Genomic DNA, 56,224 nt, shown 5'->3' with positions numbered 1-56,224 from the left:
TGCGCAGGAAAAGGAAATCATCAGCGACACCAAGCTCTTGGTGGTGGCCGTGCTGGCGCTGAACCAGGTGCCGATTGAGGAAGTGGTGGCCAACTACAAGATCAGCGCCGCCGAGGCGACGGCCTGCCTGCTCAGGCTGGACAAGATCGGCTTCCTGATGCTGAAACCGAATAACAAGGTCAAGCTGCTGGTGTCGCGCACCTTCAGCTGGCTGCCGAATGGCCCGATCCAGGCCTTCTTCCGCGACGAGGCGTACAGCGATTATTTCGACAGCCGTTTCGACGGCCATCATGAGGTGCAGCGGCTGGTGAGTGTGATGCTGTCGCAGCAATCGACGCGTCTCTTGCTGGATCGTCTGAAGCAGGTGGCAGACGAATTCTCGCTGCAGCACCAGGATGATGCGCGGCTGCCGTGGGAACAGCGCCGCGCCGTGACCATCATGCTGGCAGCGCGCCCGTGGATACCGAAGGCATTCCGGGCGCTGCTGCGCTAGGCCATCAGGTGGCTTAGAAGTTGCGCAGGGCGCGCAGCACCGGCTGCAGCACGTCCGCCCCCAGCTTGGCGGAACGGGCGCCGTTCCAACCAACCAGTTCGTCCGGATCGTTGGCGTTGTCCTTGAACGGCAGTTCCAGGGTCAGCGACAGGCAGCCGAACAGGTGGGTGATGTGCGGCGAACCCATGGTCAGCACTTCCGGCGTGTAAGGCGAGTCAGGATAGCCATGCTCGGACTGGAAGTCCGGCGACGCCAGCTTGAAGTCGGCGATGAACTTGTCCTGCGCAGCCTTGTGCTCCTTGGTGAAGTTCGGCAGCGCATCGCTGCCGGCCACGAAGACGTAAGGCAGGCCTTCGTCGCCGTGCACGTCCAGGAACAGGTCGCAGCCGGTTTCCTTCATCTTCTCTTTCACCAGGAAGACTTCCGGCGAACGCGCCATGGTCGGCTCGTTCCACTCGCGGTTCAGGTTCGCGCCGGCGGCGTTGGTGCGCAGGTTGCCGCGCACGGAGCCGTCCGGGTTCATGTTCGGCACGACGTAGAAGCAGGCATCCTGCAGGCACTGGCGGGCGTGTGGGTTGGACGCGTCGAGCAGCGCTTCGACCATGCCTTCCACGAACCATTCAGCCATGGTTTCGCCTGGGTGCTGGCGCGCGATGACCCACACTTTTTTCTCGGCTGCCTGGTCGCCGATGACCAGCATGTTCATGTCGCGCCCTTCCACCGAGCTGCCCAGGTCGACCAGTTCGGCCAGCGGGTGCATTTGCGCGGAGTCCAGCAGGGACAGGTGGCGTTCCCACGAATACGGCTCGAAGTACGCGTAGTAGACCGAATCGTGCTCCGGCGCGTGCTCGATGGTCATCACTTCGCCATCGAAGGAAGTCGGGACGCGGAACCAGTGGTCGCGGTCGTAGGAAGCGACCGCGTTGTAGCCCTTCCAGCCTTCAGCATAAGCAGCCTGGCCAGCGTTCATGAAACGGATGGTCAGCGGCACGGCTTGCGCACCCTGCACCCGGAAATAGAACCACTGGATGATGTCCGCGTGGGAATCCTTGCGGATATCGAGGTCGATATCGCCAGCGGAGGTAACGCTGACCACATCGATGGCGCCAGCATCGAACTGGCTGCTGATCTTGATAGACATTGTGTGTCCTGTCGGAAATGAAGCGCTGCGCGCGAAGCCCGACATGATACACCAGACAACAATTGTCCACTTGGGGTCAGGAACGATGTGGACATTTCTTTTCGAATGGAACTAAATGTCCACTCCGTTCCTGACCCCAGCAAGGACTATTAATGCTGCCCGGCAAAGCGGTGGTAGAAACCGGATTCCGGTTGCGGGGCTCTGGGGTCCTCGCGTTGCAAGGTGGCGAGGATGTGCCGTTCGGCGGGCGCGGTGAGCTGGCGATACAGCTGGCTGGCCAGTGCGTAAGCGCGGGCGCCGGGCCAGAGTGCGGGCAGCAGCTCGATCGGCAGTTGCGGGTCGTGCAGCTGCACGCGGCGGTAGGCGTGGATCAGCAGGGTGCGCAGCACGAAGGCTTGCTCGGGGTCGATGTCGACCGCATCGGCCAGCAGGCCAGGCAGGGCGCTGAAGCTTGCAGCAAACTTTTCGTAGCCGGCGGCCACCTCGCTGAGGTCCCAGCCTTCGGCCACCATCTCGCCCAGCGGCCGCGCGCGCAGGCCGGGTACCTCGCTGGCCTGCACGACATACACCTTCTGCAGCAGGCCAAGGCGCGACAGCAGCGCTTCCAAAGCTTCCATATCACCGGCGGGATGCCCTGCAATGCCGGGGGCAATCACGCTGTACCCCTCCCACAGCAGCTCCTTGCGCAACTGGCCTCGAGCGGGGGCGTCGAGGCCATCGGCGGCGAGCACCAGGGTCCATTGACCGTTCCAATGCACGTTCAGCGGGGCGTAGATGCGGCGGAAGGCGCGGCTGAAGCGGCGCATGGCGTCGGGCGTGATGGCGTAGCTGCTGCGGCGTCCGTCGCGCTGGGCGCCGAGCCAGCCTTCCTGTGCCAGCCGGAATACCGATGTGCGCAGCAGGCGGTCGTTGACGCCGAAAGGGGCCAGCAGTTCGATCAGGCTGCCGGTCCAGACCATGCCGCCGTGCGGGACGATGGCGTCGCCGAAGATGGTCATCACCAGCGATTTGGAGCGCGGCGGGTCGCTGGCCAGGAATTTCTCGATCCAGCCATTGATTTTCTGGTTTTTTTGCATAGAACCGATTTTATACACTGTCATTGATCTAGATACAGATTTTTTAAATGACACACAAAATTCGTTTGCAAAGCAGTTTTTGTATCGTATTATGAAGCTATCCCGATCAAGGAGGCCCTCCTTATGTACGCACAAATGGTGGAAACCGGCCTGAAGAAGGTTCAGACCGCGGAAGAGATGGACGCGCAGGAGCGCGAGTTCCAGGGGCGCATCGACGCCGGCATCAAGATCGAGCCGAAGGACTGGATGCCGGAGGCTTACCGCAAGACGCTGATCCGCCAAATCTCCCAGCACGCCCACTCCGAAATCGTCGGCCAGTTGCCTGAGGGTAACTGGGTGACCCGTGCCCCGACCTTGAAGCGCAAGTCCATCCTGCTGGCCAAGATCCAGGACGAAGCGGGTCACGGCCTCTACCTGTACAGCGCGGCCGAAACCCTGGGCGTGTCGCGCGATGAATTGCTGGCGGCGCTGCATAGCGGCAAAGCCAAATACTCGTCCATCTTCAATTACCCGACCCTGAACTGGGCCGACATGGGCGCCATCGGCTGGCTGGTGGATGGCTCGGCCATCATCAACCAGATCCCGCTGTGCCGCTGCTCGTATGGCCCTTACGCGCGCGCCATGATCCGCGTCTGCAAGGAGGAATCCTTCCACGCGCGCCAGGGCTACGACATCATGATGTCGCTGGCGAAGGGCACGCCGGAACAGAAGGCGATGGCGCAGGATGCCCTGAACCGCTGGTGGTGGCCTTCGCTGATGATGTTCGGCCCATCCGACGCCGCTTCGGTCAACAGCGCGCAATCGAGCGCCTGGCGTATCAAGCTGTTCTCCAACGATGAACTGCGCCAGCGCATGGTCGACCAGACCGTGCCGCAAGCCGAATTCCTGGGACTGACCGTGCCCGATCCGGACCTGAAATGGAACGAGGCGCGCGGCTCCTACGATTTCGGCGAAATCGACTGGGAAGAATTCCATCAGGTACTGAAGGGCAACGGCCCTTGCAACCGCGAGCGCCTGCGCACCCGCGTCAAAGCCTACGAGGATGGCGAATGGTTCCGCGACGCGCTGGTTGCCTACGCAGACAAACACAATAAGGAGCAGGCTGCAGCCTGAGAGGAGACAAGATGAGCAAAGAATGGCCACTGTGGGAAGTCTTCATTCGCAGCCAGCACGGCCTGGCGCACAAGCATGTGGGCAGCCTGCATGCCCCGGACGCGGCGATGGCAATCAACAACGCGCGCGACGTTTATACCCGTCGCAATGAAGGCGTGAGCATCTGGGTGGTGCGCGCCGCCGATATCGTCGCCAGCGCACCTGCCGACAAGGGGCCGCTGTTCGAGCCTTCCAACAGCAAGGTATATCGCCACCCGACCTTCTTCCCGATGCCGGAAGAAGTGAAGAACCTGTAAGGCTCCCGACATGGATAACAAGGTCAATTACCTGCTGCGCCTGGGCGACAACGCCATGGTGCTGAGCCAGCGCCTGTGCGAGTTGTGCGGCAAGGGGCCGGCGCTGGAGGAGGATATGGCGCTGTCCAATGTGTCGCTGGACCTGTTGGGGCAGACCCGCATGTGGTACACCTACGCCGCCGAACTGGAAGGCGCGGGCCGCGACGAGGACAAGCTGGCGTACCTGCGCGATGCGCACGATTACAAAAACGTGCTGCTGGTGGAACAGCCGAACGGGAACTATGCACACACGATGGTGCGCCAGTTCTTCTTCGACACCTGGCACTACTTCCTGATTGGCGCGCTGACCAAGTGCAGCGATCCACGCATTGCGGAGATCGCGGAGAAGTCGCTGAAGGAGGTCACCTACCACCTGCGCCGTAGCGGCGACCTGATTGTGCGACTTGGCGACGGCACCGACGTGTCGCACCAGTTCACGCAGACTGCGGTCGATGAACTGTGGATGTACTCCGGCGAGGTATTCAACTATGACGCGGTGGACGAAGCCATGGTGGCGGAAGGCATTGCGCCATCGGCTGCCATGCTGCGCGAGCAGTGGCTGTCGCACGTTTCCGATATCCTTGGCGAGGCGACGCTGGTCATGCCCCCGGCTGATGCGTGGATGCAGAAGGGCGGTAAGCAAGGTCGCCATAGCGAGCACCTGGGCTACCTGTTGGCCGAGATGCAGTTCCTGCAGCGCGCTTACCCAGGTTCGGAGTGGTGATGGACACAGCGCGTGTCTGGTCGCTGCTGGAGCAGGTCTCCGATCCGGAAATTCCTGTGATCTCCGTGGTGGATCTTGGCATCGTGCGCGATGTCCAGGTCACCGGCGCATCGTCGTGCGCGGTCACGATCACGCCTACTTATTCTGGCTGCCCGGCGATGCAGGTCATCGCCGATGCGGTGCAGGGCGCACTGCACGATGCAGGCATCAAGCAGGTCGACATCATTACCCGCCTGTCGCCCGCATGGACCACCGACTGGATGAGCGATTCCGGCAAGGCCAAGCTGAAAGGTTATGGCATCGCGCCGCCGGCCCAGCGCGTGGTCGACATCAGTGGCCTGCGCGCGCCGCGCACGGTGGCTGCCCCGCTCGATGCGCTGAAGGCCGGGATTGCGCGCGGCGCTGTTCCCGCACCTAAAGTCGTCTGCCCGCACTGCGGATCCAGTCACACCGAAATCACCAGCCAGTTCGGCTCAACGCCATGCAAGGCGCTGTACAAGTGCCTCGATTGCCGCGAGCCCTTTGACTACTTCAAGTGCCACTGACACCATGAGTAAATTCTATCCATTGTCCGTCGCCAAGGTGCAGCAAGAAACCCGCGACTGCATCGCCGTTACGTTCACCGTGCCGTCCGAGCTGCAGGAGAGCTTCAAGTACCAGCAAGGGCAGCACCTGACCCTGCGCACGAATATCAACAACGAAGACGTGCGTCGTTCGTACTCGATCTGCTCCGCCGTGCAGGACGGCGCGCTGCGCGTGGCGATCAAGCGCACGCCGGGCGGCATGTTCTCGACCTGGGCCAACGAGTCGCTGAAGCCTGGCGCGACCATCGAGGTGATGCCGCCAATGGGCCACTTCAACGTGCCGCTCGACGCGGAACAAAGCAGGAACTACCTGGCCTTCGCCGCCGGTAGCGGCATCACACCTATCCTGTCCATCATCAAGACCACCCTGCTGACGGAGCCGGCCAGCCGATTCACCCTGTTCTACGGCAATCGCGCTTCCTCGTCGGTGATCTTCAAGACGGAGCTGATGGAACTGAAGGACGCATACCTCGAGCGCCTCAACATCGTCTACGTGATGTCGCGCGAGCAGCAGGATATTGAGCTGTTCAACGGCCGCATCACCAGGGAAAAGACCGAACAGTTCCTGCAGCACTGGATCGACATCAAGGACTACGACACCGCCTTTATCTGCGGCCCGGAGGACATGATGCTCGGCGTCTCGGCCGCCCTGCAGGAAGGCGGCATGCCGAAGTCGAACATCAAGATCGAACTGTTCGCTGCCAGCATTCCAAAACACCAGCATAAGCCTCGCGTACAGGCCGATGCCGCGCCGCACCTGACCGAAGTCACGGTGATCATGGACGGCAATGCCGCCAGCTTCACCATGGAGAAGGACAAGGAATCGATCCTGGATGCCGGCTTGCGCGCCGGCCTGGACATGCGCTATTCCTGCAAAGGCGGCGTATGCTCTACCTGCCGCTGCAAGATGGTGGAAGGCAAAGTGGACATGGACGTCAACTACGCGCTGGAAGACTACGAGATTGCACGTGGCTTTGTATTGAGCTGCCAGGCGTTCCCGGTCACTGATAAAGTGATCATCGACTTCGACCAGGCGGAATAAAAACGGCCCGCGACCGCCGCGTATCAGTGTCTGACCCTGCGGGCCTGACACTGGTTTACCCGGTTTAACAAGGAGACAAAGTGAGCTACGAAAACATCCAATTTGAAATCGAAGCAGGCGTCGCAAAACTGACCCTGAACCGTCCCGACAAGTTGAACAGCTTCACCCAGGCCATGCACCTGGAAGTGCGCGAAGCGCTCGGCCAGCTGCGCGCCGACAAATCCGTGCGCGTACTGGTGCTGACCGGTGCCGGCCGCGGTTTCTGCGCTGGCCAGGACCTGGGCGACCGCGCTGTCGCCCCGGGCGGCGCCGCGGTGGACCTTGGCGAATCGGTCGAAAAGTTCTACGCCCCGCTGGTGCTGGCGCTGCGCGAACTGCCGATGCCGGTGATCTGCGCCGTCAACGGCGTCGCAGCCGGTGCCGGCGCCAACCTGGCCCTGGCCTGTGACATCGTACTGGCCGCTAAATCCGCCAGCTTCATCGAAGCATTTTGCAAGCTTGGATTGATCCCGGATACCGGCGGCACCTGGCACCTGCCGCGCCTGATCGGCCACGCGCGCGCCACCGGTCTCGCCATGCTGGGCGAAAAACTCTCCGCCGAACGCGCCGAGCAATGGGGCCTGATCTGGAAAGCGGTTCCTGACGAAGAATTGATGAACGAAGCCATGGCCATGGCCAGGCACTTCGCCACCGCCCCGACCAAGGGCCTGGCTTTCACCAAGCATGCGCTGCAAGCCAGCTATGGCAACACCCTGGCCGACCAACTGAAACTGGAAGGCGAGATGATGCGCGAACTTGGCTACAGCCACGACTACCGCGAAGGCGTGGACGCCTTCATCAACAAGCGCGCTCCACACTTCAAGGGGGAATAAGCATGGCGGCTCTGGCGAAAGGCAGTGTCGTTGCCGTTATCGGCAGCGGGGCAATGGGTTCCGGCATCGCGCAGGTGGCAGCGGCTTCCGGCTATACGGTCAAGCTGTTCGACACCCGCGCAGAAGCGGTCGAAAAGGCGATTGCGGATATCGGAAAGGTGTACGGCAAGCTGGTTGAAAAGGGCAAGATGTCCGGCGCCGATGCGGATGCCGCGCGCAGCCGCCTGCACGGCGTAGCGGGCCTGGCCGACGTCGCCGACGCCAGGCTGGTGGTGGAAGCCATTGTCGAAAACCTGGACGTCAAGCGCAGCCTGTTCGCCGACCTGGAAGGCATCGTCGGCGACGACGCCATCCTGGCCACCAATACCTCCTCGATATCCGTCACCGCCATCGCCGCCCGGTTGCGCAAGCCGCAGCGCCTGGTCGGCATGCACTTCTTCAATCCCGTTCCTTTGATGGCGCTGGTGGAAGTGATCAGCGGCCTGGCGACCGATGCCGCTGTTGCCGAAACCGTGTTCGAGACGTCCGTCGCCTGGGGCAAGAACCCGGTGCACGCCAAGTCGACGCCGGGCTTCATCGTCAATCGTGTGGCGCGCCCTTATTACGCCGAAGGTTGGCGCCTGCTGAACGAGCAGGCTGCCGATGCAGCGACCATCGACGCCGTGATGCGCGAAGGCGGCGGTTTCCGCATGGGGCCTTTCGAGCTGATGGACCTGATCGGCCACGACGTGAACTACTCCGTCACCGAATCCGTGTTCCGCGCCTACTACAACGACCCGCGCTTCACGCCATCCGTGCTGCAGCAGGAAATGGTGAACGCCGGCTTCCTGGGCCGCAAGTCCGGCCGCGGCTTCTACGACTACAGCGAGGGCGCGCCAGCGCCGCAACCGCGCTCCGAAGCGCCGCAACCGCTGCCTGAATATATCGGCTACAGCTTCGAGCCGGGCGACCACACCGCCATCGCGACCATGATCATCGAGCGCCTGAAGTCGCGCGGCGTTGCCGTCACCAAGCGCAATTCCGCGGAAGGCCACCGTTCCTCCGAAGCGCCTGCCTTCCATACCAACGGTGCCGCGATCTACCTGACCGATGGCCGTACCGCCACCCAGCGCGCACGCGACGACAAGCACGACGATATGGTGGTGTACGACCTGGTATTCGACTTCAACGCTTCGCCGCGCATAGCCATCGCTTGCAGCGACCAATGCAGCGCGCGTGCCATGGCATCGGCCATCGGCATGTTCCAGGCCGCCGGCTTCACCGTAACCCGCCTGGATGACGCGCCCGGCCTGGCTGTGATGCGCACCGTTGCCATGCTGGCCAACGAAGCAGCCGACGCCGTCAGCCAGGGCGTGTGCAGTGCGCAGGCGGCTGACGTGGCGATGCAAAAAGGCGTCAACTACCCGCGCGGCCCGCTGGCCTGGGCCGACATGGTGGGTGTCAAACACATCGTGACGGTGCTGGAGAACCTGGCAGGCAGCTATGGCGAGGACCGCTACCGCGTGTCGCCGCTGCTGCGCCGCCGCGAGCAAAGCGGAGCCAAGATCCATGCATAACCCCAAGATGCACCCGCAGGCCGTGGCCGAAGCGGCCGGCGCGGCGATGTTCGCGCGCGATGCCGCCAGCCAGGCCCTGGGTATGAAGTTGGTAGAAATCCGCCCCGGTTATGCACGCATGACCATGCCGGTGCGCAGCGATATGCTGAACGGGCACCAGACCTGCCACGGCGGCTTTATCTTTGCGTTGGCGGACAGTGCTTTCGCATTCGCGTGCAACAGCCATAACCACACGACGGTTGGCGCGGGCTGCACCATCGACTACCTGGCCCCCGGGCGGATGGATGACTTGCTGACGGCGGAGGCGGTTGAGCGCACGCTGGTCGGCAAGACCGGCATCTACGATGTCGCCGTCAGCAACCAGGAGGGCAAGATGATCGCCACCTTCCGCGGCAAGTCGCACCGCGTGGCCGGAGAGGTGGTTCCAACCCATAGCTAGTTGATGGAGGTAGCACCGTGGTCCAACGCATTCCCGCCCCTTCCGACCTGGAGCCGATCGAGCGCGCCAGCCGTGACGAATTGCAGGCGCTCCAGCTTGAGCGACTGAAATGGTCGCTGATGCACGCCTACGAGAACGTGCCGCACTACCGCAAGGCCTTTGATGACAAAGGCGTGCATCCGAATGACTTGAAGTCGCTGTCCGACCTGGGCAAATTCCCGTTCACGGACAAAAAAGCACTGCGCGACAATTATCCCTTCGGCCTGTTCGCGGTGCCGCGCGAGAAAGTCGTGCGCGTGCATGCCTCCAGCGGCACCACCGGCAAGCCGACTGTGGTTGGCTACACCCAGCGCGATGTCGATATGTGGGCCGACGTGGTGGCGCGCTCCATCCGGGCCGCCGGCGGCCGCGCGGGCGATATGGTGCACATATCCTACGGCTATGGGCTGTTCACCGGCGGCCTGGGTGCGCATTATGGTGCCGAACGCCTGGGCTGCACCGTGATCCCGATGTCCGGCGGGCAGACCGAAAAGCAGGTCCAGTTGATCCAGGACTTCAAGCCTTCGATCATCATGGTCACGCCGTCCTACATGCTGAACATTGTCGAGGAATTCCAGCGCCAGGGACTGGATTGCTCCAAGTCCTCGCTGGAGGTCGGCATCTTCGGTGCCGAGCCGTGGACCAACGCCATGCGCGGCGAAATCGAAAAGCGCGCCGGCATCGATGCGGTGGACATCTACGGCCTGTCCGAAGTGATCGGCCCAGGCGTGGCCAGCGAATGCATCGAGTCGAAAGATGGTCCGGTGATCTGGGAAGACCATTTTTACCCGGAGATCATCGATCCGGAGACTGGCGAGGTGCTGGCGGACGGCGAAGAGGGCGAGCTGGTGTTCACCTCCTTGAGCAAGGAAGCCATGCCGGTAGTGCGCTACCGCACACGCGACCTCACGCGCCTGCTGCCACCGACTTCCCGATCGATGCGCCGCATCGGCAAGATCACTGGCCGCTCGGACGACATGCTGATCATCCGCGGCGTGAACGTGTTCCCGACCCAGATAGAAGAACAGATCTGCAAGCTGCCAAAGCTCGAACCGCAATACCAGCTGGTGGTGACCCGCGACGGCCACCTCGACAAGCTGGAAGTGCTGGTGGAGCTGCGCGCCGGGCTGGCCCGCGCCGATGCCGGCGACGCGGCGCGTGAACTGGAACAACGCATCAAGACCAATGTCGGCGTCAGCACGACCGTCACGCTGCTTGGCGTGGGCGGCATCGAGCGCACCGCGACCGGCAAGGCTAAACGAGTAATCGATAAACGACCTAAGGAATAAATCAATGACCGAAGCATTCATCTGCGACGCCGTTCGCACACCGTTCGGCCGCTACGGCGGCGCGTTGGCAGGCGTGCGCGCCGACGACCTGGCGGCAATCCCGATCGCAGCCCTGATGGCGCGCAATCCTTCCGTCGATTGGACGCAGGTGGACGATGTCTACTACGGCTGCGCCAACGGTGCCGGTGAAGATAACCGCAACGTGGGCCGGATGGCAGGCCTGCTGGCCGGACTGCCGGTCGAAGTGCCGGGCAACACCATCAACCGCCTGTGCGGCTCCTCGCTGGATGCGGTGGGCATCGCGGCACGTGCCATCAAGTCGGGCGAAGCGCAGCTGGTAATCGCCGGTGGCGTCGAGAGCATGACCCGTGCGCCTTTCGTGATGGGCAAGGCCGATAGCGCTTTCTCGCGCAGCGCCAAGATCGAGGACACCACCATCGGCTGGCGTTTCGTCAACCCGCTGATGAAGGCGCAGTACGGCATCGACTCCATGCCGGAGACGGCGGAGAACGTGGCCGAGCAATGGTCCGTCGCGCGTGCCGACCAGGACGCTTTTGCGATCCGCAGCCAGCAGCGCTGGGCCGCTGCCCACGCGGCAGGTTTCTTCAAAGGCGAGATGGTGCCGGTCAGCATCCCGCAGAAGAAAGGCGATCCCAAAGTCGTCGACACCGACGAACACCCGCGTCCGGACACCACGATCGAAGCATTGGCCAAGCTGAAAGGCGTAGTCAAGCCCGATGGCACGGTCACTGCCGGCAATGCTTCCGGCGTCAACGACGGCGCCTGCGCTCTGCTACTGGCGTCCGCTGCCGCAGTCGACAAGTTCGGCCTGAAGCCGCGCGCCAAGGTGCTGGGCATGGCGACTGCCGGCCTGGCGCCGCGTGTCATGGGCTTCGGCCCGTCGCCGGCCAGCAAGAAGCTGCTGGCGCAACTGGGCATGACCATCGAGCAGATGGACGTGATTGAACTGAACGAAGCCTTTGCTGCGCAGGGCCTGGCCGTGACGCGCGATCTTGGCTTGAAGGATGACGATGCCCGCGTCAACCCGAACGGCGGCGCCATCGCCATCGGCCATCCTTTGGGCGCTTCGGGTGCGCGCCTGGTGACAACGGCACTGAACCAGCTCGAACGTACCGGCGGCCGTTATGCCTTGTGCACCATGTGCATCGGCGTGGGCCAGGGCATCGCGCTGGTGATTGAGCGAGTCTGACCATGCCTTGCTACGAAATCAATGGCGTGCGGCCGGTGGTGCACCCGACCGCCTATGTGCATCCGACCGCGGTGCTGATCGGTGACGTGATCGTCGGCCCGCGCTGCTACGTTGCGCCGCTGGCATCGCTGCGCGGCGACTTCGGGCGCCTGATCCTGGAAGAGGGCGCCAATGTGCAGGATACCTGCGTGATGCACGGCTTCCCCGGCGGCGACACGGTGGTCGAGCAGGATGGCCATATCGGTCATGGCGCCGTGCTGCACGGCTGCCGTATCGGCCGCAATGCCCTGGTGGGCATGAACGCGGTCGTGATGGATAACGCGGTAGTCGGTGCTGAAAGCATCGTCGGCGCCGCCGCCTTCGTCAAAGCCGGCATGGAAATCCCGCCGCGCAGCATGGTGGTTGGCGCACCGGCCAGGATCCTGCGCCACGTCAGCGACAGCGAGATCGCGTGGAAGACCCTGGGCACGGGCCAATACCAGGAGCTGGCCGTACGCTCCATGCAAACGATGGTGGAGTGCCAGCCCGACACCGAGGCTGGGCCGGGCCGCCAGCGCATGCAATGGGACACGTCGCTGCCCATGCACCTGCACAAGCAAGCATTCGACAATAAACAGTAATCGGAGACTATCAATGGTACACACCCTGCAAAGCTTCATCGGTGGCCGCTGGCAAGGCAAGGAAGCTGCGACCGCGCTGCACAGCGCCCTGGATAACCGCGTCATCTACCACACCCACGCCGAACAGATCGACTTCGCCGAGGCCGTGCATTACGGCCGCAAGACCGGCATCCCGGCCCTGATGAAGCTGGACTTCCAGACTCGTGCCCAGCGCCTGAAAGCGCTGGCGATGTACCTGATGGAGCGCAAGGAAGAACTGTATGCGATCTCGCACCTGACCGGCGCCACCCGCCCGGACAGCTGGGTTGACGTGGAAGGCGGCATCGGCACCTTGTTCGCCTACGCCAGCATGGGTAGCCGCGAGCTGCCGTCGTCGAACGTGCTGCATGAGGGGCCGGCCATGGCGCTGGGCAAGCGCGGCGGCTTCTCCGGCACCCACATCCTGGTTCCCCGCGGCGGCATCGCAGTGCACATCAATGCCTTCAACTTCCCGATCTGGGGCTTGCTGGAAAAGTTCGCACCGTCCTTCCTGGCTGCCATGCCGTGCATCGGCAAGCCTGCCAGCGCGACTTCGTACCTGACTGAAGCCCTGATCCGCATGATCAACGATTCTGGCCTCCTGCCGGACGGCTCGCTGCAACTCGTGATCGGCAGCACCGGCGACCTGCTGGACCGCCTGGGCGGCGCGGACGTGGTGACCTTCACCGGTTCCGCCGACACGGCCGCCAAGCTGCGCTCCAACCGCAACCTGATCACCAACTCGGTGCCGTTCACCGCTGAAGCCGATTCGCTGAACTGCGCAATCCTGGCGCCGGACGTTACGCCGGACGACCCAGAGTTCGACCTGTTCGTGAAAGAGGTGCAGCGCGAAATGACCACCAAGGCTGGCCAGAAATGTACCGCCGTGCGTCGTATCATCGTGCCGCGCCAGCATGCGGACGCAGTGGCGGAGAAGCTGCGCGAGCGCCTGGCGAAAGTCGTGGTGGGCGATCCCTCGGTGGAAGGCGTGCGCATGGGCGCACTGGCGTCGAAAGACCAGCAGCGCGACGTGGCCGAGCGCGTGGCGCAACTGGCGCAGGGCAATGAGATCCTGTTCGGCGGCGCGGGCGCACTGAAACTGGTGGGCGAGGGTGTCGAGAACGGCGCCTTCTTCGCGCCGACCCTGCTGCTGTGCCGTAATGCGCTGAGCAACGATGCAGTGCACGATGTGGAAGCCTTCGGCCCGGTCAGCACCATGATGACTTACGATTCCATCGACGAAGCACTGGAACTGGCGGCACGCGGCAAGGGTTCGCTGGTGTCCTCGCTGATTACCAAGGATCCCGCCATCGCTGCCTACGCGGTGCCGATCGCCGCCGCCTCGCATGGCCGCGTGCATGTGCTGGACCGTGAATCCTCGGTCGACTCCACCGGTCACGGCTCGCCCCTGCCGCAGTTGAAGCACGGTGGTCCTGGCCGCGCCGGCGGCGGTGAAGAGCTGGGCGGCATCCGCGCCGTGCGCCATTTCCTGCAGCGCGCTGCGGTGCAGGGTTCACCGACCATGCTGAGCGCCATCACCGGCGAGTATGTGCGCGGTGGCGCGGTGCGCGAGGGCGACGTGCATCCGTTCCGCAAATGTTTCGAAGACCTGCAGATGGGTGATTCCCTGCTGACCCATCGCCGCACCGTGAGCGAGGCTGACATCGTCAACTTCGGCGGTATTTCTGGCGACTACTTCTACATGCATTTCGACGATATCGCGGCCAAGGACACCCAGTTCGGCAAGCGCATCGCGCACGGCTACTTCGTGCTGTCGGCGGCGGCAGGCCTGTTCGTGTCGCCGGCACCTGGACCTGTGCTGGCCAACTATGGCCTGGACAACCTGCGCTTCATCACGCCGGTGGCGATCGGCGACACCATCCGCGCCCGCTTGACCTGCAAGCGCAAGGTCGACCGTAACCGCACCGATGATAAAGGCCGCGGCCAGGGCGTTGTGGCGTGGGACGTGCAAGTGACCAACCAGAACGACGAGCTGGTCGCCAGCTACGACATCCTGACGCTGGTGTCGAAGCGCGCCTGACGTTCCAGCACGTACCAGCAAGCGGTGCCGCCGGCGGCGCCGCTTGCCGCCATGTGAAGGGCGTAGTTCCAGGCCTGCATTACCGGGCCGTCGTCGCATGCATAAGCGTCGACCCCAAGCACGGTGCCGAAGACAGCGAGGGCCGTCACGACACCCGTTCCGGCAAAATAGCGCCAGCTGCGTGTTCCGAGGCGGTTGGCCAGTTTGATCGTCAGCACGAACGGAATCAGGGCGCTGACAAAGGCGCAAAGCCAGGAAGCGCCCAAAAGCATGACGGCACCCATGAAGATCTGGACACCAACCTGCATGGCGAAGGTGAAGGTGCCGCATACTGCGGCAGCAGTGACGGCGGCGAGATATGCCACAATTGCGTGGCGAAGAGTGATGGTGTTTTCCATGTCCCGCACTGTAGCGGGCGAATGTGCGGCCAGTATGAACTTGCTGTGCGAACTTGCGGTATGAACTTGCTGTGAAGCGCAGCTACATCATCATTAAGTAGATCACGCCTGCAAACGCCAGAACTATCAACGCCACAGCCGACCACTTCAATTTGTAGTGACGTGCATGGCAGCGCTGGCAAACCCGCATCTTCGCGCCGCCACCGCTTGCCAACGGCAGCTCTTCGTAGGTATTCCAGTTGATTTCAGCGGCGCATAGCGCACAGGCGCCGCGTTCGTTGCGCCTTCCGCCCCGCCATTGGCGCAGCCGGTCGGTCACCAGCGCCGCCACCAGCAGCGCACTAAATAGCAGGAACAGTATCTTCATTGTGCGCCGACTTTAGCATAAGCCAGCAGGCGCTGCCCGCTGCCAGTCCGGCGATGAAGAGCATTGGAGCCAGCCGCACCAGGTGGCGCGGCGAATAGGCGCATGCCAGCAGCGGCAGGAATGCCATGGCGGTGAGGACTGCACCGCCGATGAAGAAATAGGGGCTGCGGATGCCGCGGCGCACGGCCAGCGTCATCGCACCGGCATAAGGCAGGACCGAGGCGGCGAAAGCCATGATCCATGCCAGTACCAATGTGGCAAGCGGAAAGCGGAAGGTTTTATCGCCGTTGACGACGAAGTCCCACAGCTCGTTGCCGAAGACGAACGTGACTGCGGCGCAGCTAACCGCAAGAAGGTGGGCGTACATGACGCGCTGCATGGAGGTGGAGATATTCATGGCCGGCACTGTAGCGGGCCCGTATGCGTTCAGAATGAAGCGACGGTGAAGTTCCACAGGGCGACGCGGATTCGCTACACTGCGGGCAGTGTTGTTCTCAACTTCCTAGGGTTAGTATGAAATTAGTATCGCTGGCGGCGATTGCCGCCGTGGCTCTGCTTACGGGCTGCTCTTCGGTATCCGGAACCAGGTTCGCGCAGCAAGAGGCTGTCATGCCGAAGCTGTCGGCCGACCAGGGCCGTGTGTATTTTTACCGCGTTGACGCCCTCACCGGCGGCGGCTTGACTGCCCCGGTCAAGCTGGATGGGGTGGTAGTGGGCGAGTCGGTTCCAGGCGCCTATTTCTTTGTCGATGTAGCCCCAGGCAAGTACGAAGCATCAGCCGCCACCAGGGTCACCAGGAAGTTCAGCTTCGTTCTTGAAGCAGGGGAGACCAGGTACGTGCGCACCAAGGCTCAATTTGAAGAGAAGGTCGGCCGCGTGGTGCTGGAATCGGTCAGCGCCGAAGAAGCCCGTAGGGAACTGCCTGCCCTGAACTTCACCGGCACCGCGAAGGCCAACTGATCAGGCCTGCAATCCGAAAGGATCGTCGATGGAGTGGGACGGTTGGGTGAACCAGCGCGGGCCGTCTTCCGCCATGTAGAAGTGGTCTTCATGGCGCACGCCGAATTCACCCGGCACCACGATCATCGGCTCGTTCGAGAACGTCATGCCGACGTCCAGCGGGGTCTTGTCGCCGCCGACCAGGTAAGGCCATTCGTGGATGTCCAGGCCGATACCGTGGCCGGTGCGGTGCGGCAGGCCGGGCAGCTTGTATTCCGGGCCGAAGCCAGCCGCCTGCAGTGAGCGGCGCGCGGCCTGGTCCACTGCCTCGCAAGCCACGCCCAGCTGGGCAGCTTCAAACGCGGCCAGTTGCGCCGCCTTTTCCGCATGCCATACCGCGCGCTGGCGCTCGCTGGCTTCGCCGTACACATAGGTGCGCGTGATGTCGGAAATGTAGTTGTGCAGCTTGCAGCCGGTGTCGATCAGCACCGTGTCGCCCTGCTTCAGCGTCTGTACGTAAGAAACGCCGTGCGGGAAGGAGCTGGCCACGCCGAACAGCACGATCACGAAATAGGAACCTGCCGGCGCGCCGACCTTGCGGTGCGCCTTGTCGATGAATTCAGCCACTTCGGTGGTGGTAATGCCCTCGCGCAGGATGCTGGCGGTGGCGATGTGCACGGCCAGGGTCATGTCCTTGGCGCGCTGCATCAGGGCGATCTCCGCTTTCGACTTGCGGGTGCGGCAGTGAGCAGTCACCGGGCGGGCATTTTCCAGCGCATAGCCTTCGGCCAGTGGACGGATGCCGTCGTAGATGAAGAAGGCGGCGCTTTCGTCGATGCCGATGCGTGGCGGTTGTGCGGCATTGGGCATGATGCCCATCTTTTTCAGGACCGCGATGAACAGGGCGGATGGGCTTTCGTGCTCGTGCCAGCAGTTGACCGCGCCTTCCACCAGCATGAAGTCCTGCAGGGTATTTTCTTCGAAAGCGGGGGCGATGTACTCCACCGCGCCGCCGGCCGGAAGAATGGCACCGACCATGCGTTCGCTCGGGTACCACTTGGTGCCGGTGAAGTAGAGGAGGCTGGAGCCGGCATTGATGTAGATGGCCGCGATGCCTTGCTGGCGCATGAAGGCTTGCGCCTTTTCGATGCGTGCCAGGTGTTCGTCCTTGCCGATCGGCGTTGCGCCCGCCGTCATGTCCGACAGGGATGCCAAAGCCTGTTCGATAGTCTTGCCGCCAATACCAATGCCCATGCTGCCTCCTTAAAAACAAGGCAAACATCATAGCACCGCAAAGAAGAAAAAAAGCCGGCTATGCAGCTATCGTATCCGGGGATGACGATAGCCGCATACCGGCCAGGATGATGAAAGTTTATTGAACTTGCAGGCTTACCTTGTCAACAACGAAGGAAGTCTGCAGCGAATAGTCTTCCGTCATGTTGAAGTGAATGCGCACGGTCTGGCCTTTGTACGGCAGCAGGTTGAAGGTGCGCATCTGGTAGCCACTGACCGGCATGGTGTTGTTGTAGGTGGCCAGGGTGCCCAGGGTGGTGCCGGAGCTGTTCTTCACGGTCACGGCCATCTTGTCATACACGGTGCTGCCGGTTTCCGCGGTGTCGATATGCAGCGCGAACGACAGGGTTGCCGAGGTTGCGGTGGATGGGATGGTCACGGTCTGGTACAGGGATTCGGTAGCGGTGCGACCGTTGCCACCCAGCCATGCGAAGCGGCTGCCTTCGTACGCAGTCTGGCCGCTGTAGTTGCCGATCACGCCGGTGGTGCCCGCCCATGGCGAAGTGCCGGACTCGAAGCCGCCGTTGACAATCAGCTCGCTCTGCGGAGGAATCACTCCAACGGTCAAGGTGGCGTCGTTCGAGGTCGCAGTCTTCACCGGCGACGAGGAGTCGCTGACGATGGCCTTGAACACGGCGCCGTTGTCGGCCGTCTGTGCGGTGAACGAGTAGGTGGCCGAAGTCGCGCCCGAAATCTGGGTGCCGTTACGGTACCAGGCGTAGCTGTAAGGCGTGGTGCCGCCGCTTGCGCCAACGGTGAAGGTCGCGGTGCCGCCGGCAGCAACGGTGACGTTGTTCGGCTGCGTAGTGATCGTCACGGTGTTTGGATTGGCTTCATCCACGTCCGTGCCGACGTTGATCGCGGCATAAGCGCGCTTGACGGCGGTCGCTTCGGCGCTGCCCACGCCGTACAGCTGTTCGGCCGACTCGATCATCTTCAGGCGGGCGTTGGCGTAGTTGGTCGATGCGGTGAACTTGGTGGTGTTCGCCTTGAACCAGATGCGGAACGCCTTGTCGGTACCGATACCGGTCATGGCCAGCGGCTGCTTGTTCAGGTAAGAGCTGTACATCTCGCTCGAGGAAGAGGAGTTGGAGCCCTTGGACAGGAAGTAGAACATGCGGTTGTTCGGGCCGGAGGAGTAGTGCACGTCGATGCCACCCAGGCCGCTGCTCCAGGCGTCCTTCGACGAGCCGTCCTTGGATGGCTTCCACATCCAGCGCAGCGGCTGGCCGTTCTTGGCGATCTCCTTGCCCATCATCCAGTCGTTGCCGGTCAGCGGGATGGAGGTGCCGGTGCCGCCAGCGCGCGCATAGGCTTCCACCGCTTCGCCGGTGATGTCCGAGTTCGACTCGTTCAGGCCGCCGGACTCGCCGGAGTAGGTCAGGTTGGAGGTGGCGTCGGTCACGCCGTGGCCCATTTCGTGGCCGATCACGTCGATCGAACCCAGGTTGTTGAAGTAGGAGCCGCCGTCGCCGATGTACATGCACTTGCAGCTAGGGTCGAAGAAGGCGTTGTCGTAGTTGTTGTCGACGTGGACCGCGATATAGGTCGCGGTGTTGTTGCCGTCCAGCGAAGACCAGCCCATCACGTTCTTCAGCGTGTCGTAAGTGTTCATCAGGCCCCACAGCGCGTTCACTGCGGCGGTCTGGCCGTTGGCGTTGGTGGTGCTGCCGCCGCTGATGTATTGCTGGCCGTCGCCCCAGGTGTTGGTGCTGTTGGTGTAGATCGAGCCGGGATTTGGATTGTTGGCCGACGAGTGGTTGGCATTGGTGATCGCCATGCCGCCGTAGGTGCCGCCCACGCCGCGCGAGGTATCGAGCATCTTGTAGGTGGAGCCGGACAGGGTGGTGTTGATCGGCACGTCGCCGTTGTACTGGCTGTGGCCTACGCCGACCACGGTCTGCAGGGCATTCCACTGCTTGATGACGGCGCCGGTCTTGGCGCTGATCACGGTGTCGCGGAACACCGGGCGGCCATCCTTGTTCATGCGGGTCTTGACCAGGTAGGCCAGTTCATAATGGTCGACCACTTCTTCCACGTCCGTCGCATTCAGCGCGCTGTCGGCCTTGTTGGCGGCAGCAGCGGTGCGCTGGGTCTTGACCACCGGCCAGATCAGCAGTTCGGCTTCCGGCTTGATGCGGTGCTGGCTGCCCGGCGTGCGCGAGACGGCGATGCGGATCGCTTCATCGGCGCCGAAAGCGGCTGCGGTGTCAGGAGCGCCCTTGCCGGAGGCCTTGGCAGCGCGCGAAGCGTCCAGGTTGTTGCGGCGATCGGAGGCCGACTCGCTGACGACGTTGCCGTTTTCATCGGTGACGACGACCGAATCGGAACCGAACACGCGCAGGCCCTGGAAGGTGTGGTCGGCGCGCACGATGCGCTGGCCGTTGACACCGGGGTGCTGTTCGCGCAGTTTGTACCCATGCTCGCTATCGAGCCCGGCTGCGGAGCGAAGGGAGTCCAGGCGCGATACCAAGTTCGCCTTGGCTTCAACGCTCATCGGCTGAGCCGGAGCGGCCATCAGGGTATCGGGCAGGACGCCTGCGAATGCAGGGGCGAACGAGGCGGCAACGGCTGCGGCCAACAGGCTTTTGCGAAGTTTCATCGACTCTCCTTGGGGAACTTGGGTTGGTGGGAGAGACGACGTTATGCCTGTTTTTTAAGCAAGTCAAAAAACTTGTGAAATGAGTCAGTTTTACAGATTTTGTATATTTTTAGACAATAGATTACATGTCTATAGTCACACAAAAACACAGGGGGCGGCCCTGAGAGCCGCCCCCTGCTTGCTACCGACTAGCGCTTACTGGACTTGCAGGCTGACCTTATCCACCACGAAGGACGTCTGCAGCGACGAGTCTTCGGTCATATTGAAGTGCAGGCGCACGGTCTGGCCTTTGTAAGGCAGCAGGTTGAAGCTGCGGATCTGGTAACCGCTGGCAGCATTGGCGTTGCTGTAGGTAGCCAGGGTGCCCAGGGTGGTGCCGGAAGAGTTCTTCACGGTCACCACCATCTTGTCGTACGCGGTGCTGCCCGATTCCGCGGTGTCGATATGCAGTGCGAACGAGAAGTTCGCCGACGTTGCGGTCGATGGGATGGCCACGCTCTGGTACAGCGCTTCGGTAGCGGTGCTGCCGTTACCACCCAGCCATGCGAAGCGGGTGCCTTCGTACGCGCTCTGGCCGCTGTAATTGCCGATCACGCCGGTGCTGCCAGCCCAAGGCGAAGTGCCGGATTCGAAGCCGCCGTTCACAACCTTCTCGGTTTGCTGGGTGGTACCTACGGTCAGGGTGGCGTTGTTCGAGGTCGCGGTCTTCACCGGCGACGACGAATCGGTGACTACGGCGTTGAACACGGCGCCGTTGTCGGCGGCCTGCGCGGTGAACGAGTAGGTGGCCGAGGTGGCGCCCGAGATCTGGGTGCCGTTGCGGTACCACTTGTAGCTGTAAGGCGAAGTGCCGCCGGTTGCGCCCACGGTGAAGCTGGCGGTGCCGCCCGCTGCCACGGTGACGTTGTTCGGCTGGCTGCTGATCGACACGCCGCTGCCTGCGCCGGCTTCGTCGACGTCGGTACCGACGTTGATCGCAGCGTAAGCGCGCTTGACGGCGGTCGCTTCAGCGCTGCCCACGCCGTACAGTTGTTCAGCCGACTCGATCATCTTCAGGCGGGCATTGGCGTAGTTGGTCGATGCGGTGAACTTGGTGGTGTTCGCCTTGAACCAGATACGGAACGCCTTGTCGCTGCCGATACCGGTCATGGCCAGCGGCTGCTTGTTCAGGTAAGAGCTGTACATCTCGCTCGACGAGGAGGAGTTGGAACCCTTGGCCAGGAAGTAGAACATGCGGTTGTTCGGGCCGGAGGAGTAGTGCACGTTGATGTTGCCCAGGGTGCTGCTCCAGGCGTCCTTCGATGCGCCGTCCTTGGATGGCTTCCACATCCAGCGCAGCGGCTGGCCGGACTTGCTGATTTCCTTGCCCATCATCCAGTCGTTGCCGGTCAGCGGGATCGAGGTGCCGGTGCCGCCAGCGCGCGCATAGGCTTCCACCATTTCACCGATGATGTCCGAGTTCGACTCGTTCAGGCCGCCGGACTCGCCGGAGTAGGTCAGGTTGGAGGTGGCGTCGGTCACGCCGTGGCCCATTTCGTGGCCGATCACGTCGATCGAACCCAGGCTGTTGAAGCTGGAGCCGCCGTCGCCGATGTACATGCATTTGCAGTTCGGGTCGAAGAAGGCGTTGTCGTAGTTGTTGTCGACGTGGACCGCGATATAGGTCGCGGTGTTGTTGCCGTCCAGCGAAGACCAGCCCATCACGTTCTTCAGCGTGTCGTAGGTGTTCATCAGGCCCCACAGCGCGTTCACCGCGGCGGTCTGGCCGTTGGCGTTGGTGGTGCTGCCGCCGCTGATGTATTGCTGGCCGTCGCCCCAGGTGTTGGTGCTGTTGGTGTAGATCGAGCCGGCTTGCGGGTTCGATTCAGGCGAGTGGTTGGCATTGGTGATGGCCATGCCGCCGAAGGTGCCGCCTACGCCGCGGGTCGAGTCCAGCATCTTGTAGGTGGAGCCGGACAGGGTGGTGTTGATCGGCACGTCGCCGTTGTACTGGCTGTGGCCAACGCCAACCACGGTCTGCAGCGCGTCCCACTGCTTGATCACGGCGCCGGTGGTGGCGTTGATCACGGTGTCGCGGAACACAGGACGGCCGTCCTTGTTCATGCGGGTCTTGACCATGTAGGCCAGCTCGTAATGGTCGACCACTTCCTCCACGTCGGTCGCATTCAGCGCGCTTTCGGCCTTGTTGGCGGCAGCAGCGGTGCGCTGGGTCTTGACCACCGGCCAGATCAGCAGTTCGGCTTCCGGCTTGATGCGGTGGGTTTTGCCGCCGGTGCGCGAGACGGCGATGCGGATCGCTTCGTCGGCGCTGAAAGCTGCGGTGGTTTCAGGTGCGGCCTTGCCGGTCGCCCGTGCGGAGCGATGCGAGTCCAGGCCGTTGCGGCGGTTGTCGGCCGATTCGCTGACGATGTCGCCGTTTTCATCGGTGACGACGACGGACTCGGAACCGAACACGCGCAGGCCCTGGAAGGTGTGGTCGGCGCGCAGGATGCGGTGGCCGTTGGCGCCTGGGTGCTGTTCACGCATCTTGTAGCCATGCTCGCTGTCCAGGCCGGCGGCGGAGCGGCGCGCTTCGAGGCGGGAAGCCAGGTTGGCCTTGGCTTCCAGGCTCATCGGCTGGGCCGGCGCGGCCATCATATTGTCCGGCAGGACGCCTGCAAATGCGGGGGCGAAAGAGGCGGCTACGGCTGCAGCCAGCAGGCTTTTGCGAAGTTTCATCAGCTCTCCTTATGAGCGTTGGGGTGATTGGGAGAGCCGGAAGTTATGCCTGTTCTTTATGCAAGTCAAAAAAGTTGCGAAATAAGTCGGTTCTACACTTTTTGTTCAGTTTTAGACATTTGATTACATTTGCGAGGTTATTGAACTAGCTTGCATCGTGACCAAATGGCGCACGATTGGCGCGATTTGTAGGGAAGTTACAACGAAATAGAGGGTTTTTTCTAGTTTCGTGTTGGACGCAACACAAATATGTATCAAATTGTCACACTCATGTTGCACTAGTTGAATTTTGCGTTTTACACTAGCCCGTCATTTGTTTGACGTACTACTTAGTGAGGGCGCATCACTCATGCTGTCTATATCTACCAAAGTCGAAAGGATCGTCACGGAGTCGCCCTTCCTGAGCGAAGGTCTGCGCCGTGGCCTGATCAACCTGTCGGAACTGGCGCGCCAGCTGCAGCCGCAGCTCCAGAACGACCTGTGGAAGCCAGTCGGCCAGGCGGCCGTGGTCATGGCCTTGCGCCGTGTCGCCGGGCGCCTGCCGGACAAGGATGCCCAGGAACTGGTGCTGGCCCAGCAGTCCGGCCAGCTGACCGCGCGCACCGACCTCGTCGAATTCACTTTCCGCCGTTCGGACCGCATCGATGAATGCCACCGCCAGCTGCTGGAGCGCTCGGGGACCGGCCATGGCCTGTACCTGACCGTCACCCGCGGCAGCGAAGAGGTGGTGGTGATCTGCAGCCGTCCGTTGATCGGCCTGGTGGAACAGATCTTCGCCGGCGAGCGCCTGCTGGCGCGGCTGGAGAACCTGAACGCCGTCACGCTGCAGCTCACGGCCGATTCCTGGCGCACGCCGGGCATCTACCACGCCATCCTGAAGAAGCTGGCGTGGGACAAGGTCAACCTGATCAACCTGATCTCGACCCACACCGAGCTGACCCTGCTGCTGGAGAAGGAACACACGGGCGCCGCCTTCAGCGTCCTGTCCAACATGATCGCGCACAAGCACTGATGTACACTTCCCTGTAGGGCAAACCGACAGGGAGTCAGCATGGGCTTGAGGGACGCGCAGCGGGTGGTGCCGGCATTGCGGGTGGCGAGCTACGCCGCCAGCAAGGCTTTCTATGAATCGCTGGGCTTTCGCGAAGAGTGGACCCACCACGTCGAGCCCGGCCTGCCGACCTTTGCCTCGATGATGCTCGACGGCATGGAAATTTTCTTATCTGAACATTCGGGCGACTGCCAACCCGGCGGGCTGGTACACTTTTACGTTCCGGACGTCGATGCCCTGTATGACGACTTCCTGGCGTATGGCGTGAACGTCGAGCAAGCGCCGAACAATGACCTGGGAGCGGACCTGCGCGTCATGTCCGTTCTCGATCCAGACAATAACCGGCTCAAATTTTTGACCCAAACCCATTGGGAGTAAGCGCAATGAAGAAAGCGCTGTTGTTCGCAGTCCTTGGCATGGCCGCCGCATCGCAGGCCAGCGCGCAAGGGCTATTCAAGTGCACGGTGGAAGGCAAGGTGATTTACCAGTCCATGCCGTGTGCCAAAGGCGGTGCCACCCTCGACTATCCGCCGCCACCAACTGCCGCCCAGGTCAAGTCGGCCCAGGCGCGCGCGCAGGAAGACCGCGAACGCGCCGACGAACTGGCGGCGCGCAACCGCGAGGTGCGCGAGAAGAAGGCGAAGGAAGAGGCGGAAACGGCGCGCGAGGAGGCCGCCAGCAAGCCGGCGCCCAAGCAGAGCTGCGACTCGCTGCGGACCCGCCGCGCAGAGCTGTATGGCCAGCGCAATGAGAACCGCCGCAATTCCCAGCTCGATGCGATGTCCAAGACCCAGAACGATATCGACAAGCTGGAAGTGGAATACACCAAGTCCGCCTGCGGCCCGCTCGACTGAGGGGCCGCCGGGCCGCGCCGCTTTATTGCGGTGCGGCGCCCGTCGGCGACGCTGCGGCGTCTGGCTGCGGCGCCACCGGAACTGCCTGCAGCGACAGTTCACGCAGCTTGCCCAGCACAGCCTTATCCTTGACCAGCGTAATCGGGCTGATTTTGCCCATCTCCTGATTGACCAGGTAAGCCACCAGTGCCCCAGCGATGGCGCCGCCGGCCGCGGCTTGTCCGTAGCTGAGGCTGCTATGTTTGACGGCAGCACGGCCAGCCATCGCACCTGCCCCACCAGAGACCGCCATTAGGCCGACACTGAGTTTCTGCGTCACCGGGTCCTTGACGTAGCCGACATCGGCACAGCCGACGCCTGCAGCCGGCGCCTCGTGCGGCACGCCTTCCATTGAACTGTACATGTAGATGTAAGGCATCTTCTGCGGATCCTTGGGGAGGTAGAAGCCGCCGTCGTTGTGACCGCGCTTCGCGCCAGGATTCCCAGGCTGGAACATGGAAATGCCGCCCTGCGGGGCACGGTAATACGTGCCTTCCGCATCCTCTTTTTCCGAAACATAGGGGCCGCGCTCCAGGCGGGTTTCAGTCACCAGTTTCAGGAGGCCGGCTTCATCGACGGCGGTCATGGCTTCAGGCAGCTGGATGCAGGTGATGGTGGCCGGCGCCGCCAGCTGGTCCGGCGCGATCAGCGGGGCGTTATTGGCGCAGCCGCTCAGCATTGCGCTGGCGGCCAAGGGGATTAGCAGTTTCTTGTACATGATTATCCTGTGGTATCGGCCCAGGAAACGGACCGCTCACCACAGAATAATTGCTTTATTGAAAGTTCTCAATAAAACAATCAAGTTTGTCTGAATTACTTTTTCTTTTCTTCTTCCGGCTGCGAGAAATTCAGCTCCGGCGGCTGCTCCTCGTCCTGTTTTTGCGCAGGCAGCGAATCGGGAATCGCCGGCTGCTCGATGCGCAAGTCGCCCGATTCCACCTTGCCGCCGGTGCCGCGGTCAAGGAAGGCGGTGACGGTTTGCGGCAGCGCGGCCACCAGCAGCACCATCAGCATCTGCAGGCCGACCCAGGGCAGCGCGCCCCAGTAGATGTCCGAAGACTTCACTTCCTTCGGCGCCACGCCGCGCAGGTAGAACAGCGCGAAGCCGAATGGCGGGTGCATGAAGGAGGTCTGCATGTTCACGCACAGCATCACGCCGAACCACACCAGCGCTGCCGATGCCGCCGCTTCCGGACTGCCCATGAGGGGCTCCAGCTGCGGCGCCAGCACCTTTTGCGCCACCGGTGCCAGCATCGGCACCACGATGAAGGCGATCTCGAAGAAGTCGAGGAAAAAGGCCAGGAAGAACACGAACAGGTTCACCACCAGCAGGAAGCCGATCCAGCCGCCCGGAATGCCGTTGAACAGGTGCTCGACCCACAGCCCGCCGTCCACGCCCTGGAACACCACCGAGAAGCAGGTGGAGCCGATCAGGATGAACACCACCATCGCGGTCAGGCGCATGGTGGACTGGTAGCTCAGGACGATCAGGTCGCGCAGCGGCTTGATCTGGCTGGCGCGGAATACGATCCACGCCACGCAGAGGTACAGCACGCCCAGCGCGCCTTGCACGACCGGCTTGGCGCCGTCGACAAAGGCGCCGGTCAGCGCCGCCGCGGCGAGGGCAACCATGCCGATGCGGAACACGATCTTGTCGCGCCGGTTGAATTCGGGATGGCGCAGCGCCGCCAGGATCACCGCACCCAGCGCCCCCATGGCGCCCGACTCGGTGGGCGTCGCCACACCCAGCATCATGGTGCCCAGTACCATGAAGATCAGCACTGCGGCCGGCACGATGCCTTGCAGGCACTGCTTCCACAACGCCCAGCCGCGCGGGCCCAGTTCGTTCCGCGGCGCTGCCGGCAGCCATGCCGGCTTGATGCGCGACAGGGCGAAGGTGTACAGGGCGAACAGGGCGATCTGAACCAGCGAAGGACCCCAGGCGCCCAGGTACATGCTGCCCACGTCGGCAGCTGCGGTCGGGGTTTTCAACTGGTCGGCCAGCACCACCAGCACCAGCGATGGCGGCACCAGTTGCGTGATGGTGCCTGACGCGGCCAGCACGCCGGTGGCGTAGCGCATGTGGTAACCGTAGCGCATCATCACCGGCAGCGAGATCATGGCCATGGCGATCACCTGCGCCGCCACCGTGCCGGTAATCGCGCCGAGGATGAAGCCGACGATGATCACCGAGTAACCCAGGCCGCCGCGCACGCCGCCGAACAGGCGGCCCATGGAGTCCAGCATGTCCTCGGCCAGGCGGCACTTCTCCAGCACCGCGCCCATGAAGGTGAAGAAGGGGATCGCCAGCAGCAGGTCGTTGGCCAGCACGCTGCCGAATATCCTTTGCGGCACCGCCTGCAGGAAGGACACGCCGAAGAAGCCTTCCGCAATCGCGATCAAGCCGAAGAACAGGCCTACCGCCAACAGCGAGAACGCAACCGGGAAGCCGACCAGCATGAATACCACCAGGCCGCCGAACATTAGCGGCGGCATCATCTCCAATGGAATCATTGCACTGGCCTTTCGTATTTGCTGTCCAAATGGGCTTGGCCGGTGAGGTGGGCAATGCGTTTGATTAGTTCAGACAAGCCTTGCAGCGTCAGCAGCGCAAAGCCGAAGGGCACCACGAATTTGATCGGCCAGCGCGCCAGGCCGCCGGCATTGCTCGATTGTTCCATGATGGCCCAGGATGGCAGGAACAGCGATTCCCACGACAGCCAGGCAAACAGGATGCAGGCCGGGAACAGGAAGAAGATGATGCCGAAGATGTCGATCCACAGCTGCTTGCGTTCGGAGACGTGGCCGTAGACCAGGTCGACGCGCACGTGTTCATTGCGCTGGAAGGTGTAGCTGGCGCCGAGCATGACGGCGGCGCCAAACAGGTACCACTGCATTTCAAGCAGGGCGTTGGAGCTCCAGTCGAAGCCATAACGGATCATGGCGTTGGATGCGCTGATGAAGCAGGACGCCAGTATCATCAGATTGGCTAACTGGCCGCAGCGGTAGCCGATGCGGTCCAGCCAGCCGGAAAGGCGGAGGAATCCTTGCATTACTGTCTCCATAGTTGGAATAGTTATTGCAAGGATATTAGCGGATTATCTGCGCGCGGAAAACCGGTAAACCAGCCGGGCGGCCGCCTGCCAGGTGTCCGATCCTGCGGGTCAGACATCGGGTTAGCGGTTTAAGCCAACTGCCCGCGCACGCGCGCAATCGCCGTGCGCACCTGGTTCGGCGCGGTACCGCCAACGTGGTCGCGCGCCGCCACCGAGCCTTCCAGGGTCAGCACCGCAAATACATCCTCGCCCACCAGCGGCGAGAACGCGCGCAACTGCTCCAGCGACATCTGCGCCAGGTCGATCCTCAAGTCGTCGCAAGCACGCACCGCATGCGCCACAGCTTCGTGCGCATCACGGAACGGCAGGCCTTTCTTCACCAGGTAGTCGGCCAGGTCGGTCGCGGTGGCGTAGCCTTGCAGCGCGGCCGAACGCATCGCTTCCGGCTTGACGGTGATGCCGCCGGCCATGTCGGCGAAGATGCGCAGGGTGTCGACCACGGTATCGACGGTGTCGAACAGCGGCTCTTTGTCTTCCTGGTTGTCCTTGTTGTAGGCCAGCGGCTGGCCTTTCATCAGGGTCAGCAAGCCCATCAGGTGGCCGTAGACCCGGCCGGTTTTGCCGCGCGCCAGTTCCGGCACGTCCGGGTTTTTCTTCTGCGGCATGATCGAGGAACCGGTGCAGAAGCGGTCGGCGATGTCGATAAAGCCGACCCGTGGACTCATCCAGATGATCAGCTCTTCCGACATGCGCGACACGTGCATCATCACCAGCGAAGCGGCAGCGGTGAATTCGATCGCGAAGTCGCGGTCGGACACGGCGTCCAGCGAGTTGTGGCAGACATCGTCGAAGCCCAGGGTCTTGGCCACGCGCAGGCGGTCGATCGGGAAGGTGGTCCCGGCCAGTGCGGCCGCGCCCAGCGGCAGGCGGTTCACGCGCTTGCGGCAATCCTGCATGCGCTCGACGTCGCGGCCGAACATTTCAACGTAGGCCAGCATATGGTGGCCGAAGGTGATCGGCTGCGCCACCTGCATATGGGTGAAGCCGGGCAGGATCACGTCGGCATTCTTCTCGGCCAGGTCGACCAGGGCGCCGCGCAGTTGCTGCAGCAGGCCGGTGATGTCGTCGATGGCCGAGCGCACGTACAGGCGGATATCGGTGGCCACCTGGTCGTTGCGGGAGCGGCCGGTGTGCAGGCGCTTGCCGGCGTCGCCAACCAGTTCGGTCAGGCGTTTTTCGATATTCAGGTGCACGTCTTCCAGGTCCAGCTGCCATGCGAACTGGCCGCCGTCGATTTCGGCGCTGACCTGGGCCAGGCCTTTCTGGATCGCGGCCAGGTCGGCGGCCGGGATGATGCCTTGCGCAGCCAGCATGTCGGCGTGGGCCAGGGAGCCCTCGATGTCGGCCTTGGCCATGCGCTTGTCAAAAAACACCGAGGCGGTGTAACGTTTCACGAGGTCGGAAACAGGTTCGGAGAAGCGAGCGGACCAGGCTTCCGCCTTCTTGGAGAATTGATCTGTCATAGTGGCTTTTGCGGTGAGATTTGCACGAGAAATTCAAACGATTATAAATTAGTAGGAGAATCAATGAAGAAGTTAGCAAGTTTGCTACTGTTGGTGCTGGCCAGCGGTGGCGCCTTCGCGCAGGGTGCGCTTCCGTCCGACGTGGCCTCCGTGGACGGCATCGTGGCCGCCCTGTACGACACCATTTCCGGTCCGGCCGGCAAGGCGCGCGACTGGGACCGCCTGCGCTCCCTGTTCCGCAACGATGGCCGCATGGTGGTGCACAGCACCGGCAAGGATGGCGCGATCAATACCCGCGTGCTGTCGCTGGAGGACTACATCACCCGCGTGACGCCGGTGTTTGCAAAAGAGGGATTCTACGAGTCCGAACTGGCGCGCAAGGGCGAGGAATATGGACAGATTGCTCAGGTTTTCAGCACGTATGAAGCGCGCCATGCGCCGGCCGACAAGCCTTTCGTGCGCGGCATCAATTCGATCCAGCTGGTGAACGACGGCAAGCGCTGGTGGATTTCGCAACTCCTGTGGCAGCCGGAAGGCGAAAAGACGCCTCTTCCGGAGCGCTACCTGAAGCCGCAATAAAATAAGTGTGCACGGACGCGCGATAGGGTTTTACTCCGCCGTTGCGTCCGACTACACTGATGGAAAGGTATTACCCAGATGTCTAGCAGCGATGCCAGCGAGCAAGCCGAACAGGAGGCCATCGTGAAGCTGTATTCCCCCGCCGGCCTGGCCCGTTTGGGCCTGGCCTTGCTAGCCGCATGCGGCCTTCCGATCCACGCCCGCGAAGCGCCGCCCAGGAATCCCCTGCCAGCCGCCAATGCCCGCACCAGCACCACGCCGCCGCCGGACACCCCGTCCAAGCTTCCAACTGCGCCGCCTTCGACGCCTGTCCCCTTGCCCGATACGGCCGCTCCTGTGCGCATCGTGGCCGGCGCCAGTGCCACGGTCAGCGGTGGATCGGCTGCCATCGCGCCGTCGCCCGTAGCCGCGCACCAGGGTTCCCTGGTGATCATCGGCGGCGGCCTGCGCGGCGACAATGCCGACGTCTGGCAGCGCGTGGTGAAACTGGCTGGCGGCAAGGGCTCGCGCATCGCGGTGTTCCCTTCCGCGGCGGGCAATCCGGAACGTTCGGCCCAGTCCATCATCGGCTACCTGCGCAAGTGGGGCGCCGATGCCTTCCTGGTGCCCGTTGCGGTGCGCCTGGCCGGCAGCGACTACAAGAAGAATGCGGACGATGCCGTGCTGGCCAGAAAAATCCGCGAATCCGACGGCGTCTATTTTGCCGGTGGCGACCAGGGGCGCATCACCAAGGCGCTGCTGCGCGAAGACGGCACCCAGACCGCGGTGCTGGAGGCGGTGTGGGACGTGTACCGCCGCGGCGGCGTGGTGGCCGGCTCCTCGGCCGGCGCGGCCATCATGAGCAGCACCATGTTCGCCAATCCCAAGGCGATCCTGTCCATGCTGCAGACCGGTATAGCGGATGGCCGCGAACTGGGCCCGGGCCTGGGCTTCATAGGCGACGACGTGTTCGTCGACCAGCACTTGCTGGTGCGCGGCCGCTTTGCGCGCATGATCCCGGCCATGCTGGCCAAGGGTTACCAGATCGGACTTGGCATCGACGAAGACAGTGCCATGGTGGTCAATGCGCAGCGCGAGGTGGAAATCATCGGCTACAAGGGCGCCTTGCTGATCGACCTGTCGCGTGCCGAATGGGACAAGGAGGCGCCGCACTTCGGCGTGCGCAATGCCGTGATCAGTTACCTCGACCGCGGTGACAAGTTCAATATCGGCACCCATATGTTCCTGCCGTCCAACGACAAGGCTGGCGGCCGCATCGACCCTACGCGCACGCTGGGGCGGGGCGCAGTGTTCAGCAACGACGTGCTGGGCAACAACGCTGTGATCGACCTGATGGAGCGCCTGATCGACAGCAACCAGGAGGAGGCGATCGGCATTGCCAGCGGCAACCCGCGCGCCAGCGGGAGCGAGGTCGGCTTCGAGTTCCGCTTCACCAAGACGGCCGATACGGTGGGTTATGTCTCCAGTGTGGCTGAGGCATATTCGGTGCTGAATATCCGCCTCGATATCCGGCCCATCGAGATCACCCGGCCGCTATACAAATATAAATGAGAAGTTGAATCCGGCGGCGCATCCGCCGCGTATATGCCATGGCAACCAACCACCCGGGAGGAAACCATGGCACTCATCAAGCAAGCTGCTGTCCAGTTGGCAATACTGTCGGCCCTGGCGCCGGCGGCGTTTTCGCCTGCAGTGCAGGCGTCCAGCCATCGCGAGGCACCGTTCATCACGCGTGAACCCAAGGTCGACGGGACCGACTTCTACATGTTCCGCAGCTACGAGCCGGGGCGCGAACAGTTCGTCACCCTGATCGCCAACTACGTGCCCCTGCAGGATGCGTACGGCGCGCCGAATTTCTTCACCATGGATCCGGACGCGCTGTACGAGATCCACATCGATAACAACGGCGACGCGCGGGAAGACCTGTCCTTCCAGTTCCGCTTCACCAACACGTTCAAGAATGCCGCCTTTACCGTGGGCGGCAAAAAGGTGCCGATTCCATTGGTGATCAACGGCGGGCCGATCAACCAGGTGAATGCGGCCGGCCTGAATGTACGCGAAACCTACACGGTGGACGTGGTACGCGGCGACCGGCGCGGTACGCGGCAAGCGGTGCGCATGGCCGGCAATGGCGCCACGGTGTTCGACAAGCCGGTCGACAATATCGGCAACAAGGCGATTCCCGATTACGCCGGCTACGCGGGCAAGCATGTGTACGCAGTGAATATTCCTGGTTGTGCGGTACCGGCGCGCATGTTCGTCGGCCAGCGCAAGGATTCGTTCGTGGTCAACCTCGGCGAGACCTTCGACCTGATCAACATCAAGGCGCCGGCGGTGGAGTTCCTCCCCAATGCGGAACGCAACGCGCGCGACGACCTGTACGACAAGAATGTGACTTCCATCGAGCTGGAAGTGGCGGCGTCGTGCCTGACTTCCGGCACGGAAGCGGTGATCGGAGGCTGGACCACGGCCAGCCTGCGGCAGGGGCGCTTGATCAACCCGAACGGCGGTTCGAAAGAAGGCGGGGCATGGACGCAGGTGTCGCGGCTCGGCATGCCGCTGGTGAACGAGGTGGTGATCGGCTTGAAAGACAAGGACCGCTTCAACCACAGCAAGCCGCGTCAGGACGGCCAGTTCGCGGACTATGTCACCCATCCAACCTTGCCTGCGCTGATCGAGGTGCTGTTTGGCAGCGCTGGCGCCAAGGCACCAACCAACTTCCCGCGCAAAGACCTGGTGACGGCTTTCCTTACCGGCGTACCGGGATTGAACCAGCCGGCCAATGTGAAGGCCTCCGAAATGCTGCGGCTGAACACTTCGGTTGCGCCGGTTGCGAAAGGCGCGCAAAAGCGGCTGGGCGTGATTGATGGCGACAATGCGGGCTTCCCCAATGGGCGCCGGCCGGGCGACGACGTGGTGGATATCGCCTTGCGCGTGGTGATGGGCAAACTGTGTACGCTGAATATCGGCTGCGCGCCCGGCGATGCTCCGGCAGGCGCAATCCGCTTTACCGATGGTGCTTTCCTCGACGACAGCTACTTCAGCGCCGGCTTTCCCTACCTGAAGACGCCGCTTGCCGGCTCGCCGCAGCAATAGGAGGGCGTGATCATGAAACACCTATGTCTTGCTTTGGCGGCCGTGCTGCTGGCCGGTTGCGGTGGCGGCACTGATACCGCTTCGGCGATGTCGATGCCCGATCAGTCGCCGGTACCGCCGCCAGGCGATACCTTCACCTCGGCGCTGATTGTGCTGGTTCGCAGCGCGCCCGACACCACGGAACCGGCCGACGTCGATGGTGCGGCGCCGGTCGCCCATGACGGCGGCGAGCCGGTGGCTGTGGAGTGAGGGGAGCCATGAGGCCCGCTGCCTGCACCATGCGCGTCGCCATCGCGTTGGCCTTCTCCGCTATGGCATCGGCGCTGCCGCTACCCGGTTTGGGCGCCCCGTTCGTACCGCGATCCGGCGCCGAGGTGCTGGAGAGGCTGCCACAGCGGGGGACTGCTGCCGAGGCGGCGCTGCGGCGCCAGCGCATGCGCTTGGCAACGGCGCCGGGCGACCCGGCAATTGCCGCCGAAGCCGCGCTGCGTTACATCGAGCTTGGCCGCGCAACGAGCGATCCACGCTACTTTGGTTACGCGCAAGCCGTACTGGCTCCCTGGTGGGAGGCGGCCGAGCCGCCGCTGCCGGTGCTGCTTCTGCGCGCAACACTGCTGCAATCCAGCCATCGTTTTGCGGAAGCGATGCGCGACCTGGGCGCCCTGACGCGCGCAGACCCCGGCAACGCCCAGGCATGGCTGACGCTGGCGACCGTGCAGGTGGTGCAGGGCGAGTACGATGCGGCCGTGCGCAGCTGCGGCCGGCTCTCGTCGCTGGCCAATCAACTTGCCAGCGTGACCTGCCTCGCCAATGCCCGTGCCTCCAGCGGCCAGCTTGCTGCCAGCGAACGCTTGCTGGCGCTGGCTCTCGAGCGCTCGCCGACCGCGCCGGACGGGGCCAATGCCGGCCTGCGGCTTTGGGCGTTGACGCTGTCCGGCGAACTGGCGGCCCGGCGCGGGGATGCCCCCCGCGCCGAAGCACGATTGCGCCAGGCGCTCGACCTGGCGCCGGGCGATAGCTACCTGCTTGGTGCGTATGCGGACCTGCTGCTGGACCAGGGCCGCCATGCCGACGTGCAGGCCCTGCTGCGCGACCACCTTCGCATCGACGGTCTGCTGCTGCGGCACACGATTGCGTCGCGCGCGGTCGCGCCGGCCGCGGCCAGCGCTACTGCGGAACTGCAAGCGCGCTTCGAGGCTTCGGCCCGCCGTGGCGAGGCAACCCACCAGCGCGAACAGGCGCGCTTCGAACTGCATTTGCGCCATAACCCGCCGGCCGCGCTGGAACTGGCCCTGGCCAACTGGCAAGTTCAGAAAGAACCGGCTGACTTGCGCATCCTGCTGGAAGCAGCGCTTGCGGCACGCGATTCCAAGGCCGCCCGCCCAGCGCTGGCTTGGCTCCGGCGGCAGGGCCTTGAGGACGATAAGGTCGCCTCGCTGGCACGCCAGCTGGAAGGAGGCCTCCCATGACCGCCTTGCCTTCGGCCGCGCGTTGGCTGGCCGCACTGGTCTTTCTGCCATTGTTGTTTGCCGCCAGTGCGGCCTGGGCGCACAAGCCGAGTGACAGCTACCTGACGCTGCGCGTTGCGACGGCCGAACCAGCATCGCGCCAGCGGCAGCTTATCGACGGTCGCTGGGATATTGCATTGCGCGACCTTGATTTCGCCATCGGACTCGATACTGATGGCGACAGCCAGCTAACTTGGGACGAGGTCCTTTCCCGTCACGCCGACATCGTCGCTTACGCCATGCCTCGCCTCGGCCTGGCAGCGGGCTGCCGCCTTCGCGTGGCAAGGCAGCAGATTGACCGCCACGCCGACGGAACCTACACCGTCCTGCTGCTGCGCGGGGATTGCGAGCCTGGCGCCACTTTCGCCATCGACTACAGACTGTTCGCCGAACTCGATGCCCAGCACCGCGGCATGGCCAGCATCACGATCGATGGCCGCACGCAATCGGCCGTGCTGGGCGGCGACCGCACGCGCCTGGCAGCCTTCAATCGCGACGGCAGCACATGGCAACAGGCTTCAGGTTACCTGCGGCACGGGGTGTGGCACATCTGGACCGGCTACGACCACATCCTGTTCCTGCTTTCCCTGTTGCTGCCGGCCGTGCTGGTGACAGGCTGGCGGCCTGCGAGCGCAGATGTCCTGCGCGTTGTCACTGCTTTCACGCTCGCCCACTCGATCACGCTCTCGCTTGCGGCGCTGCAAGTGGTCGCGCTGCCAAGCCGCTTGATCGAATCGGCCATCGCTGCCTCGGTCGCAGTCGCTGCGCTGAACAATGTCTGGCCGCTGGTGCGAGGCAAGCGCTGGCTGGCCTCGTTCGCCTTCGGGCTATTGCATGGTTTCGGCTTTGCCGGCGTGCTGGGCGATCTTGGCCTGCCCCAAGGCGCTACGGTACTCGCGCTGGCAGCGTTCAATGCAGGCGTCGAGTTGGGGCAGCTGGCAATCGTCGCGGCCTTCGTCCCGCTGGCCTACGTCCTGCGCAGCACATGGGTCTACCGGCAGCTCATGGTGAAGGGCGGCTCGGCCGGCATCGCCGTGCTGGCGATGGTGTGGCTCGTCGAGCGGGCCACTGTGTGATTACATGGCCCGTACCCAAGGGCCTTTGTACAGCACAGGCCCGGTTGGTCCGTTAGGATCCGGCGAGCCGCCGCGCGGCTCCAGTGAAATCGCCAACACCACAACGTCGTCGCTTACGCCGCCCGAAGCGAGGGAGAAAGTTGAACGTCCTTCGGCACCCAGCACGCCCAGCGAGCGCGGCGAACCTTTTTTCGGAATCGCCCACAACTGCAGGGAGCGGTCGACCGGCACCGGTGCACCTCCGACGATATGGACCTGCAGCAGCCGCTTGCTGGTATCGGCCTTCACCAACAAGGCGGGCTGCGCCTGCTGGTCGGTCAATGTCGCGACCAGGTCGTAGGATGGCCCCCGCAGCTGCTGCAAGCCGATCGCCACCACCAGTGCCGCAGCCACTGCGGCGCACGCGGTCCCGATGCCGAAGCCACGCCAGAAATGCCAGCTACTGCGCTCCGGCTTCAGGTGCAGGCGCATTTCGATATTTCGCCATACCTGAGGGGAGGGCTCCTGCGCACGCACGAATTCGTGCATCGGCAGAAGGCGGCGTTCCCATTCCTTGACCAGCATGCGCAGGGCGGCATCGCTGTACATCCAGCCTTCGAAACGACGGCGCGCGCCGCCACGCAAGGCGCCCAGCACGTATTCGGCGGCCAGTTTGTCGCGCAAATCGTCATTTTCACGGAAGTTCATGACGGTTCCCCCAGCGACAGGCAAAGCCTGAGCTTCTCCATTCCGCGCCGGATCCAGGTCTTGACGGTGCCGACGGGCAGCGACATGCGTTGCGCCACTTCGGTGTGCGACAAGTCATGGAAGAAGGCCAGGCCGATCGCCAGCCGGTGCAAGCCCTCCAGCCGCGCCATGCAGGCGGCGAGCGCGCGCGCGTCGCTGCTCATTTCACTCGCCTCGGCAGGGGAGCTTGTGTATTCATCGCGAAATGCTTCATGATCCAGTTCCACCGTGTCGTCCGTGCGGCGCAGGATATCCAGCGCCTTGTTGCGGACGATGGCTGCCATCCAGGTAAGAGGGGCCGCCAGGCCGGCCTCGTAGTGGGGCGCCGCGTGCCAGATCGACACGAAACCCTCCTGCAGCGCCTCTTCGGCCAGCTCCCGCTTACGTAATATACGCATGGCAAAGCCAAACAGTTTCGGCGCGGCCGCATCATATAGCGCGCGAAAAGCAACGGCGTCCTGACGGCCGGCCGCTGCCAGCCATGTTCTTAGCTGTTCGGGTTCAATGGGCATGGGGCCATCTTATGCCTGGCGTATTGGCTGGTCTACTGTATTCCGCAAAGCACAGCTACAATAACCGCCACCAAAACCACACTGGAGACTTCATGTCGTACCTGAATCGACTGCTGGCGGGAGCGGTGCTCGGCACCGTGTCCGGCCTGGCACTGGCGGCGCAACCGGCAACCGTACGCCTCGACTATATGCACACCGGTAACGCGCTAAACGAAAGTTATGCGATCGAACAAGTAGTGATTGAACCGTTGCCATGGCCGGGCGATATGTCCAAGACAATCGATACCACCAACCGCGGCGTGAACAAGGTCGAAGTGGCGGATGCCAAGACCGGCAAGGTGCTGTATTCGCGTACGTTCTCCACCATCTTTGTCGAGTGGAAGTCGACCGAAGAAGCAGCAAAGCTGACACGCGGCTTCCACGAGTCGGTGCGCTTCCCCAAGCCTGACCGCCCGGTCAAGGTACGTATCCTGAAGCGCGACGAGCGCAATGAGTTCTCCGTGGCCTGGAGCGTGGACGTCGATGCCGATGCCATGGACGTGGTGCGCAAGCAGGACGCGGCGCCTGCCAAGCCGATCCCGATCCGCGTCAATGGGGCCAGTGAGAAGAAAGTGGACTTGCTGATCCTGGGCGACGGCTACACCAAAGCCGACATGGCCAAGTTCGAAGCCCGTGCACGCAAGCTGTCCGACTACCTGTTCACGGTTTCACCGTTCAAGGAGCGCGCCAAGGACTTCAACGTGTGGGCGATGGCGGTGCCGACCCAGGAAAGCGGCGTATCGCGCCCTTCCACCAACACCCACCATGCGTCGAAGCTGGGTACGCGCTACGACATCTTCGGCAGCGAGCGTTATGTGCTGACCATCGACAACCGCGCGCTGCGCGAGATTGCGCAGCATGCGCCGTATGAGTTCATCGAGATCCTGGTGAACAACGACACCTACGGCGGGGGCGGTATTTACGGCCAATTCAGCACTGCGGCGGCGGATAACGACTGGGCGAACTACCTGTTCGTGCACGAATTCGGCCATCACTTCGCAGGCCTGGCCGACGAGTATTACACCTCGCCGGTGGCGTATGCGACGGGCGGTGTGCGCATGGAGCCTTGGGAGCCGAACGTGACGGCCTTGCTGGACCCGGCCAACGTGAAGTGGAAGAAGTTCGTGACAGCGGGGACTGCCTTGCCGACGGCGTGGCCAAAGGCGGAGTATGAAACGCATTCGCGCGAATACCAGAAGATCCGCGCACAACTACGCAAGGACAACCGCCCGGAATCGGAGATGAGCAAGTTGTTCAAGGAAGACCTGGCCTGGACCAATGCGCTGTTCTCGAAGGCGCCGAACCGCAAGGCTGTGGGGGCGTTCGAAGGGGCGAATTACGAGGCGACTGGCTACTACCGTTCGCAGCAGCAGTGCCTGATGTTTGACCGCAGTGAGGAGTTTTGTGCGGTTTGCAGCGATGCGGTGCAGGAGACGATCGACCTGTACGCACCGCGCTGAAACCGGTAAACCTGCGGCCGCCGCGTCATCGGTGCCTGACCCAGCGGGTCAGACACCGGATTGCCGGCTCTAGGTGTTCGGCGCCAGGCCAGTCGGCTTGATCCTTACCGGCATCGGCTTGCCCTTGCGAGCGCGCTTGCCAAAGTGAGGTCCCAGAGCCGTCGGCCCCATGCGGTCTTCCTTGGCCTTCTGCGCATTACCGATACCCAGCACGGTCACACCCTTGTCGGTGATCGCGCATGCAGCAACCAGCTTCTCCTTGTCGGCCAGATCCATCAGGATCACACCACGGCCGCCGTTGGACAGCACCTTCATCTCGTCCATGCCGAACACCAGCAGGTTCGACTTCTCTGAAATGACCGCCACCGCGCTCGCGCCATCGACAACGACGGTCGGCGGCAGCGGCTTGTCGCCTTCGTCCAGCGTGATGAAGGACTTGCCGCCCTTCAGTCGCGACACCATATCGCCAGCCTTGGCAATAAAGCCGTAGCCCGCGTCGGAGGCCAGCAGCAACTGCTTGTCGCCGTTGCCCGCAAAGTAGTGCAGCAGGCGCGCACCGCCCGACAGGTCGACCAGCGTGGTGATCGGCACACCATCGCCGCGAGCGTTAGGCAGGGCGGCTACCGGCACGGAGTACACCTTGCCGTTGTCGCCGAAGCCCAGCAGGGTGTCCACCGTGCGGCACTCGAACGCGCCGTACAGCGAATCGCCCGCCTTGAAGGTGAACTGCGCCGGATCGTGGCCGATGCCGGTACGCGCGCGCACCCAGCCTTTCTCGGAAATGATCACGGTCACCGGTTCGTCGGCCACCTTCTGTTCGACAACCGCCTTCTGTGCCTCCTCGATCAGGGTGCGGCGCGCGTCGCCGTAAGTCTTGGCATCGCCGTCGATTTCCTTGATGACCAGGCGGCGCAAGGTGGACGGATTTTCCAGGATGTCCAGCAGGCCTTCACGCTCCTTGCGCAACTCGGCAAGTTGTTGTTCGATCTTGATCGCTTCCAGGCGCGCCAGTTGGCGCAAGCGGATTTCCAGGATGTCTTCGGCCTGGCGGTCCGACAGCTTGAAGCGTTCGATCAGCGCCGCCTTCGGCTCGTCCGAATTGCGGATGATGGCGATCACTTCATCGATGTTCAGCAGGACGATCTGGCGGCCTTCCAGGATGTGGATGCGCTCATCGACCTGGTTCAGGCGGAACTGGGTACGGCGGGTCACGGTGGCGAAGCGGAATTCGATCCATTCGCCCAGGATGTCGCTGATGCCCTTCTGGCGCGGACGGCCATCGCCGCCAATCATCACCAGGTTCATCGACGCCGAAGTCTCCAGCGAGGTATGCGCCAGCAGCATGTGCATGAACTCAGTCTGGTTCTGGTTCTTCGATTTCGGTTCGAATACCAGCCGCACCGCAGCTTCGCGGCCCGATTCATCGCGTACCTTATCCAATTGGCCCAGCAGCAGGCCTTTCAGCGCAACCTGTTCCGGCGACAGGGCTTTCTTGCCCAGCTTGACTTTCGGATTGGTCAATTCTTCAATTTCTTCCAGCACCTTCTGGCTGGAGGTGCCCGGCGGCAGTTCGTACACGACGGCCTGCCACTGGCCACGCGCCAGTTCCTCGATCTTCCAGCGCGCACGCACCTTCATCGAGCCGCGGCCGGACGCGTACATATCGTCCAGTTGTGCACGCGGGGTGATCAACTGGCCGCCGCCCGGGAAATCCGGGCCCGGGATCAGTTCCATCAGTTCCGCGTGGGTGATCTTCGGATTGCGGATCATGGCCACGGCGGCTTTGGCCACCTCGGTCAGGTTGTGCGACGGGATTTCGGTCGCCAGGCCCACCGCGATACCGGAGGCGCCGTTCAGCAGCACCATCGGCAGGCGCGCCGGCAGCAGGGCCGGTTCCTCGTACGAGCCGTCGTAGTTCGGGATGAAGTCCACGGTGCCCTGGTCGATCTCGTCCAGCAGCAGGCGCGAGATCGGGGTCAAACGGGCTTCGGTGTATCGCATTGCTGCGGCGCCGTCGCCGTCGCGCGAACCGAAGTTACCCTGGCCATCGATCAGCGGATAGCGCAGGGAGAAGTCCTGCGCCATGCGCACCAGCGCGTCGTACACCGACTGGTCGCCGTGCGGGTGCAGCTTGCCCAGCACGTCACCGACCACGGTGGCGGACTTGCGCGGCTTGGCAGTCGGGCCCAGGCCCAGTTCATTCATCGAATACAGGATACGGCGCTGCACCGGCTTCTGGCCGTCGCACACATCCGGCAGGGCGCGGCCCTTGACCACGGAAATCGCGTAATCCAGGTAGGCGCGCTCGGCGAAGGTCGACAGGGTCAGCGATTCGCCGCCGTCATCACCGCCGCTGCCACCGCTTGGCGGCAGCTCCGGGGTTGGTTCGTCAAAGAGGTTTGCTTGAGTCATGTTCGATACTTGTATTAGATGTCTGCTTCAACTTCGTTGCCGTGTTCTTCAATCCAGGCGCGGCGGGCGGCGGCTTCGCCTTTGCCCATCAGCATATTGAAGCGCGAGGACGAGTAGCTGTGGTCGAAATCGCCCAGCGACACAGGCAGCAGGCGGCGGGTGTCCGGATTCATGGTGGTTTCCCACAGCTGCTCGGCGTTCATCTCGCCCAGGCCCTTGAAGCGCGAGATGGTCCAGGAGCCTTCCTTCAGGCCGTCCTTGCGCAGCTTGTCCTCGATCGCCACCAGCTCGCCGTCGTCCAGCGCGTACAGTTTCTGGATCGGTTTCTTGCCGCGTGCCGGCGCGTCGACGCGGTACAGCGGCGGGCGGGCGATGCAGATATTGCCGTTCTCGATCAGTTTCGGGAAATGGCGGAAGAACAGGGTAAGCAGCAGCACCTGGATGTGCGAGCCGTCGACGTCCGCATCGGAGAGGATGCAGATTTTGCCGTAGCGCAGGCCGCTCAGGTCCGGTGTGTCGCTGTGGTTGTGCGGATCGACGCCGATTGCCACGGCGATGTCGTGGATCTCGTTATTTGCAAACAGGCGGTCCTTGTCGGTTTCCCAGGAGTTCAGCACCTTGCCGCGCAGCGGCAGGATGGCCTGGAATTCCTTGTCGCGGCCCATCTTGGCCGAGCCGCCTGCGGAATCGCCCTCGACCAGGAAGATTTCGGTGCGGGTCACTTCGTCCGATTCGCAATCGGTCAGCTTGCCCGGCAACACGGCCACGCCGGAGGATTTCTTCTTCTCGACCTTCTGCGCCGAACGCAGGCGCGATTGCGCCTGCTTGATCACCAGCTCCGCCAGCTTCTTGCCGTAGTCGATGTGCTGGTTCAGCCACAATTCCAGCGCAGGCTTGGAGAAGGTGGACACCAGGCGCACCGCATCGCGCGAATTCAGGCGTTCCTTGATCTGGCCCTGGAACTGCGGGTCCAGCACCTTGGCCGACAGCACGAAGGAGGCCCGTGCAAACACGTCTTCCGGCAGCAGCTTCACGCCTTTCGGCAGCAGCGAGTGCAGCTCGACGAAGTTCTTCATCGCACCGAACAGGCCATCGCGCAGGCCCGATTCGTGGGTGCCGCCGTTCGGGGTCGGGATCAGGTTGACGTAGGACTCGCGCACCACGGCGCCTTCCTCGGTCCATGCAACCACCCACGACGCGCCTTCGCCTTCGGCAAAGCCTTCCGCGTCAGGGGTGGCGAATTGCTCGCCCTCGAACAGCGGGATCAGGGTTTCGCCGCCGGAGGTGGTTTGCGCCAGTTGTTCGTTCAGGTAGCCGCGCAGGCCGTCCTTGTACATCCAGGTCTGCTCGTCGCCGTTCTTGGCGTTTTTCAGCGTGACGGTCACGCCGGGCAGCAGCACGGCCTTGGAGCGCAGCAGGCGTTGCAGCTCGACCTGGGAAATCAGCGGCGAATCGAAATACTTCGCATCCGGCCAGGCGGTAACGCGGGTACCGGACTTCTTGCCGTCTTTCGGGGCAGGTTCGGAGCGCAGCGGTTCCACCAGGTCGCCGTTTTCGAAAGCGATATTGTGGAAACCATTGCCGGCGTCGTCTTTTCGCCACACTGCGATCTCCAGGCGCTTGGACAGCGCGTTGGTGACCGAAACGCCGACACCGTGCAGGCCGCCCGAGAAGGCATAGGCGCCGCCCGAGCCCTTATCGAACTTGCCGCCCGCGTGCAGGCGGGTGAAGACGATTTCCACCGTCGGTACGTTTTCTTCAGGATGCAAGCCGACCGGAATACCACGGCCGTCGTCTTCGACGGTGATGGAACCGTCGGCATTCTGCGTCACGATGATATTTTTGCAATGGCCGCCCAATGCTTCATCGGAAGCATTGTCGATCACCTCCTGGATGATGTGCAGCGGGTTCTCGGTGCGGGTGTACATGCCCGGGCGCTGCTTGACGGGCTCCAGTCCTTTGAGGACGCGGATAGATGATTCGCTGTAGTCGGAAACTGGTTTTTTAGTGGCCATACGTGTTATTGGTAATGCAAAGTGCTGTGATTATATACAGTATTTTCCGCTTTGACGGGTCGCATGCTTGCGCATTCTATCCGCAACGGCCGGTGGCGCAAGGGAATCACAGCGGTAAAATGGGTTTATGACCACAGATCGGCGCCCGTTCGCAGTCAGGCTGGTTGGCTTCCCGCCGGAGGCCGGGCTGGCGCTCGCGCATGGCCTGGCCCGGGCGCCAGCCGACGGCCCGTCGTATCTTTCATTGTCCGAAGACAGCCTGCAGGACCCCGATATTTACCTGGCCAACGGCACCGAATTGAAAGCCCTGGCCGTCATCGCATCGTTGGCGGCAGGCGACATCCGGCCGGCGCTGGTGCTGGGTGCGACCGGTGTGCTCCTGCCTTACCCGAACTTGCCGCTGCCGGTGCAGTGGAGCGCCATGTATGCCGGGCTGGCGCGCCTGGTCGAGCGCCGTGCCGCAGTGCTAGCCGGCCTGTCGGCGTCCGAAGGTTCGCTGGTACCCGAGCGCCGGCGCCGCGAGCGGCTCGACCTGGACCTGACCGACCCGGATGTCTATGAAAAGATGCGCAAGCCGCGGCGGGAAGGGGCCGTGCTGTGCGTGGACGCCAATGCCCATTTCAGCGAGCAGCTGGGACAATCGCTGAAACAGTTCGGCACCGCGGTATTGTGGGCGGTGGACGGCGTGGCTGCGCTGGCGATCTGCCGCCAGCGGCCGGTCGCCGTGGTGTTGATCGACTTTGCCTCGCCCATCCTCGACCACTACCTGCTGTGCGCCCAACTGCGCGGCGAAGAGACGCATCCCGAAGTAGTCTTCCTGGTGCAGTCCGCCCACGACTACGACCTCACCCGCGGCCGCGCCGCCGGCGCTGCAGGCTTGCTGAATAAGCCGCTGGCCGAGCACCAGGTGCAGGCTGTGCTGCGCAAATTTATGCGCCTGTGAGATGTTTACGCGGCGTTGATGTGCTGCCGCCTTCTATTTAGACCGTTTTTACGCACTGGTCGCTACGCTTTCGTCACCTTCTTTTTTGACGAAAGTGGATGTATGAAAAATGCGATTTTCCTGGCCGCGGCGATGCTGGCGGCGCCTGCCTTTGCCGATGACCTGAGCTTCAACGCTTCGCTGACCAGCGATTACCGCTATCGCGGCATCTCGCAGTCGCGCCTGCAGCCTGCCGTGCAAGGCGGCGCCGATCTTGCCAGCGCTGCTACTGGTTTATACGTCGGCGCCTGGGCATCAACCATCAACTGGACGCGCGATGCGGGCGGCTCCGGCCGCGTGGAACTGGACATCTACGGCGGCAGGCGCGGCCAACTGACGCAAGACATCAGCTACGACGCCGGCGTACTGACCTATGTTTACAAAGGCCGTATCCCGGGCATCGACAATCCCGACACCACGGAAATCTACGCCCAGCTTGGCTACGGCCCGGCCATTTTGAAGTATTCGCATTCGCTGACAAGCCTGTTCGGCTTCGTCGACAGCAAAGACTCGGGCTACCTGGACCTGAGCGCCAACATTGACGCGGGTGCCGGTTATACCGTCAACCTGCATGCCGGACACCAGCGCGTGAAGCATAACGCCGCTTCCGATTACAGCGACTGGAAGCTGGGTGTGACCAGGGACATGGGTTTCGCCAGCGTGCAACTGGCTGCCCTCGGCACCAATGCCGGCAAGACGGCCTATGCGTCGCCGGCCAACGGCAAATTCCTGGGCAAGAACGCCCTGCAGCTCACCGTCAGCCGGACCTTCTGATTTTTACAACTTGTTTACACCGGCTTGCCGAGTCTTTACACCGATTTTAGACGTGGCTCGATAAGCTGGTTTACAGACAAACAAGACCTTTCGGGGAACGTAATGGACATCGTCTTTATCGGCGCAATCGTCGCCTTTTTCGTGCTGGTCGTCGCCATGGCGGCCGGTTGCGACAAGCTGGGAGACCAGCAATGAACATCTTTTATTTCATCGGCTCCATAGCCACGGCCGGTTTGCTGGTCTACCTGCTGGCGGCCCTGCTGAAAGCGGAGGAGCTGTAACATGAGCCCCCAATCTTTCCTGTTGCTGGCGGTTTTCCTGCTGGTGCTGGTCGCCGCAGCGTGGCCGCTGGGCGGTTTGCTGGCACGCGTTGCCGATGGCCGCCAAATCCCGGGCCTGGGCTGGCTGGCAGCGGCCGAACGGCTGCTATACCGCGCCGCCGGGATAACGGCCGACGAAACGCAGCGCGGCATGGGCTGGAAAGCCTATGCCATCTCGCTACTGGTCTTCAACCTCGTTGGCACCCTGTTTGTCTATGCCGTGCAGCGCATGCAAGCGTGGTTGCCGCTCAACCCCCAAGGCCTGCCGGGCGTCAGCCCCGATTCCTCGTTCAATACCGCCGTCAGTTTTGTGGCCAACACCAACTGGCAAGGGTATGCCGGCGAGCAGACCATGAGCTATATGAGCCAGATGCTGGCGCTGACGGGCCAGAACTTCTTCTCGGCTGCCACCGGCATTGCCGTGGCATTTGCGCTGATCCGGGGTTTTGCTGCCCGATCCGCCAAATCGATCGGCAATTTCTGGGTCGACCTGACCCGCATCATGCTGTATGTGCTGCTTCCACTGTCCTTTGTGTTTGCAGTGTTCCTGGTTGGCCAGGGCGCGATCCAGAATTTCTCAGCCTATAAGGAAGTGGCCCTGATGGAACCGGTGACGTACACAGTGCCCGGCGCCACGCCCGAGGCGCCTGCGCAAATCCAGACCGCGACCACGCAGTTGATCGCGATGGGGCCGGTCGCTTCGCAGGAAGCGATCAAGATGCTGGGCACAAATGGCGGTGGCTACTTCAATGCGAACTCCGCGCATCCGTATGAAAACCCGACCGCAATGTCGAATTTCGGCGAGATGCTGGCGATCTTCCTGATCCCCGCCGCGTTGTGCTTCGCCTTTGGCCGCATGGTGGGCGACCGCCGCCAGGGCTGGGCCGTGCTGGGTGCAATGACCATCATGTTCGTGGTCGCCGCCGTCGGCATCACGGCTGCGGAGCAGTCTGCGCAACCGGCACTGCAGGCGATTGGTGTCGACCAGTCGGCCACTGCGCTGCAAGCGGGCGGCAATATGGAGGGCAAGGAAACGCGCTTCGGTATCGCAGCCACCGGCCTGTTCGCAACCGTGACCACGGCAGCGTCCTGCGGCGCAGTGAACGGCATGCATGATTCCTTCACGCCGCTGGGCGGGGCAGGACCGATGCTGCTGATGCAGCTGGGCGAAGTGGTGTTCGGCGGCGTGGGCTCGGGCCTGTACGGCATGCTGGTCTTTGCCATCATGGCGGTGTTCATCGCCGGCTTGATGATCGGCCGCACGCCGGAATATCTGGGCAAGAAAATCCAGTCGTACGAGATGAAAATGACCTCGATCGCGATCCTGGTCACGCCGACCCTGGTGCTGGCGGGTACTGCCATCGCCGTCATGCTGGACGTCGGCAGGGTGGGCGTTGCCAATCCAGGCGCGCATGGCTTCTCGGAGATACTGTACGCCTTCAGTTCGGCCGCTAACAACAACGGCAGCGCCTTCGCCGGTCTCTCCGCCAACACGCCGTTCTACAACACCATGCTGGCCGTCGCCATGTGGTTCGGCCGCTTCGCCATGATCGTGCCGGTGCTGGCGATTGCCGGTTCGCTGGCATCGAAGCCGCGCCTGCAAGCGAACTCCGGAACCATGCCGACCCATGGTCCGATGTTCGTGTTCCTGCTGGTAGCTGTCGTGCTGCTGGTAGGCGTGTTGAATTACGTTCCTTCGCTGGCGCTTGGCCCGGTGATCGAACACCTGCAACTGTATAAGTAAGGAGAGCACATCATGTCGCAATCCCAGGCGATTCCAGTCGCCCAACCAGGCAAGCGCCTCAAGCTGCTCGACTCGCAGCTTGTCGTGCCGGCCATTGCCGACGCGTTCCGCAAGCTGAGCCCTGCGGTCCAACTGCGCAGCCCCGTCATGTTCGTCGTCTATATCGGCAGCATCACCACCACGCTGCTTTACCTCCAGTCGCTGAACGGCGTGGGAGAAGCCGGTTCTGGCTTCATCCTTGCCACCACGATCTGGCTGTGGTTCACCGTGCTGTTCGCAAACTTTGCCGAAGCCCTGGCCGAAGGCCGCAGCAAGGCGCAGGCGGCTTCGCTGCGCAGCTTGAAACAGAGCGTGACGTCGAAGCGCCTGGCAGTACCAAAGCACGGCACGCCATGGCTGCCATGCCCCGCCACCGACCTGCGCAAGAATAACTACGTGCTGGTGGAAGCCGGCGACGTGATCCCGATCGACGGCACTGTAATTGAAGGCGTGGCTTCGGTGGACGAAAGCGCCATTACCGGCGAATCCGCGCCGGTCATCCGCGAATCGGGCGGCGACTTTTCCTCGGTTACCGGCGGCACCCGCGTGCTTTCCGACTGGCTGGTGGTCCAGGTCACCGCCAACCCGGGCGAGACTTTCCTCGACCGCATGATCGCCATGGTGGAAGGCGCCAAGCGCAAGAAAACCCCCAACGAAATCGCGCTGACCATCTTGCTGGTGGCGCTGACCATCGTGTTCCTGATCGTGACCGCGACCTTGCTGCCGTTCTCGCTGTTCTCGGTGGCAGCCGCGCAGTCAGGTTCACCGATCACCATCACCGTGCTGATCGCATTGCTGGTGTGCCTGATTCCGACCACCATCGGCGGCCTGCTGTCGGCCATCGGCGTGGCGGGCATGAGCCGCATGATGCAGGCCAACGTCATCGCTACTTCCGGCCGCGCGGTGGAAGCCGCGGGCGACGTCGACGTCCTGTTGCTGGACAAGACCGGTACCATCACCCTCGGCAACCGGCAGGCTTCGGCCTTCTTCGCCGCGCCGGGAGTGACCGAGCGCGAACTGGCCGACGTGGCGCAACTGGCTTCGCTGGCGGACGAAACGCCGGAAGGCCGCAGCATCGTGGTGCTGGCCAAGCAGAAGTTCAATATCCGCGGGCGCGAAATGTCGCCGTTGCACGCCGCTTTCATCCCGTTTTCAGCCAACACCCGCATGAGCGGCGTGGACATGGATGGCCGTGAAGTGCGCAAGGGTTCGGCCGACGCCGTGCGCAAGTACGTGGAAGCGGCTGGCCAGCAGTGGCCTGACGAAGTGGCGCACACCGTGGAAGACGTTTCGCGCCGGGGCAGCACGCCGCTGGTGGTGGCCGACAACGGCCGCGTCGTGGGCGTGGTGGAGCTGAAGGATATCGTCAAGGGCGGCATCAAGGAGCGCTTCGCGGAGCTGCGGCGCATGGGCATCAAGACCGTGATGATCACCGGCGACAACAAGCTGACCGCCGCTGCGATAGCGGCTGAAGCGGGTGTGGATGATTTCCTGGCCGAGGCGACGCCTGAGGATAAGTTGAAACTTATCCGCAGCTACCAATCCGACGGCCGCCTGGTGGCCATGACCGGCGACGGCACCAACGACGCTCCCGCGCTGGCCCAGGCCGACGTGGCGGTGGCCATGAGCTCCGGCACCCAGGCTGCGAAAGAAGCGGGCAATATGGTGGACCTGGATTCGAATCCGACCAAGCTGCTGGAGATCGTGGAGATCGGCAAGCAGATGCTGATGACGCGCGGCTCGCTGACCACTTTCTCGATTTCGAACGATATCGCCAAGTACTTTGCGATCATTCCGGCCGCCTTCGTCGGCACCTACCCGCAATTGAAGACCCTGGACATCATGCACCTGGCCAGCCCCAACTCCGCCATCATGTCCGCCGTGATCTTCAACGCCCTGATCATCGTGTTCCTGATCCCCCTGGCCCTGAAAGGCGTGCCCTATCGCGCCATCGGCGCCACTGCGCTGCTGCGCCGCAATCTGCTGCTGTACGGAGTGGGCGGACTGGTGCTGCCGTTCATCGGCATCAAATTGATCGACATGCTGCTGGCAGCGTTCAACCTCGTATAAGCTGGAGAACAAGATGATTTCGACTATTCGTCCCGCGCTGGTACTGTTCGGCGTCCTGACCATCGCTTGCGGCATGGCTTATCCGTTGGCCGTCACGGCGGTCGGCTCCTTGGCCTTTCCCAGCCAGGCTGGCGGCTCGATCCTGGAAGTGGACGGCAAGCCGGTTGGCTCCGCGCTGATCGGCCAGCAGTTCACTTCGCCGAGATATTTCTGGGGCCGCCCGTCGGCCACTGGACCGATGCCGTACAACGCCAATGGCTCCGGCGGCTCCAACCAGGGCCCGCTCAACCCGGCCTACACAGATGCCGTGCGCGCCCGCGTCGAGGCGCTCAAGGCTGCCGATCCCGGCAACCCGGCGCCGATCCCGGTCGACCTGGTCACGGCTTCCGGTAGCGGGCTCGATCCGGAAATCAGCCTGTCGGCCGCCGAATATCAGGCCAGGCGGGTGGCGGCTGAGCGCCGCATCGCGCCGCAGCAGGTGCAGGCCCTGATCGCCGAGCACGCATCGGGCAAGGTCCTGGGCATTTTCGGCGAACCGCGCGTGAACGTCCTGGCGCTGAATCTGGCGTTGGACAGAAAAACGCCGCATACTCGCTGACATGATCCCTCTCGACGAAGACCGACCGGACCCGGATGTGCTCCTGGCGCATATGCAGGAGCAGCAGCGCAAAGCGGCGCGCGGCAAGCTGCGCATCTACTTCGGGGCTTCGGCCGGCGTCGGCAAGACCTACGCCATGCTGTCGGCCGCCCGCAAATTGCAGGCGGCAGGGCAGCAGGTGCTGGTCGGCGTAATCGAGACCCACGGCCGCAGCGAAACCGCGGCGCTGCTGGAAGGGCTGGAGGTCTTGCCGCTGCGGGCAATCGCGTATCGCGGCAAGACCCTGGGCGAATTCGACATCGATGGCGCGCTGGCGTGTCGCCCGCCGCTAGTCCTGATTGACGAGCTGGCGCACTCCAACGCGCCGGGCTCGCGCCACCCCAAGCGGTGGCAGGACGTGGCGGAGTTGCTGGAAGCCGGCATCGATGTTTTCAGCACCGTCAACGTGCAGCACCTGGAAAGCCTGAACGACGTGGTGGGCGGCATCACCGGCATTCAGGTCAACGAAACCGTGCCGGATACGGTGTTCGACGCCGCCGACGAGGTGGTGCTGGTCGATATCCCGGCCGACGAATTGCTGTTACGCCTGAAAGGCGGCAAGGTCTATCAGGCGCCGCAAGCCGAACGCGCCGCAAAGAACTTCTTCCGCAAGGGGAACCTGATCGCGCTGCGCGAGCTGGCCTTGCGCCGCACCGCAGACCGCATTGAAGACGATGTGCGCGCTTACCGCGTCGAACAGTCGATCGACACTATCTGGAAAACCGGCGCCTCCGTGCTGGCGCTGGTTGGTCCACGGCACGGCTGCGAGCAGGTGGTGCGCAGCGCCGCGCGCCTGGCAGGCCAGTTGGGCACGCAATGGCATGCCGTCTATGTCGAAACACCCACCCTGCAACGCCTGCCCGCCGGTGAGCGGGAGCGGGTGCTGAAAATGCTCAAGCTGGCGCAAGACCTGGGGGCCACCACTGCCGTGCTCTCCGGCGGCGATATTGCCGCCGCTGCCGCCGATTATGCGCGCAGCCACAACCTGTCCAGGATTGCCATGGGGCGGGCGCACCGCACCTGGCCATGGCGCCGCTCGCATATGCGCAGCCTGGCGGCATATGCGCCGGACATCGACCTGATCGTGGTCTCCGGGAGTGAGCGCACAGGAGCGCCGGCGACGACAGCGGCCAGTACCGCCGCACCGGGCGATGCAGAAGAGGACGCGCTGCGCTTCAAGCGGCGCGCGGCCGGTTATGCGGCTGCCGCCGCCGCCAGTGTCGGCATGGCCTTGTTGGCGACGCCGTTGCTGCCTTACTTCGACCTGGCCAATATCGCCATGTTGTTTTTGCTGGTGGTGCTGCTGGTAGCTGTGCGCTTCGGACGCGGGCCATCCGTGTTGGCAACCTGCGTCAGCGTGGCCTGTTTCGACTTCTTCTTTGTCGCGCCCCGCTTCAGCTTCGCGATCACGGACTTGCAATACACCATTACCTTTGCCGTCATGCTGGCGGTGGGCCTGATCACCGGCCACTTGACCGCCGGCCTGCGTTTCCAGGCGCGCGTCGCTTCGTATCGCGAAAGCCGTGCCCGTGCATTGTATGAGTTTGCGCGCGAGCTGTCGGGCGCGCTGCAAACGGAGCAAATATTCGAGACCACGGCGCGCTTCGTGCAATCGACGTTCAATGCCAAGGCAAGCCTGTTGTTGCCAGATGCCGGTGGGCGCCTGCATCCGCCCACCGGGGCGGATGCGAATCGTGCCGTGGACCAGGGCGTGGCGCAATGGGCTTTCGACCATGCCGCAAGCGCTGGCCTCGGCACCGACACGCTGCCGGCCAGCCCGCTGTTCTACATGCCGCTGGTGGCGCCGATGCGCACCCGCGGCGTGCTGGCGATCGAGCCGGCGCAGCGCCGCTGGATACTGATTCCCGAGCAGCGGCAGCATCTCGATACCTTCGCCGCGCTGGCCGCCATTGCCCTGGAACGCGTGCATTATGTGGAAGTAGCGCAGCAAGCGCTGGTCAATATGGAATCGGAACGTTTGCGCAACTCCCTGCTGGCGGCCTTGTCGCACGACCTGCGCACGCCGCTGACTTCACTGGTGGGATTGTCCGAATCGCTGGCCGGCTCGCGCCCGCCCCTGGCGGAGCCTCAGCTGGAGCTGGCCAGCTCGCTGCACGCGGAGGCGCTGCGCATGAGCGCCCTGGTGGCCAACCTGCTCGATATGGCGCGCATCGAAAGCGGGGAACTGAAATTCAACCTGCAATGGCAACCGCTGGAAGAGGTGGTCGGCAGTGCCTTGCGCGCCAGTCGCCTGCAACTGGGCGGCCACAAGGTCAGCACCCAGCTTTCACTGGAGCTGCCGCTGCTACGCTTCGACGCAATGCTGATCGAACGCGTGCTGTGCAATCTGCTGGAGAACGCCGCCAAGTACACGCCGCCTGGATCGTCGATTGTGATCTACGCCGTACAGCGCGCCGAGTTGGTACGGGTCATGGTGTACGATAACGGCCCGGGTTTGCCGCGCGGGCGTGAAGAAGCGATATTCGAGAAGTTCACGCGCGGCGAAAAGGAGTCGGCCAAACCGGGCGTTGGCCTGGGATTGGCGATTTGCCGCGCCATCGTCGAAGCGCACGGCGGCACTATCGCGGCGGATAAATCCCCGCTCGGCGGAGCCGCCTTCGTCTTCACGCTGCCGGTCGGCACTCCGCCGCAGCTGCCTGACATCGAGGAAGAATGAACACGCAACAGACCGAGATTGTCCCCACCGCCTTGCTGGTGGAAGACGAACCGCAGATCAGGCGCTTCGTACGCGCCGCGCTGGAGGATGAGGGCTGGCACGTCCACGAAGCGGCCAGCATGCAGCGCGGCCTGATCGACGCCGGCACGCGTCGCCCGGACCTGGTGATCCTCGACCTTGGGCTGCCCGATGGCGACGGCATCGACTTCATTGCCGACCTGCGCAAATGGTCGAACGTGCCGGTGATCGTGCTGTCGGCGCGCGTCAACGAGTCCGACAAGATCAAGGCACTGGATGCCGGCGCCGACGATTACCTGAGCAAGCCGTTCGGCACGGGAGAGTTGCTGGCCCGCGTGCGCGCCACGCTGCGCCGCCAGCGGCAACCACAAGCCGACAATGCCGGGCAAGTGCAATTCGGTGAAGTCGTGGTGGATCTGCCGAACCGCCGCGTCAGCAAGCGCGGCGAGCACGTGCACCTGACGCCCACCGAATACCGGCTGTTATCCGTGCTGGTCGCCAACGCCGGCCGCGTAATGACCGCGCCGCAACTGCTGCGCGCCGTGTGGGGCCCCGCGCAATCGGACAACAGCCATTACCTGCGCATCTACATGGGCCACCTGCGCCACAAGCTGGAAGACGAGCCCGCCCAGCCGCAATACCTGCTCACCGAAACCGCCGTCGGCTACCGCCTCCAACTCAATTTACTTTGAGAGCATGCGCATTGCGCGCTCGAGGCCTTCGATGGTGATGGGGAACATCCGGTTCTGCATGATCTGGCGGATCACGGAAATCGATTGGCGGTATTGCCACAGGCCTTCCGGTTCGGGGTTGAGCCAGATGAACTTCGGGAAGTGCGAAGTGAATCGTCCGAGCCATTCGGCGCCGGCTTCTTCGTTGTTGTATTCGACCGAGCCGCCGGGCTGCAGCACTTCATAAGGACTCATAGTGGCGTCGCCGACAAAGATCAACTTGGTGTCGGGCGGGTATTTGCGCAGCACGTCCCAGGTGGCGAAGCGTTCGGCGTTGCGGCGGCGGTTGCTGCGCCAGAGGTAGTCGTACACGCAGTTGTGGAAGTAGTAGAACTCCATGTTCTTGAACTCGGTCTTGGCGGCCGAGAACAGTTCTTCCGCGCGTTCGATGTGGTCGTCCATCGTGCCGCCCACGTCCATCAGCATCAGCACCTTGACGTTGTTCTTGCGCTCGGGCTGCATCTTGATGTCGAGGTAGCCGGCGTTGTTGGCGGTGGCGCGGATGGTCTGGTCCAGCGCCAGTTCTTCCGCCGCGCCTTGGCGGGCGAACTTGCGCAGGCGGCGCAGGGCCACCTTGATGTTGCGCGTGCCCAGTTCGCGCTCGCCATCGTAGTCCTTATAGGTGCGCTGTTCCCACACCTTCACTGCGCTGCGGTTGCCGCCCTTGCCGCCGATGCGGATGCCTTCCGGATTGGTGCCGCCGTTGCCGAACGGGGAGGTGCCGCCGCTGCCGATCCATTTGTTGCCGCCTTCGTGGCGTTCCTTCTGCTCTTTCAGCAGTTCGTTGAGGCGGTCCATCAGCTTATCGTAGCCGAATTTCTCGAGCGCGGCGATCTGCTCCGGCGTCAGCTCGCGCTTCATGCGCTGCAGCAGCCAGTCGAGCGGGATCTCCTTGGTGGTGTCGAAGACGGCGTTGATGCCTTTGAAGTACTGGCCGAAGGCGCGGTCGAATTTGTCGTAGTTGGCTTCGTCCTTCACCAGGCACAGGCGGCTCATGTAGTAGAAGTCGTCCAGCGAGGGTTCCAGCACCTGCTTTTGCATGGCTTCGAGCAGGATGAGGAATTCCTTGATCGTGACCGGGATCTTGGCATCTTTCAGCGTGAAGAAGAAGTCGATCAGCATGCCGTCTCCCTCCGCGCCAGCAGGTAGCGCAGCTGCGCTTTCACTTCGGGCCATTCGCCGCGCACGATGCTGTACATGACCGTGTCGCGCACCGTGCCGTCCCGGCGCACGGCGTGGTGACGGATGACGCCATCCTTCTTCGCGCCCAGGCGTTCGATGGCGGCTTGCGAGGCGTGGTTGAAATTATCGGTGCGGAAGCCGACCACGGCGCAGCCGAGCGTTTCGAAGGCGTGCGTCAGCAACAACAGCTTGCAGGTGGTGTTGACGTGGGTGCGCTGTACGCTGCGGCGGTACCAGGTGTAGCCGATTTCCGCGCGGTCGATGGATGGCACGATGTCGTGGTAGCTGGTGGTGCCCAGCACCTGGCCACTGGTCGCGTCAACCACGGCGAAGGCCAGGCGGGAAGGGTGCATTTCCAGCGCAGTGGCGATGTAGGCTTCCACCTTGTGCGGCTCCGGCACGGAAGTGATGCGCAGCTTCCACAGCTCGCCGTCCTGTGCGGCTTCGCGCAGGGCGTCGGCGTGCTGCGGGCCGAGCGGCTCCAGGCGCAGGCCGTTGGCTTGCAGCGTGACCGGGGTTGGGGCTTCCATCAGCGGTTGGTCCTCGACATGAATACCAGGCGTTCGAACAGGTGCACGTCCTGTTCGTTTTTCAGCAGGGCGCCGTGCAGCGGCGGAACGGCGGCTTTCTGGTCCTTGCCGCGCAGGACTTCCGGCGGAATGTCTTCGGCCATCAGGAGCTTCAGCCAATCGAGGAATTCGCTGGTGGAAGGCTTTTTCTTCAGGCCCGGCACGTCGCGCACTTCGTAGAAGGTTTGCAGGGCGGTGGCCAGCAATTCCTGCTTCAGGTGCGGGTAGTGGACTTTGACGATGGCTTCCATCGTGTCCTTGTCCGGGAATTTGATGTAGTGGAAGAAGCAGCGGCGCAGGAAGGCGTCCGGCAGCTCTTTCTCGTTATTGGAGGTGATGATCACCAGCGGGCGGTGCTTGGCGGTGACCATTTCACGCGTCTCGTAGACGTAGAACTCCATGCGGTCCAGTTCGCGCAGCAGGTCGTTCGGGAATTCGATGTCGGCCTTGTCGATCTCGTCGATCAGCAGCACCACCGGTTCCGGCGCGGTGAAGGCTTGCCACAGCACGCCTTTGACGATGTAGTTGTGGATGTCGCGCACGCGTTCATCGCCCAGTTGGGAGTCGCGCAGGCGGGAGACGGCGTCGTATTCGTACAGGCCTTGCTGGGCCTTGGTGGTGGATTTGATATGCCACTGCATCAGCGGCATATCGAGTGCGGCGGCGACTTCTTCGGCCAGCATGGTCTTGCCGGTGCCCGGTTCGCCCTTGATCAGCAAGGGACGCTGCAGGGTCAGGGCGGCGTTGACGGCCAGTTTCAGGTCATTGGTGGCGACGTAGTTGTCGGAGCCTTCAAAGCGTTGCGGTGCGTGCATGGTAAAAACTTCCGGTGAGGGTGATCACCGGAAGTATATGCCAGAGCCGCTTACTGTGTGCAGTTGCCTGCGACCGGCCAGGCGCTCACGCCGTCCACCGCCACCGGTGCCGACAGCGGGGCTTTCAGGCCATTTTTCTCGCACGGAACCACCCAGAAGCGCTTGCTGCTTGCAGGGTAGCCGTAGGCGGCTACCTGGGCGGCGGCGGTGGCGCTGTACTTGATGCCCCACATGTCGAAGAAGCTGCGCTGGTCGCGCCCCGTGATGAACGAGACTGCCACCAGCATGTTGTCTTCGGCCGTGATGGACTGCACGGTGGCGCGGCTGGCATAGCCGGCATCCGAGAAGCCCAGCTTGGCGCGCTCGCTGCTCCAGCTGGCGTCGCTGCCGCTTGCCTTGGAGAGCAGGCGCTCGTGCAGGTAGAGCAGGCGGTACAGGTCCCAACCGTTGTCGCCCAGGGTGCTGTTATCCATCGGCAGCTGCCAATAGAACTGCAGGCGGCCGCCGGACAGGTCGTCGTTGAACCACATATTGGTTTTCACGTAGTCCGCCGGGGCGGCCTGTTTCTGGGCCGCTTGCAGCAGGTCGAACGTTGCTTTCTGCTGAATGTCACGGCCGTACTGCTTGGCAGTCGGATTGTTGCGGTTGTAAAGCAGCCATTTGTGAATCGGGAAGATATTGTTCGATACTTCGGTCGATTGGCTGCCGTACATCTTGAGGCGGCCGCGCTGCAGGTTGTGGCCGATTTCGTGCGATTCGCCCCAGCCCAGCGGCGAGAAGACGGCATAGCTGTCGATCGGCTGGCCGGAGC

Annotated in this window: 52 protein-coding genes (2 of these 52 only partly in view); 32 read left to right on the top strand and 20 right to left on the bottom strand. The window is 63.1% G+C overall.

Annotated features, from left to right (window positions below):
* Positions 1-493, top strand: the 3' portion of a protein-coding gene (locus tag BM269_RS02280) for a helix-turn-helix domain-containing protein (RefSeq protein WP_090435358.1). 239 nt of this gene lie to the left of the window's left edge; only the last 493 of its 732 coding nucleotides appear in the window; its start codon lies beyond the left edge, outside the window; it ends in the stop codon at positions 491-493.
* 13 nt (positions 494-506) lie between these two features.
* Here the strand turns inward: BM269_RS02280 and BM269_RS02275 are convergent, their stop codons facing one another.
* Positions 507-1,634, bottom strand: a complete 1,128-nt coding sequence (locus BM269_RS02275) for a M14 family metallopeptidase (protein ID WP_090435356.1) — start codon at positions 1,632-1,634, stop codon at positions 507-509.
* A 149-nt stretch (positions 1,635-1,783) separates the two neighbouring features.
* Positions 1,784-2,710 (bottom strand): phenylacetic acid degradation operon negative regulatory protein PaaX, encoded by a 927-nt coding sequence (gene paaX, locus BM269_RS02270; RefSeq protein ID WP_090435353.1) that lies wholly within the window; start codon positions 2,708-2,710, stop codon positions 1,784-1,786.
* A 123-nt stretch (positions 2,711-2,833) separates the two neighbouring features.
* Here paaX and paaA point away from each other — a divergent pair, with 123 nt between their 5' ends.
* The 12 genes from paaA to paaZ all read left to right on the top strand — a co-directional run bounded on the left by paaA (position 2,834) and on the right by paaZ (position 14,592).
* A complete protein-coding gene (gene paaA, locus BM269_RS02265) occupies positions 2,834-3,823 on the top strand; it encodes a 1,2-phenylacetyl-CoA epoxidase subunit PaaA (RefSeq protein ID WP_090435350.1) in 990 nt (329 codons plus the stop codon).
* Positions 3,824-3,834: 11 nt separating this feature from the next.
* Positions 3,835-4,119, top strand: a complete 285-nt coding sequence (gene paaB / locus BM269_RS02260) for a 1,2-phenylacetyl-CoA epoxidase subunit PaaB (protein WP_090435347.1) — start codon at positions 3,835-3,837, stop codon at positions 4,117-4,119.
* Positions 4,120-4,129: 10 nt separating this feature from the next.
* Positions 4,130-4,882 carry a 1,2-phenylacetyl-CoA epoxidase subunit PaaC gene (gene paaC / locus BM269_RS02255; RefSeq protein ID WP_090435342.1) on the top strand — a complete coding sequence of 251 codons (753 nt, stop codon included), beginning with the start codon at positions 4,130-4,132 and terminating at the stop codon, positions 4,880-4,882.
* Complete coding sequence (paaD, locus tag BM269_RS02250; protein ID WP_090435339.1) at positions 4,882-5,427, top strand: 1,2-phenylacetyl-CoA epoxidase subunit PaaD; 546 nt, start codon at positions 4,882-4,884, stop codon at positions 5,425-5,427. The genes paaC and paaD overlap by 1 nt, the downstream gene beginning before the upstream one ends.
* Before the next feature lie 4 nt (positions 5,428-5,431).
* Positions 5,432-6,508 carry a 1,2-phenylacetyl-CoA epoxidase subunit PaaE gene (gene paaE / locus BM269_RS02245; RefSeq protein WP_090435336.1) on the top strand — a complete coding sequence of 359 codons (1,077 nt, stop codon included), beginning with the start codon at positions 5,432-5,434 and terminating at the stop codon, positions 6,506-6,508.
* A gap of 80 nt (positions 6,509-6,588) precedes the next feature.
* Positions 6,589-7,380 carry a 2-(1,2-epoxy-1,2-dihydrophenyl)acetyl-CoA isomerase PaaG gene (gene paaG, locus BM269_RS02240; protein WP_090435332.1) on the top strand — a complete coding sequence of 264 codons (792 nt, stop codon included), beginning with the start codon at positions 6,589-6,591 and terminating at the stop codon, positions 7,378-7,380.
* A 2-nt stretch (positions 7,381-7,382) separates the two neighbouring features.
* Positions 7,383-8,936: a 3-hydroxyacyl-CoA dehydrogenase PaaH gene (paaH, locus tag BM269_RS02235; protein WP_090435329.1), complete on the top strand. Its 1,554-nt coding sequence runs from the start codon at positions 7,383-7,385 to the stop codon at positions 8,934-8,936.
* Complete coding sequence (gene paaI / locus BM269_RS02230; protein WP_229204460.1) at positions 8,929-9,375, top strand: hydroxyphenylacetyl-CoA thioesterase PaaI; 447 nt, start codon at positions 8,929-8,931, stop codon at positions 9,373-9,375. The genes paaH and paaI overlap by 8 nt, the downstream gene beginning before the upstream one ends.
* 17 nt (positions 9,376-9,392) lie before the next feature.
* A complete protein-coding gene (gene paaK, locus BM269_RS02225) occupies positions 9,393-10,703 on the top strand; it encodes a phenylacetate--CoA ligase PaaK (protein ID WP_090435326.1) in 1,311 nt (436 codons plus the stop codon).
* Between the two features lie 4 nt (positions 10,704-10,707).
* Positions 10,708-11,913: a 3-oxoadipyl-CoA thiolase gene (gene pcaF, locus BM269_RS02220; protein ID WP_090435323.1), complete on the top strand. Its 1,206-nt coding sequence runs from the start codon at positions 10,708-10,710 to the stop codon at positions 11,911-11,913.
* A 2-nt stretch (positions 11,914-11,915) separates the two neighbouring features.
* Complete coding sequence (gene paaY, locus BM269_RS02215; RefSeq protein ID WP_090435320.1) at positions 11,916-12,533, top strand: phenylacetic acid degradation protein PaaY; 618 nt, start codon at positions 11,916-11,918, stop codon at positions 12,531-12,533.
* 13 nt (positions 12,534-12,546) lie between these two features.
* Positions 12,547-14,592, top strand: coding sequence for a phenylacetic acid degradation bifunctional protein PaaZ (gene paaZ / locus BM269_RS02210; RefSeq protein WP_090435317.1), 2,046 nt, complete (start codon positions 12,547-12,549; stop codon positions 14,590-14,592).
* Here the strand turns inward: paaZ and BM269_RS02205 are convergent.
* From BM269_RS02205 to BM269_RS02195, 3 genes are all read right to left on the bottom strand, one after another.
* The gene (locus BM269_RS02205) at positions 14,556-14,990 is read right to left on the bottom strand and encodes a hypothetical protein (protein ID WP_139232646.1); all 435 of its coding nucleotides are present in this window, start codon (positions 14,988-14,990) and stop codon (positions 14,556-14,558) included. The genes paaZ and BM269_RS02205 overlap by 37 nt on opposite strands.
* Positions 14,991-15,072: 82 nt before the next feature.
* Complete coding sequence (locus BM269_RS02200) at positions 15,073-15,357, bottom strand: hypothetical protein (protein ID WP_090435311.1); 285 nt, start codon at positions 15,355-15,357, stop codon at positions 15,073-15,075.
* Complete coding sequence (locus BM269_RS02195; protein ID WP_090435307.1) at positions 15,332-15,754, bottom strand: hypothetical protein; 423 nt, start codon at positions 15,752-15,754, stop codon at positions 15,332-15,334. Before BM269_RS02195 ends, BM269_RS02200 begins: the two co-directional genes overlap by 26 nt.
* Before the next feature lie 212 nt (positions 15,755-15,966).
* On the opposite strand from BM269_RS02195, the gene BM269_RS02190 reads away from it, so the two are divergent.
* On the top strand, positions 15,967-16,317 hold the full coding sequence (locus BM269_RS02190) for a DUF2846 domain-containing protein (protein WP_229204459.1): 351 nt from the start codon (positions 15,967-15,969) through the stop codon (positions 16,315-16,317).
* On the opposite strand, the gene BM269_RS02185 is transcribed toward BM269_RS02190, so the two are convergent.
* The 3 genes from BM269_RS02185 to BM269_RS02175 form a co-directional block, all read right to left on the bottom strand.
* Positions 16,318-17,544 carry a M24 family metallopeptidase gene (locus tag BM269_RS02185; RefSeq protein ID WP_304443167.1) on the bottom strand — a complete coding sequence of 409 codons (1,227 nt, stop codon included), beginning with the start codon at positions 17,542-17,544 and terminating at the stop codon, positions 16,318-16,320.
* A gap of 124 nt (positions 17,545-17,668) precedes the next feature.
* Positions 17,669-20,191: a M4 family metallopeptidase gene (locus BM269_RS02180; protein ID WP_090435298.1), complete on the bottom strand. Its 2,523-nt coding sequence runs from the start codon at positions 20,189-20,191 to the stop codon at positions 17,669-17,671.
* A 195-nt stretch (positions 20,192-20,386) separates the two neighbouring features.
* On the bottom strand, positions 20,387-22,909 hold the full coding sequence (locus tag BM269_RS02175; protein ID WP_090435295.1) for a M4 family metallopeptidase: 2,523 nt from the start codon (positions 22,907-22,909) through the stop codon (positions 20,387-20,389).
* A gap of 349 nt (positions 22,910-23,258) precedes the next feature.
* Between BM269_RS02175 and BM269_RS02170 the strand changes: the two genes are divergently transcribed.
* From BM269_RS02170 to BM269_RS02160, 3 genes are read left to right on the top strand one after another with little or no spacing between them, the layout of a single operon-like run.
* Complete coding sequence (locus tag BM269_RS02170; RefSeq protein ID WP_090435292.1) at positions 23,259-23,921, top strand: hypothetical protein; 663 nt, start codon at positions 23,259-23,261, stop codon at positions 23,919-23,921.
* Positions 23,922-23,960: 39 nt separating this feature from the next.
* Positions 23,961-24,338, top strand: coding sequence for a glyoxalase superfamily protein (locus BM269_RS02165; RefSeq protein ID WP_211482649.1), 378 nt, complete (start codon positions 23,961-23,963; stop codon positions 24,336-24,338).
* Between the two features lie 5 nt (positions 24,339-24,343).
* On the top strand, positions 24,344-24,814 hold the full coding sequence (locus BM269_RS02160; RefSeq protein ID WP_090435288.1) for a hypothetical protein: 471 nt from the start codon (positions 24,344-24,346) through the stop codon (positions 24,812-24,814).
* A gap of 22 nt (positions 24,815-24,836) precedes the next feature.
* On the opposite strand, the gene BM269_RS02155 is transcribed toward BM269_RS02160, so the two are convergent.
* The 4 genes from BM269_RS02155 to argH form a co-directional block, all read right to left on the bottom strand.
* Positions 24,837-25,571 (bottom strand): hypothetical protein, encoded by a 735-nt coding sequence (locus BM269_RS02155; protein WP_090435285.1) that lies wholly within the window; start codon positions 25,569-25,571, stop codon positions 24,837-24,839.
* 95 nt (positions 25,572-25,666) lie between these two features.
* Positions 25,667-27,367 carry a TRAP transporter large permease gene (locus tag BM269_RS02150; RefSeq protein WP_090435282.1) on the bottom strand — a complete coding sequence of 567 codons (1,701 nt, stop codon included), beginning with the start codon at positions 27,365-27,367 and terminating at the stop codon, positions 25,667-25,669.
* The gene (locus BM269_RS02145; RefSeq protein WP_090435279.1) at positions 27,364-27,906 is read right to left on the bottom strand and encodes a TRAP transporter small permease subunit; all 543 of its coding nucleotides are present in this window, start codon (positions 27,904-27,906) and stop codon (positions 27,364-27,366) included. Before BM269_RS02145 ends, BM269_RS02150 begins: the two co-directional genes overlap by 4 nt.
* A 131-nt stretch (positions 27,907-28,037) precedes the next feature.
* Positions 28,038-29,432, bottom strand: coding sequence for an argininosuccinate lyase (gene argH / locus BM269_RS02140; protein WP_090435277.1), 1,395 nt, complete (start codon positions 29,430-29,432; stop codon positions 28,038-28,040).
* A 63-nt stretch (positions 29,433-29,495) separates the two neighbouring features.
* Between argH and BM269_RS02135 the strand changes: the two genes are divergently transcribed.
* The 6 genes from BM269_RS02135 to BM269_RS02110 all read left to right on the top strand — a co-directional run bounded on the left by BM269_RS02135 (position 29,496) and on the right by BM269_RS02110 (position 35,691).
* Entirely contained in the window at positions 29,496-30,011 is a 516-nt protein-coding gene (locus tag BM269_RS02135) for a nuclear transport factor 2 family protein (protein WP_229204458.1), read from the top strand.
* A gap of 78 nt (positions 30,012-30,089) precedes the next feature.
* Positions 30,090-31,562 (top strand): cyanophycinase, encoded by a 1,473-nt coding sequence (locus tag BM269_RS02130; protein ID WP_090435274.1) that lies wholly within the window; start codon positions 30,090-30,092, stop codon positions 31,560-31,562.
* A gap of 66 nt (positions 31,563-31,628) precedes the next feature.
* Positions 31,629-33,107: a DUF4331 domain-containing protein gene (locus tag BM269_RS02125; protein ID WP_090435271.1), complete on the top strand. Its 1,479-nt coding sequence runs from the start codon at positions 31,629-31,631 to the stop codon at positions 33,105-33,107.
* 12 nt (positions 33,108-33,119) lie between these two features.
* Complete coding sequence (locus tag BM269_RS02120) at positions 33,120-33,356, top strand: hypothetical protein (protein WP_139232645.1); 237 nt, start codon at positions 33,120-33,122, stop codon at positions 33,354-33,356.
* Positions 33,357-33,364: 8 nt separating this feature from the next.
* On the top strand, positions 33,365-34,576 hold the full coding sequence (locus tag BM269_RS02115) for a tetratricopeptide repeat protein (RefSeq protein ID WP_229204457.1): 1,212 nt from the start codon (positions 33,365-33,367) through the stop codon (positions 34,574-34,576).
* Positions 34,573-35,691: a HupE/UreJ family protein gene (locus tag BM269_RS02110; RefSeq protein WP_090435266.1), complete on the top strand. Its 1,119-nt coding sequence runs from the start codon at positions 34,573-34,575 to the stop codon at positions 35,689-35,691. Before BM269_RS02115 ends, BM269_RS02110 begins: the two co-directional genes overlap by 4 nt.
* Here the strand turns inward: BM269_RS02110 and BM269_RS02105 are convergent, their stop codons facing one another.
* A complete protein-coding gene (locus BM269_RS02105; protein ID WP_090435263.1) occupies positions 35,692-36,378 on the bottom strand; it encodes an anti-sigma factor in 687 nt (228 codons plus the stop codon).
* The gene (locus BM269_RS02100; protein ID WP_090435260.1) at positions 36,375-36,929 is read right to left on the bottom strand and encodes a sigma-70 family RNA polymerase sigma factor; all 555 of its coding nucleotides are present in this window, start codon (positions 36,927-36,929) and stop codon (positions 36,375-36,377) included. The genes BM269_RS02105 and BM269_RS02100 overlap by 4 nt, the downstream gene beginning before the upstream one ends.
* 92 nt (positions 36,930-37,021) lie before the next feature.
* Between BM269_RS02100 and BM269_RS02095 the strand changes: the two genes are divergently transcribed.
* Positions 37,022-38,428 carry an IgA Peptidase M64 gene (locus BM269_RS02095; RefSeq protein ID WP_090435257.1) on the top strand — a complete coding sequence of 469 codons (1,407 nt, stop codon included), beginning with the start codon at positions 37,022-37,024 and terminating at the stop codon, positions 38,426-38,428.
* Between the two features lie 69 nt (positions 38,429-38,497).
* Here BM269_RS02095 and parC read toward each other — a convergent pair whose 3' ends face one another.
* Together parC and BM269_RS02085 are read right to left on the bottom strand one after the other, a co-directional pair.
* Positions 38,498-40,840 (bottom strand): DNA topoisomerase IV subunit A, encoded by a 2,343-nt coding sequence (gene parC, locus BM269_RS02090; protein WP_090435255.1) that lies wholly within the window; start codon positions 40,838-40,840, stop codon positions 38,498-38,500.
* 14 nt (positions 40,841-40,854) lie between these two features.
* Positions 40,855-42,855 (bottom strand): DNA topoisomerase IV subunit B, encoded by a 2,001-nt coding sequence (locus BM269_RS02085; protein ID WP_090435252.1) that lies wholly within the window; start codon positions 42,853-42,855, stop codon positions 40,855-40,857.
* A 127-nt stretch (positions 42,856-42,982) separates the two neighbouring features.
* Here BM269_RS02085 and BM269_RS02080 point away from each other — a divergent pair, with 127 nt between their 5' ends.
* From BM269_RS02080 to kdpE, 8 genes are all read left to right on the top strand, one after another.
* Positions 42,983-43,798: a response regulator gene (locus tag BM269_RS02080; protein ID WP_090435249.1), complete on the top strand. Its 816-nt coding sequence runs from the start codon at positions 42,983-42,985 to the stop codon at positions 43,796-43,798.
* A 102-nt stretch (positions 43,799-43,900) separates the two neighbouring features.
* On the top strand, positions 43,901-44,611 hold the full coding sequence (locus tag BM269_RS02075) for a TorF family putative porin (RefSeq protein WP_090435246.1): 711 nt from the start codon (positions 43,901-43,903) through the stop codon (positions 44,609-44,611).
* Between the two features lie 191 nt (positions 44,612-44,802).
* Positions 44,803-44,892, top strand: coding sequence for a potassium-transporting ATPase subunit F (locus BM269_RS02070; RefSeq protein WP_090435243.1), 90 nt, complete (start codon positions 44,803-44,805; stop codon positions 44,890-44,892).
* Position 44,893: 1 nt separating this feature from the next.
* Entirely contained in the window at positions 44,894-46,675 is a 1,782-nt protein-coding gene (kdpA, locus tag BM269_RS02065; protein WP_090435240.1) for a potassium-transporting ATPase subunit KdpA, read from the top strand.
* 12 nt (positions 46,676-46,687) lie between these two features.
* Positions 46,688-48,784, top strand: a complete 2,097-nt coding sequence (gene kdpB / locus BM269_RS02060; protein ID WP_090435237.1) for a potassium-transporting ATPase subunit KdpB — start codon at positions 46,688-46,690, stop codon at positions 48,782-48,784.
* 13 nt (positions 48,785-48,797) lie between these two features.
* Complete coding sequence (kdpC, locus tag BM269_RS02055; protein WP_090435234.1) at positions 48,798-49,382, top strand: potassium-transporting ATPase subunit KdpC; 585 nt, start codon at positions 48,798-48,800, stop codon at positions 49,380-49,382.
* Position 49,383: 1 nt separating this feature from the next.
* Complete coding sequence (gene kdpD / locus BM269_RS02050) at positions 49,384-52,098, top strand: two-component system sensor histidine kinase KdpD (RefSeq protein ID WP_090435231.1); 2,715 nt, start codon at positions 49,384-49,386, stop codon at positions 52,096-52,098.
* Positions 52,095-52,808 carry a two-component system response regulator KdpE gene (kdpE, locus tag BM269_RS02045; protein WP_090435227.1) on the top strand — a complete coding sequence of 238 codons (714 nt, stop codon included), beginning with the start codon at positions 52,095-52,097 and terminating at the stop codon, positions 52,806-52,808. The genes kdpD and kdpE overlap by 4 nt, the downstream gene beginning before the upstream one ends.
* On the opposite strand, the gene BM269_RS02040 is transcribed toward kdpE, so the two are convergent.
* The 4 genes in view from BM269_RS02040 to BM269_RS02025 are tightly spaced (at most 50 nt apart) and all read right to left on the bottom strand, a layout consistent with a single transcriptional unit that may run on beyond the window.
* Positions 52,800-53,969 carry a vWA domain-containing protein gene (locus BM269_RS02040; protein WP_090435224.1) on the bottom strand — a complete coding sequence of 390 codons (1,170 nt, stop codon included), beginning with the start codon at positions 53,967-53,969 and terminating at the stop codon, positions 52,800-52,802. The two genes, kdpE and BM269_RS02040, sit on opposite strands and share 9 nt — an antisense overlap.
* Positions 53,963-54,559, bottom strand: a complete 597-nt coding sequence (locus BM269_RS02035; protein WP_090435221.1) for a GNAT family N-acetyltransferase — start codon at positions 54,557-54,559, stop codon at positions 53,963-53,965. Before BM269_RS02035 ends, BM269_RS02040 begins: the two co-directional genes overlap by 7 nt.
* Positions 54,559-55,413, bottom strand: coding sequence for an AAA family ATPase (locus BM269_RS02030; RefSeq protein WP_057260886.1), 855 nt, complete (start codon positions 55,411-55,413; stop codon positions 54,559-54,561). Before BM269_RS02030 ends, BM269_RS02035 begins: the two co-directional genes overlap by 1 nt.
* Before the next feature lie 50 nt (positions 55,414-55,463).
* Positions 55,464-56,224, bottom strand: partial view of an ImpA family metalloprotease gene (locus tag BM269_RS02025; protein ID WP_090435218.1) — the 3' portion only. Its footprint extends 2,062 nt past the window's final position; only the last 761 of its 2,823 coding nucleotides appear in the window; its start codon lies off the right edge, out of view; it ends in the stop codon at positions 55,464-55,466.

Source organism: Duganella sp. CF458, assembly GCF_900113115.1.
Taxonomy (GTDB): domain Bacteria; phylum Pseudomonadota; class Gammaproteobacteria; order Burkholderiales; family Burkholderiaceae_D; genus Rugamonas.
Note: the sequence above shows the minus strand (reverse complement) of the source record. Positions and strands in the feature narration are given on the sequence as shown.

Excerpts from the sequence above, each read along its gene's own strand:
- kdpE (WP_090435227.1), top strand. The coding sequence starts at position 52,095 with ATGAACACGCAACAGACCGAGATTGTCCCCACCGCCTTGCTGGTGGAA.
- BM269_RS02035 (WP_090435221.1), bottom strand. The coding sequence starts at position 54,559 with ATGGAAGCCCCAACCCCGGTCACGCTGCAAGCCAACGGCCTGCGCCTG.
- BM269_RS02030 (WP_057260886.1), bottom strand. The coding sequence starts at position 55,413 with ATGCACGCACCGCAACGCTTTGAAGGCTCCGACAACTACGTCGCCACC.
- BM269_RS02160 (WP_090435288.1), top strand. The coding sequence starts at position 24,344 with ATGAAGAAAGCGCTGTTGTTCGCAGTCCTTGGCATGGCCGCCGCATCG.
- BM269_RS02170 (WP_090435292.1), top strand. The coding sequence starts at position 23,259 with ATGCTGTCTATATCTACCAAAGTCGAAAGGATCGTCACGGAGTCGCCC.
- kdpC (WP_090435234.1), top strand. The coding sequence starts at position 48,798 with ATGATTTCGACTATTCGTCCCGCGCTGGTACTGTTCGGCGTCCTGACC.
- paaE (WP_090435336.1), top strand. The coding sequence starts at position 5,432 with ATGAGTAAATTCTATCCATTGTCCGTCGCCAAGGTGCAGCAAGAAACC.
- BM269_RS02275 (WP_090435356.1), bottom strand. The coding sequence starts at position 1,634 with ATGTCTATCAAGATCAGCAGCCAGTTCGATGCTGGCGCCATCGATGTG.
- BM269_RS02175 (WP_090435295.1), bottom strand. The coding sequence starts at position 22,909 with ATGAAACTTCGCAAAAGCCTGCTGGCTGCAGCCGTAGCCGCCTCTTTC.
- BM269_RS02085 (WP_090435252.1), bottom strand. The coding sequence starts at position 42,855 with ATGGCCACTAAAAAACCAGTTTCCGACTACAGCGAATCATCTATCCGC.
- paaC (WP_090435342.1), top strand. The coding sequence starts at position 4,130 with ATGGATAACAAGGTCAATTACCTGCTGCGCCTGGGCGACAACGCCATG.
- BM269_RS02195 (WP_090435307.1), bottom strand. The coding sequence starts at position 15,754 with ATGAATATCTCCACCTCCATGCAGCGCGTCATGTACGCCCACCTTCTT.
- paaX (WP_090435353.1), bottom strand. The coding sequence starts at position 2,710 with ATGCAAAAAAACCAGAAAATCAATGGCTGGATCGAGAAATTCCTGGCC.
- BM269_RS02095 (WP_090435257.1), top strand. The coding sequence starts at position 37,022 with ATGTCGTACCTGAATCGACTGCTGGCGGGAGCGGTGCTCGGCACCGTG.
- paaB (WP_090435347.1), top strand. The coding sequence starts at position 3,835 with ATGAGCAAAGAATGGCCACTGTGGGAAGTCTTCATTCGCAGCCAGCAC.
- BM269_RS02115 (WP_229204457.1), top strand. The coding sequence starts at position 33,365 with ATGAGGCCCGCTGCCTGCACCATGCGCGTCGCCATCGCGTTGGCCTTC.
- BM269_RS02110 (WP_090435266.1), top strand. The coding sequence starts at position 34,573 with ATGACCGCCTTGCCTTCGGCCGCGCGTTGGCTGGCCGCACTGGTCTTT.
- BM269_RS02135 (WP_229204458.1), top strand. The coding sequence starts at position 29,496 with ATGAAGAAGTTAGCAAGTTTGCTACTGTTGGTGCTGGCCAGCGGTGGC.
- BM269_RS02075 (WP_090435246.1), top strand. The coding sequence starts at position 43,901 with ATGAAAAATGCGATTTTCCTGGCCGCGGCGATGCTGGCGGCGCCTGCC.
- BM269_RS02205 (WP_139232646.1), bottom strand. The coding sequence starts at position 14,990 with ATGGAAAACACCATCACTCTTCGCCACGCAATTGTGGCATATCTCGCC.
- paaY (WP_090435320.1), top strand. The coding sequence starts at position 11,916 with ATGCCTTGCTACGAAATCAATGGCGTGCGGCCGGTGGTGCACCCGACC.
- paaA (WP_090435350.1), top strand. The coding sequence starts at position 2,834 with ATGTACGCACAAATGGTGGAAACCGGCCTGAAGAAGGTTCAGACCGCG.
- BM269_RS02155 (WP_090435285.1), bottom strand. The coding sequence starts at position 25,571 with ATGTACAAGAAACTGCTAATCCCCTTGGCCGCCAGCGCAATGCTGAGC.
- BM269_RS02180 (WP_090435298.1), bottom strand. The coding sequence starts at position 20,191 with ATGAAACTTCGCAAAAGCCTGTTGGCCGCAGCCGTTGCCGCCTCGTTC.
- paaI (WP_229204460.1), top strand. The coding sequence starts at position 8,929 with ATGCATAACCCCAAGATGCACCCGCAGGCCGTGGCCGAAGCGGCCGGC.
- BM269_RS02165 (WP_211482649.1), top strand. The coding sequence starts at position 23,961 with ATGGGCTTGAGGGACGCGCAGCGGGTGGTGCCGGCATTGCGGGTGGCG.
- BM269_RS02125 (WP_090435271.1), top strand. The coding sequence starts at position 31,629 with ATGGCACTCATCAAGCAAGCTGCTGTCCAGTTGGCAATACTGTCGGCC.
- argH (WP_090435277.1), bottom strand. The coding sequence starts at position 29,432 with ATGACAGATCAATTCTCCAAGAAGGCGGAAGCCTGGTCCGCTCGCTTC.
- BM269_RS02200 (WP_090435311.1), bottom strand. The coding sequence starts at position 15,357 with ATGAAGATACTGTTCCTGCTATTTAGTGCGCTGCTGGTGGCGGCGCTG.
- pcaF (WP_090435323.1), top strand. The coding sequence starts at position 10,708 with ATGACCGAAGCATTCATCTGCGACGCCGTTCGCACACCGTTCGGCCGC.
- BM269_RS02150 (WP_090435282.1), bottom strand. The coding sequence starts at position 27,367 with ATGATTCCATTGGAGATGATGCCGCCGCTAATGTTCGGCGGCCTGGTG.
- BM269_RS02190 (WP_229204459.1), top strand. The coding sequence starts at position 15,967 with ATGCCGAAGCTGTCGGCCGACCAGGGCCGTGTGTATTTTTACCGCGTT.
- kdpD (WP_090435231.1), top strand. The coding sequence starts at position 49,384 with ATGATCCCTCTCGACGAAGACCGACCGGACCCGGATGTGCTCCTGGCG.
- BM269_RS02105 (WP_090435263.1), bottom strand. The coding sequence starts at position 36,378 with ATGAACTTCCGTGAAAATGACGATTTGCGCGACAAACTGGCCGCCGAA.
- BM269_RS02040 (WP_090435224.1), bottom strand. The coding sequence starts at position 53,969 with ATGCTGATCGACTTCTTCTTCACGCTGAAAGATGCCAAGATCCCGGTC.
- kdpA (WP_090435240.1), top strand. The coding sequence starts at position 44,894 with ATGAGCCCCCAATCTTTCCTGTTGCTGGCGGTTTTCCTGCTGGTGCTG.
- paaZ (WP_090435317.1), top strand. The coding sequence starts at position 12,547 with ATGGTACACACCCTGCAAAGCTTCATCGGTGGCCGCTGGCAAGGCAAG.
- BM269_RS02070 (WP_090435243.1), top strand. The coding sequence starts at position 44,803 with ATGAACATCTTTTATTTCATCGGCTCCATAGCCACGGCCGGTTTGCTG.
- BM269_RS02100 (WP_090435260.1), bottom strand. The coding sequence starts at position 36,929 with ATGCCCATTGAACCCGAACAGCTAAGAACATGGCTGGCAGCGGCCGGC.
- BM269_RS02145 (WP_090435279.1), bottom strand. The coding sequence starts at position 27,906 with ATGCAAGGATTCCTCCGCCTTTCCGGCTGGCTGGACCGCATCGGCTAC.
- paaH (WP_090435329.1), top strand. The coding sequence starts at position 7,383 with ATGGCGGCTCTGGCGAAAGGCAGTGTCGTTGCCGTTATCGGCAGCGGG.
- paaD (WP_090435339.1), top strand. The coding sequence starts at position 4,882 with ATGGACACAGCGCGTGTCTGGTCGCTGCTGGAGCAGGTCTCCGATCCG.
- BM269_RS02080 (WP_090435249.1), top strand. The coding sequence starts at position 42,983 with ATGACCACAGATCGGCGCCCGTTCGCAGTCAGGCTGGTTGGCTTCCCG.
- BM269_RS02130 (WP_090435274.1), top strand. The coding sequence starts at position 30,090 with ATGTCTAGCAGCGATGCCAGCGAGCAAGCCGAACAGGAGGCCATCGTG.
- kdpB (WP_090435237.1), top strand. The coding sequence starts at position 46,688 with ATGTCGCAATCCCAGGCGATTCCAGTCGCCCAACCAGGCAAGCGCCTC.
- BM269_RS02120 (WP_139232645.1), top strand. The coding sequence starts at position 33,120 with ATGAAACACCTATGTCTTGCTTTGGCGGCCGTGCTGCTGGCCGGTTGC.
- parC (WP_090435255.1), bottom strand. The coding sequence starts at position 40,840 with ATGACTCAAGCAAACCTCTTTGACGAACCAACCCCGGAGCTGCCGCCA.